Consider the following 57671-nt stretch of genomic DNA (forward strand, 5'->3'; position numbering starts at 1 on the left):
ATCGGCGTCTCGAGGCTGATCGGCTCCTTGGCGATCTTGAGGACCTTGCGCACCTTCTCCAGCGGCATGGCGAGCTTTTCGGCGAGTTCTTCCGGCGTCGGCTCGCGACCGATCTCGTGCAGCATCTGGCGTGACGTGCGCACGATCTTGTTGATCGTCTCGATCATGTGCACGGGGATGCGGATGGTGCGCGCCTGGTCGGCGATCGAGCGGGTGATCGCCTGCCGGATCCACCAGGTCGCATAGGTGGAGAACTTGTAGCCGCGCCGGTACTCGAACTTGTCGACCGCCTTCATCAGGCCGATGTTGCCCTCCTGGATGAGGTCGAGGAACTGCAGGCCGCGGTTGGTGTATTTCTTGGCGATGGAGATGACGAGGCGCAGGTTCGCTTCCACCATTTCCTTCTTGGCGATCCGCGCCTCGCGCTCGCCCTTCTGGACATGTTTGACGATGCGGCGGAATTCGCCGATCTCGAGGCCGGTTTCGGCGGCGAGCTGGTGAATCTCACCGCGCAGGTGCTCGACCTGCCGGCGCTCGCCCTTGGCGAACTGTCCCCACCGCTTGTCGATGCCACCGACACGCTCGAGCCAGCCGGTGTCGAGTTCGTTGCCGTAGTATTCGCCGGTGAACTGCTTGCGCGAGACGCCGTAGCTGTCGGCGAGGCGAGCGAGGCGGCCTTCGAGGCTCATCAGCCGCTTGTTGATGTCGTAGATCTGCTCGACCAGCGCCTCGATGCGGTTGTTGTTGAGCGAAAGGCTCTTGACGTCCGCGATGATCTCCTCGCGCAGCTTGCGGTAGCGCTTTTCCTGAGAGGCAGAGAGATCCTCGTCCTGGAGCTTGCGCTCGACAAGTTGGTCCTGAAGGCGACGCAGCTTCTTGTAGCTCGCCGCGATCCGGTCGAAGGTCTCGACGACCCGGGGCTTGAGTTCGGCTTCCATGGCCGAGAGCGAGATGCCCGCGTCCATGTCGTCCTCATCGTCCTCGAGATCGCCATCGGTATCGCCGTCACCGGATTCGCCCGAGCGCGGGGATGCCTCCGACGCGGGGACCTGGCCGTTCGGCTCGGCGGTAATAGCGGCGCTCGCCGACGCGGCGCCCCCCTCACCGTCGACCGCCGCATCCTTGGCATCCGGTCCGTCGTAGGTCGCCTCGAGGTCGATGATGTCGCGCAGGAGGATTTTTGCTTCGGCCAGTTCGTCGCGCCAGATGATGATGGCCTGGAAGGTCAGCGGGCTTTCGCAGAGGCCGGCGATCATGGCCTCGCGGCCAGCCTCTATGCGCTTGGCAATGGCGATCTCGCCCTCACGCGAGAGCAACTCGACCGAACCCATTTCGCGCAGATACATGCGGACCGGATCGTCGGTGCGCTCGGACGGTTCGGAACGGGCGCCGTTCTTCACCACCGCCTTCTTGGCGCGGGGGGCAATGGCGGTCTCTTCGTCGTCCTCGATCTCGTCCTCGTCATCGGCGACTGGCTCGGCCGCCCCCTCCTCGTCGGCGTCCTCGGCGTCGATCACGTTGATGCCCATGTCCGAGAACATCGCCATGATGTCCTCGATGCGCTCGGAGGTCACCTCCTCCTCGGGAAGCACTTCGTTGAGTTCGTCGTACGTAACGAAGCCACGCTGCTTGGCCGACTTGATCAGGCGCTTGACCGACTGATCGGTCAGATCGAGGACGGGACCGTCCTTGGCATCCTTCGTCTTCTTGGCCTGCTCGTCGGTTTTCGCAGTCGTCGCCATATTGCACTCCGAAGGCAAACCGTCCTCGCGGACGGCTGCGGCCTGTGCCACGGGACTCTGCCCATCGCCGTCGGCCGCTCCCTACCCACCCGTCGATTCCACGCCATGCCGGCGCGACGCGGGCCGATCAATTCACATTCCGAACTTGGCTTGCTCGTCCTTCAGGGCCATGAGGTGCTCCAAGGCCCCCTCGGTGCCGGTCGCGTTGAATTCCCTCTCGGCCATCGCGATCGCCGCCCCCAGTTCGTCCAGTCGCTTGGCCGCGATGAGGTCCGCCCATCCTGCAAGAACCACGTCGTCGGGGGTCTCAGGGCGGGCAAAGCCATGCGTCTCGTGCAGTGTCGAACGGTCCACGAGGGCCAGTGCCGGCCCTTGCCCCAAACCGTCTAGATGATTGCGAAGGTCAATCGTGTCAAGAACCTCGGCCTCGGCATGGAGCGCGAGTAGAGCGTCACGAAGGCCCGCGAGCAACGCATTGGCGATCGCGAGGCCGGCGATCGTCTCATCGTCGCGATCGATCAGCCAGGGATGGTTGAGCAGCGTCAGCAGCAGCACCGCGTCGCGCGCGGTGGCGGCAGCCTCGGGGCTGGCAACGAGGAGCGAGCGGGTCAGGGCCTCGGAGTAGCCGGGCAGACCGGCCTGCCTCGGACCATGCGGGCCGGCCGCGCGATCGGCCCCGCCGGCCGCCATGCCCCGCCTCGCCGGCGCGCGCTCACGATTGGCGAACGTGCGCTCGCCGCGCCCTGCGTGCGTCGATGCGAATGCCGCCCAGAGGCGATCCGAGAGGTCGCGCTCGTAGTTCCGCCGCACCTCCGGGTGGGCGATGCGCTGGGCCTTGCCGAGCAGCAGTGCCTTGAGACCGGCGCGCCGTTCGGGTGTCGACCAGTCACCACTCTCGAAGGTCGACTGCCAGAGCACGTCGGCGAGCGGGCGGGCGGCGCGAAGTGTCGCGGCGACCGCTTCGGCTCCCTGCTGGGCGAGCAGGTCGTCGGGGTCGAGACCATCCGGCATGAACGCAAAGCGCAGGCTGCGCGACGGTTGTAGCCGCTCCAGCGCGAGTTCGAGCGCGCGGAGCGCGGCCCGCCGGCCGGCCCCGTCGCCGTCGAAGCAGAGGATGGGTTCCTGCGCCATCCGCCAGAGCTGCGCCAGTTGGTCCTCGGTCAACGCCGTGCCGAGCGGGGCGACGGCATGGCGTATGCCGGCCCGCCAGAAGGCGATGACGTCCATGTAACCTTCCGCGACCACGACCTCGCCGGTGTCGTGGCTGGCCGGGCGGGCGCGGTGGGCGTTGAAAAGGACGCTGCCCTTGTGAAAGAGGGGCGTCTCCGGCGAGTTCAGATATTTCGCCGGCTGACCCGGCTCGAGCGCGCGCCCGCCGAAGGCGATGGTGCGACCACGCAGATCGGCGATCGGGAACATCACGCGATTGCGGAAGCGGTCGTACGGCTCACGGATGTCCGGTCCGGCGACGGTCATACCGGCCCGCGCCATCTCGGCATCGGTGAAGCCCTTGGCCGCAAGGTGCGCGCGCAGCGCTTGGCGATCGCCGGGGGCAAAGCCGATGGAGAAGACATCGCGGACCTCGCGGTCGAGCCCGCGGCGATCGAGATAGGCGGCGGCCTCGCGCCCGACGGAACGCGCGAGCTGGCCGCGATAGAAGTCCTCGCTCGCCGCCATCAATTCGAGCAGGCGGTCGCGCTCCTCCTCCTGGCGGACCATGGTCGGTGACGCCTTGGGCAGGGCAACACCCGCCTCCTCGGCCAGCCGTTCGACGGCCTCCGAAAAGCTCACCCCCTCGGTCGTCATCAGGAACTTGAAGATGTCGCCATGCTCGCCCGTCGAGAAGCAGTGATAGAAGCTCTTCTGGTCGTTCACGGTGAAGGAGGGTGTCTTTTCCTCCTTGAACGGGCTCAAGCCGACATACTCGCGGCCCCGGCGCTGCAGGCGGACCCGGCGCGACACGACCTGGCTCACCGGAAGGCGGGCACGAATTTCGTCGAGCAGTTGCGGCGGAAAGCGCATGGGCGACGGCCTTCGGGGCGAGCGGTGGCGACCGGAACGGCGGGCCGATGGCGATTGATGGCCCAATTGGTAGACTGATTCGGTCCCGGGCCGGCGTATTGCCGGGCGCCCACCGAGCAATTGGGGAAAGGCTGTTCATCGCCGGTGGAAGCCCCGCGATGGCGTACCCGATCGAACCGATCGCGCCAGCGGCGGCGAGACGCGAGCGCGCTCCACCTTTCCGTGTCAGCCGAGGCGTCGCTTGACCAGCGCGCTCGCCTTGGCGAAATCCATTTGACCCGCGTACTTTTCCTTGAGCCGGCCCATGGTGCGGCCGATGTCCTTCAGCCCCGAACAGCCGAGTTCGGCGAGGGTGGCATCGACAGCAGCCTCGGTTTCGGCCTCGGTGAGCTGGCGCGGCAGAAAACCCTCGATGATCGTGATCTCCTCGCGCTCCTGCTCGGCAAGGTCGAGCCGGCCGGCGCCCTCATAGGTTTCGGCCGATTCGCGGCGCTGCTTGATCATCTTTGCCAGGATGTCGAGGATCTCGGCGTCGCTCACGCTCTCGCCGCCAGCGGTGCGCGCGGCAATGTCGCGATCCTTTATCGCCGCCGTGATCAGCCGGAGGGTCGACGTGCGCCGACGCTCCTGGCCCTTCATGGCTGCCTTCAGTGCCTCGTTGATCTCGGTGCGCACTGCAATCGCTCCATTCCAACGGCTCGGCGGCCCGGCCCATCTAGGTCCGAATCACGCCTGCCCACAACCCCGCGCCGCCATTTTCGCCCCGCAATTCCTCGCGCGTTGACCTGACGGCACCATCCTCCTACGTTCCGCCCGAGTGAACGGACCCTGTCGTTGCAGGGCCCGATCGGGCCAGCCGGCGGGCGGACGACCCGCCACACCCGCAAGCGACAACCTGCCAACCGACACCAGGACACGAGCGCATGAACAGCACCGACGCAAAGTCGCGGCACGTCCCTGCATGGCCTGCCGAACACGAGGAACGCCCGACCGGCGTGCTCGTTCTCGCCGACGGTCTGGTGATCCGCGGCCGGGCAATTGGCGCGGTCGGGAGCGCGGCCGGGGAGGTTTGCTTCAATACCGCCATGACGGGCTACCAGGAGATCCTCACCGACCCGTCGTACGCCGGACAGATCATCACCTTCACATTTCCCCACATCGGCAACGTCGGCACGAACTCCGAGGACAGCGAAACCTTCAATCTCGCGGCCCGATCCGGTGTGCGCGGTTGCATCATGCGGGCCGACGTCACGGGACCGAGCAACTACCGGGCCGTCCAGCATCTCGACGAATGGCTGAAGGCGCGCGGCATCATCGGGCTTTGCGGCATCGACACCCGCGCGCTCACCGCGCGCATCCGCGAGCGTGGCATGCCGAATGGCGTCATCGCCCACGATCCGCTCGGCCGGTTCGACCTCGATCGCCTCGCCCATGAGGCAAGGAACTGGTCGGGTATCGACGGCGCCGATCTCGCGAGTGAGGTCACGACGGCGCAGTCTGCTACCTGGGACGAGGGCACCTGGGCGTGGGGCCAAGGCTATCGCCGGCCGGACGATCTCGGGTTCCATGTAGTGGCAGTGGACTACGGTTTGAAGAGGAACATCCTTCGGTGCCTCGTGGCGGCCGGCTGCCGGGTGACCGTCGTGCCAGCCGAAACCAGCGCCGAGGCGATCCTGGCGCGCGGGCCGGACGGGATATTCCTGTCCAACGGCCCCGGCGATCCGGCCGCAACGGGGAGTTACGCGGTGCCGATCATCGAGAAGCTGGTGGCGAGCGGCAAGCCGCTGTTCGGCATCTGCCTCGGCCACCAGATGCTGGCCCTCGCGCTCGGCGCACGCACCAGCAAGATGCACCAAGGGCACCACGGGGCGAACCATCCGGTCAAGGACCACACGACCGGCAAGGTCGAGATCACCTCGATGAACCACGGCTTCACGGTCGATCGCGAGAGCCTGCCCGAGACCGTCGAGGAAACGCACGTCTCGCTGTTCGACGGCTCGAACTGCGGCATCCGCCTCAAGGGCCGTCCGGTGTTCTCGGTGCAATACCACCCCGAGGCGTCGCCCGGCCCGCAGGACAGCCACTACCTTTTTGCGCGGTTCGTCGAGATGATGCGCACGGGCAAAACGGGCCGGCGCGAGATCGGCCGGCCATGAGTGGAGGGCTCGCAGCGGCCCTCGCCTTCCTCGCGGCGAGCACGTTCACCCTGGTCGGCGGCTGGTCCGTCGCCACCGCCGGAGAACTGCGCGGCGGCACGAACGCGGCAACCGTCGGGTTGCCCGCACCGATCCTCTCGGAATGGCAATCCGATGAGTTGCAGGACCATCCGCTCGTCGGCCGAGTGTGGAGCCGGGAAGCGGACGGCCTCGTTGCGCCGCGGACCATGATCGAGGCCCTGCTCGGCACGGATTTCGCCCTGCTCGGCGAGGTGCACGACAACGGGGACGCACATCGAATCCAGGCACTCGCCGTCGAGGCCCTCGCTCAGCGTCGGCGGCGACCACCGGCGGTCGTGATGGAGATGGTGCGGAACGACCAGACAGCGAACCTGCCGGACGGGACGAGCGGAACACTCGCGCCGCAGGCCGCAACGATCGCGGCCGATGCCTTTTTCGAGGGCGTCTCCTGGGAGGCGAGCGGCTGGCCGGACAGGACGCTCTATCGCCCGCTCATCGAGGCGATCATGGGGTCCGGGCTCGCGATCCGACCCGGCAGCGACACCCGCGAGCGGGTGCGCCAGCTCGCCCGGCAAGGCCCGGCGGCGTTGGACGAGGCGACGCGGCGTGCACTCGGCCTCGATGCCGATCTCGAGGCACCGCTCGGCGAGGCACTGGTCGATGAACTGGTCGTCGGCCACTGCAATCTGATGCCGGCGGATGCCATGGCGCCGATGGTGAGTGTGCAGCGCTACCGGGACGGTTGGATGGCGGCGGCGCTGGTGGCAGCGGACGCCGGTGGTGGCGCCGTCCTCATCGCTGGAAATGGACACGTGCGCGACGACCGGGGTGTTGCCTGGTATCTTCGCCGGCTGGCACCGACGCGCCACATCGTCAGCGTCGTGGTGATCGAGGTGAGCGCGGACGCCATGGATCCCGCGGGCTACGTGCCGCGCGATCCGCAGGGCCGGGCGGCAGCCGATTTCGCCGTCTTCGTGCCACGTGCCGAGCGAGCCGACCCTTGCGAGGACTTGCGCAAGAGGTTCGGCAAGTCCGCGGGCTGACCCGACTGCGTCTTGCGGGCGTCGGCGGTCACGGGCGGGCGCCGTTCCGCAAGGACTTCACCGCGATCAGTGCGCTCGGCATGGACGGCGCGCGCCGGCCGGCGACGAGACGGAACAAGCGATCGAGGGTGCAGGACCAGGCGGCGTGACGAGCGAGGTCGGCGCGGTAGTCACCGGCAGCGGCGCGATAGAGGACCATCATCGAGTTCATCGTTCATTGCTTTCTTCTTGTTTGGCGGGTGCACACCCCGCTGCAGTGGACAACCGACAAGAAAATCACTTGTTCCACTATCAACGCACATGAACATGACGAGCGCATGCCAGCCCTTGGAGGCCACGCAGATGTGATGCCGGCGCACTCGGGCCCGGCCGCGCCTCGCGCAGGAACGCGACGGTCGAGAAGCGGCCTTCGCACTTGCACAAGCCGGTGTAAGAGCGCAATCACCGCTGGCCAACGCGCCGATCGTGCAGTAGACGGACGCCTCGATGCCAAAACGCACCGACATCCATTCCATCCTCATCATCGGGGCTGGGCCGATCGTGATCGGCCAAGCCTGCGAATTCGACTATTCGGGCACACAGGCCTGCAAGGCGCTGAAGGCCGAGGGCTACCGGATCGTCCTGGTCAATTCGAACCCGGCGACGATCATGACCGACCCCGATGTCGCCGACGCGACCTATATCGAGCCGATCACACCCGAAATCGTCGAGCGGATCATCGAGCGCGAGCGGGCGGCGCATCCCAGCGAGCGCATGGCACTGCTGCCGACCATGGGGGGCCAGACGGCGCTCAATACGGCGCTCGCCCTCGAGCGCAAGGGGGTCCTCGCGCGTCATGGCGTCGAGATGATCGGGGCGCGGGCCGAGGCGATCAACAAGGCCGAGGACCGTGAGCAGTTCAAGCAGGCCATGGCCCGCATCGGGGTGGAGACGCCGCGTGGCGAGACATTGCAGGGGATGCTGCGCGAGGCGGTCGACGAGCGGGGCAACCCGATCCTCAGCGATGGCAAGGCCATCCTGGAGCTGACGCCCGAGGCGCGCTCGAAGGCTCTGGCGATCGCGCAAAGGCTGGGTTTTCCGGTCGTCATCCGCCCGTCCTTCACGCTCGGCGGTCAGGGCGGCGGTATCGCCTACAATCGCGAGGAGTTCCTCGCGATCGTCGAGCGCGGTGTCGATGCCTCGCCGACCAACGAGGTTCTGGTCGAAGAGAGCGTGCTCGGCTGGAAGGAATACGAGATGGAGGTCGTCCGCGACAGGGACGACAACTGCATCATCGTGTGCTCCATCGAGAACGTCGATCCGATGGGCGTGCATACGGGCGACTCGATCACCGTCGCGCCGGCCCTGACGCTGACCGACAAGGAATACCAGATCATGCGCAACGCCTCGATCGCGGTGCTGCGCGAGATCGGGGTGGAGACCGGCGGTTCGAACGTGCAGTTCGCGGTCAATCCAACGGATGGGCGGCTCGTCGTCATCGAGATGAACCCGCGCGTTTCGCGCTCTTCGGCACTCGCCTCCAAGGCGACCGGCTTTCCCATCGCCAAGGTCGCCGCGCGGCTCGCCGTCGGTTACACCCTCGATGAACTCGACAACGACATCACGGGCGGGGCATCGCCCGCCTCGTTCGAGCCGACGATCGATTATGTCGTCACGAAAATCCCGCGCTTTGCCTTCGAGAAGTTCCGCGGCGCCGATACCACGCTCACCACCTCGATGAAGTCGGTCGGCGAGGCGATGGCGATCGGGCGCACGTTCGCGGAATCGCTCCAGAAGGCGCTGCGCTCACTCGAGACGGGGCTTGCGGGGCTCGATGATATCGAGTTCGAGGGCCTCGGGCAGGGCGACGACAAGAACATCATCCGCGCCGAACTCGGCAGACCGGCACCCGACCGCCTGCTGAAGGTCGCCCAGGCGATGCGGCACGGTATGGACGATGCGCAGATCCACGACTGCTGCGGGATCGATCCGTGGTTCCTCGCGCGCATCCGCGAGATCGTGGAGACCGAGGAGCGCGTGCGCGTGCACGGCCTGCCGGACACCCGGCGCCAGATGCTCGCACTCAAGTCCATGGGCATTTCCGATCCGCGCCTCGCGCGCCTCTCGGGCAAGAGCGCGGCCGAGGTCGAGGCGCTGCGCCGCGGGCTCGGAGTCGTGCCGGTCTACAAGCGCATCGACACGTGCGCGGCCGAGTTCGCCTCCCCGACGGCCTACATGTACGCCACTTACGAGGACGGTCTCGACGGCGCGCCCGCGTGCGAAGCCGCCCCGAGCGCCCGGGAAAAGATCGTGATCCTCGGGGGCGGCCCGAACCGCATCGGCCAGGGTATCGAGTTCGACTACTGCTGCTGCCATGCCGCGTTCTCGCTGTCGGCGGCGGGCTACGAAACCATCATGGTCAACTGCAATCCCGAGACCGTCTCGACAGACTACGATACCTCGGACCGCCTCTACTTCGAGCCGCTGACGGCCGAGGACGTCATCGAGATCATCCGCAAGGAGCAGACGAACGGCACCGTCAAGGGGGTGATCGTGCAGTTCGGCGGCCAGACGCCGCTGAAACTCGCCCGCCCGCTCGAGGCCGCCGGCATCACCATTCTCGGCACGAGCCCGGATGCCATCGACCTTGCCGAGGATCGCGACCGTTTCGCCGCGCTTGTCGAGAAGCTGCAGTTGCGACAGCCCGCCAACGGCATGGCGAGTTCCATCGAGCAGGCGGCAGCGATCGCGGCCCGGATCGGCTATCCGGTCGTGATCCGTCCTTCCTACGTGCTCGGCGGGCGGGGGATGGAGATCGTCCACGACGACGAGGAACTGGCGCATTACATGGCGCGGGCGGTGGCCGTCTCGGAAGGTTCGCCAGTGCTGATCGACCGCTACCTGCGCGATGCGATCGAAGTCGACGTGGACGCGCTCGCCGACGGTCGGGAGGTGTTCGTCGCCGGCGTCATGGAGCACATCGAGGAAGCCGGCATCCATTCGGGGGACTCGGCGTGCTCGCTGCCGCCGCATTCGCTCGCGCCCGGGATGGTCGAGGAGCTCAAGGCCCAGACCGTCGCGCTCGCCCGGGCGCTCGGGGTCACCGGCCTCATGAACGTGCAGTTCGCGATCAAGGATGGCGAGATCTATCTGCTGGAGGTCAATCCAAGGGCGAGCCGGACCGTGCCGTTCGTGGCCAAGGTGATCGGTCAACCGGTCGCGGGGATCGCGTCGCGGGTGATGGCCGGTACGCCACTCGCGACTTTCGGGCTCGTCGACAGGAACCTGCGGCACGTTGCCGTCAAGGAAGCCGTCTTCCCATTCGCCCGCTTTCCCGGGGTCGATCCGATTCTCGGGCCGGAGATGCGCTCGACCGGTGAAGTCATGGGGATCGACCGTGACTATGCGATCGCCTTCGCCAAGAGCCAGCTCGGGAGCGGCACCACACTGCCCGCTTCGGGAACCGTCTTCGTCTCCGTCAAGGACAGCGACAAGGACGGGATCGTCGCGCCGGTCCGTGACCTCATCGAAATGGGCTTCGAGGTGGTCGCGACACGCGGAACGCGTCGGCACCTCGAGGCCCATGGGCTCGCCTGCCAGCACGTGAACAAGGTGCTCGAGGGGCGTCCCCATATCGTCGATGCCATGAAGAACCGTCAGATCGAAATGGTCTTCAATACCACCGAGGGTAGCAAGGCGATCAACGACTCCAAGGACATCAGACGTACCGCCTTGCTCTATCACATCCCATATTATACAACGCTGGCCGGCGTTCTGGCCGTGACGCGGGCCATTCGAGCCCTGCGAAGCGGACAGCTCTCGGTTGCACCATTACAAAGCTACGTCCATTCCGACGCCGTCTAGACCCCAAGCTTTGATGTGCGCTCCGCTCCGAGGCGATTGACGTTCGTCACGGGTTCCTGTGCAATCATTCCTCGCTTCCGCCGGCCGTCCGGGCCGGACCCCAAGGAGTTGGCTATGGCGATCGACAAAGTCCCGATGACCGTGGAGGGTCACGCCGCACTCGAGGCCGAGCTGCACCGTCTCAAGGCCGTCGAGCGTCCGCGCATCATCCAGGCCATCGCGGAGGCGCGAGCGCACGGTGACCTCTCGGAGAATGCCGAGTACCACGCCGCCAAGGAGGCCCAGGGGCTGAACGAGTCGCGGGTGGCGGAGCTCGAGGACAAGCTCTCGCGCGCCGAGGTGATCGACGTCGCCCAGCTCAGCGGAACGAGCGTGAAGTTCGGCGCAACCGTGAGGCTCGTCGACGAGGACACCGAGGAAGAGGTGACCTACAAGATCGTCGGCGAGTTCGAGGCGGACGTGAAGCTCGGCAAGGTCTCGATCTCGTCACCCATCGCCAGGGCCCTCATCGGCAAGGATATCGGGGACACCGCCGAAGTGATCACGCCCAAGGGATCGAAGTCCTACGAGATCCTGGCAGTCAGCTTCAAATAGGCAGGACGAGGACCGGCTGGCGGATGCGCGCGATGCAGCGTCGCCTTGCAACGCCATGCCGTCCGCGTTGCAGCGTCAGGCCGAGGAAGCCCCTGACGATCCGCTCGAACCACCACCCGAGCCCTCGCCCGTGCCCCTCATGCGCTTGATGCTCGCGCGAATGCCGGAGGCCTGCTGGCGCAACGCCCCGAGATTGGGACGGTTCTCGAGGATCGCGCGCCACTTGCTGCGCGATGCGTCATCGGTCTTGCCTTCCGCCGCACCAAGGACAACGGGCGCGTCGGCGCCGGCCTCGGCCGCGCGCTCACTGAAGGCCAAGCGCTCGCCGAGCGAGGCCGTCTCACGCCGCTCGGAACCCGTCGAAGGAGTCGGGCCGGCGATGCCAGCCGACAGCGGCCGGGTGGTCGAGGCCGGGGTCGTCGCGGTCGCGGCGGCCGAAGGGGTTGCTGGCGGTGTCGTGCCCGTCGGGGTCGAGCGCTGGGCCGAGGCGGTTGCCCCGGTAGTGGAGGAAGTGGCGGACGTGGGGGCTGCTGTCGCGGGCGTCGGCGCCGTCAACGCTTCCTCCGCCAGCAGTCGCTCGACCTCGGTGAAGCGCGGCCGTTCCGTCATCCGCCGACCTTCGGCACGCAGGCGCTGCGTCGAGCCACCGAACAGCAGGCGAAACAGATGAAAGACGACGAGCGCCGGGATCGTCAGCAGGAACAGTCCGATCGCGAGGGCCGGGTCGGGCGGCATGGCAAAGACCCGCTCGAGGCGATAGCCGATGGCATCGCCCGCCAGCCCGATATCGAAGATCAGGTCCTCGTTGACCCGAAAGCTCGTCAGGTTCGCGGCATAGACCGTCAGCGCGAACGCCGCCAGGCCGAGAAGAAATGGCACTGTGAATCGCATGTCTTGGCCGCTACCCGTCGGTTAAGGTCATACAATTCAGCATGTTCCGCCCCTCGGGCGCAAGCGCCAGTCGGTTTCGAGGGTTACCACGACGCATCATGCACGCGAGTTGAACGGAAACGACGGCATCGATCGACGCTGGATGCCGATAGCGTGCATCCGCCACGGGCGTGCGCGCCCCTGAGTTCCTGCCGATCATGTCCTGCCGGTCATGGCGCGTGCGCGGCAGGCTTGGCAGCCGCGCGCCAGTTCCGCGTCGACACCCTCTCGGGCGCGGTCATTCAGCTCCGGGACCGCGTGGCAATCGGCGCGTCGAGCCGGATAGGGGCGATGACGGCTTCAGCGGGCCGGACGCCAAACCAGCCAGCCGGACAACCAGCTCGACCAGTCATCCGATGACCGAGGGTCAGTGACCATTTGCTCGGCCTGGGCAAAGCGCATGTCGATGTGCGGCGCCGGCACGGTGGACTGCCCTACCGCCTCGGCTTCGAACGTGGACGGGGCGACCTCATCCATCGGGGCCATAGCAAAGCCGGCTGCACGAGCGGCGTTGGCCAACACATCTTTCCCCATCAAACTTCCTCACCGCGCAGAATTCCAGTTGACAGTCGCCGTTTCGCTGCATCGTCGCACAGTGTGACGGTGATCTCGTGTCCGTGTCAATGCGCAATATCGCGAAAGGTTTCGTGAAGCGAGCGGGCTTCCCGCCGCCCTCGCCATCATGCGCCGGTCATCGCTTATGCGGCGTGAACAGCGCGCGCAGGCGGCACCCCTCCGCACCCCTCGCACGGGTCGGGCGAGGCCGAGGTGACAGTGCTGGAATGGTCGACATTGCCCGGAACAGGCGAGGCGGGCGGTTCCCCTTACCGCGGCAACCGACCCAGATCCTCGAGCGCGCCAAGGCTCGGGTCGAGAACCCAAACGTCGCTGCACTGCGAGGCGATTGCCAGTCGCATGCCGTCGCGGTCGAAGGCCAGAGTGCGAACCCAAGGTGCAAAGGCATCACATCGCAGCATGGCGACCTGCCCGCCGGAACCTGCGTTCCACGCGAAGGCGCCGAGTGAGCCCGTGATGATGACACTCCCATCCGGGGCGAAGGCAGCCGTCTTGACATTCTCGTTGTGCTGAAGCGTCAGAAGCAGTTCGCCTGACCGGGCGTCCCAAACCCTGGCAGTTTGGTCGTTCGAAGCGGTCACGATGCGGCTGCCGTCAGCGTTGAAATGCCCGTCATTCAACGAGTTCTGGTGGCCGGACAGCACAAACTGCTCCAGCAACGTGCGCGCGTCCCAGGATCGGGCCGTGTGGTCTCCAGAAACTGTGAGAATCCGTGTGCCGTCCGGACTCCAACGAGCCATCTCGACACTCTCGGAATGGCCGGTCAAGTCGCCGATAAATTCTCCCTCGCCTGTCCAGACCTTGGCCGTCTTGTCCCTCGAGGCCGTGAGGATGCGACTGCCGTCCGGACTGAACTCAGCGTGAAAAACCCAGGAACTGTGCCGGTCGAGGATGGCGAGAAGCTTACCCGTCGCAACGTCCCAAAGACCGGCGTCGCTGTCCATGGAACTCGTCACCAGGCGGCTGCTGTCCGGGCTGAATGCAATATGGAGCACGTCATCGCCATGACCTGTGAGGACGAACCGCCGCGCGCAGGTCGCAGCGTCGTAGATGGCCGCGGTGTCATCCTCGGAGGCGGTTGCTATCCAACGTCCATCAGGGCTGAAGGTCGCAAACTTCAAGTCATCTTTATGTCGGTCGGAAACGGAGCAATCGGAGATGACGTCGCCGCTTCGCGTGTCGCGAAGACCGAACACACCCGATCCGTCTTCGATGGTGACGATCCTTTCACCGTCCGGACTAAACCAGGCACCCCCGAAGTGCGAGCCCGTAGAAGCCTCCATTCTGATCGGCGATTTGGCAGTTGCTCCGAGGTTCATCGCCGAATAGGCGGCAATGCTCGCGATAGCCATCGCGCCAACGACGAGCGCAGACAGCTTCGCCATCGAGATGCGGCGCGGCGAATGTTCGGTCTCGTCGATGGGCGTGCGTGCCCCCTTGGAGATCGTCTCCCTGGCCTGCCCGACCGTGTCGGCCGGTACCGAGGCTGGAGGGCTTGGTGACAGGTTGAACGCATGCGAGACGAGTTGCCAATCACTCCAGCCGGCGATCCAGACGTGGTCGTCCGCGAGCAAGAGCCCCCGATCGATCAACTCCGACATCTGCTTGTCATCGAAGGGGCCAGACTGTTTCCCCGCCTGTGAGACGTACCATTGGCGCAGACTGGACCGAGAATGCTCTGACATCTAATGACTGCCAAATCAGGAGCTCAAGCCGACAGGCAATGCCCCACCGAATACGACCTCTAGCAGCGAGGCGAACCTGCTGCAAAGCGTCGTTCAGAGCATCAACCCAGCAATGGTCCAGGGGGTACACGCATCTTGCCAGCCTGTCACGAGACGTTCACCATGCATCCGAGGGCGGCGCGTGCTGAAGTGAGGCCGGACCCAGATCGAGAGCGTCGCCCGAGGGTCCGCAACCCTTGGAGATCAATGCAATGGGAGACTCCGACGGCCCGGGCGGTAGAGGTCCGCGCTCGATCGCCCTCGTTGGGCCGTTCCAAAGCGGCAAGACCACACTTCTCGAAGCCATCCTCGCGCGAACGGATGCCCGCGCCCGTCAGGGCACGGTGGCCGAGGGCACCTGCCTCGGTGATGGGACACCGGAAGCGCGGGCGCACTCCATGAGTGTCGAAATCAACTGCGCCGAGACGCAGTTCCTCGGCGAAACCATGAGCTTCATCGACTGCCCGGGTTCGATCGAATTCCAGTCGGAGACCAGCGCCGCGCTGAGCGTCGTCGATGCGGCGGTCGTGGTGTGCGAGCCGGACGAAAAGAAGGTCCCGGCGCTTCAGGTCATTCTGCGCGAACTCGAGGAACGCGGCATTCCGCACTTCCTCTTCCTCAACAAGATCGACCGCGCGAGCGCGCGGGTGCGGGAAATCCTCTCCCTGCTGCAGCCGGCGAGCGCTCGCCCGCTGGTGCTCCGCCAGATCCCGATCTGGGAGAACGGGATCGCGACGGGCTACGTCGACCTCGCGCTCGAGCGCGCGCATCTCTATCGCGAGCATGCCCCGAGCGTGGTCATCGACATGCCGGCGGACATGGTCGAACGCGAGTCCGAGGCACGCTTCAACATGCTCGAGAAGCTCGCGGACTATGATGACGAGCTGATGGAGCAGCTACTCTCGGACATGCAGCCACCGCGCGACAAGGTCTTCGAGGATCTCGCCCGCGAGTTGCAGGAGGGTCTCATCTGTCCGGTCCTGTTCGGCTCGGCCGAGCATGGCAACGGCATCGTGCGGCTGCTAAAGGCCCTGCGTCATGAGGCTCCGACCGTTGAAAAGACCGCCGAGCGGCTGGGACTGGGCGGAGGGAAGTCCGCGGTGCACGTCTTCAAGACGTTGCATACACCGCATGGCGGGCGCCTGTCGGTGGCGCGCGTGCTCGCGGGTGAACTGGCGGAAACCGCGACGCTCACCTCCGGTGACCAGTCGAACCGAATCGCGGGTCTCGCAACGCTCATGGGCCAGGATGTGCGCAAACGTGGCGCCGCCGTCGCGGGCGATGTCGTCGCCATCGTGCGCCTCGATGGCGCCAAGACCGGCGATACGCTCTCGGCCGATGGCACCAAGCCGCCCATGGTCGCGACGATGCCGGTGCCGCAACCGGTTTTCGCCCGGGCGCTCTCGGTGGCGGACCGCAAGGACGAGGTCAAACTGACCGCCGCTTTACAGAAGATCATCGAGGAGGATCCGGCGCTTCGGCTGGACCACGATCAGGACCTGCACGAACTGGTGTTGCATGGACAGGGCGACATGCACCTGCGGGTGGCCCTCGAAAAGCTCCAGCGCAAGTTCGGCGTGACGGCGACCGCGAGCAAGCCGCGCATCGCCTACCGCGAGACGATCCGCAAGAGCACCGAAGTGCGCGGTCGCCACAAGAAGCAGTCGGGCGGGCACGGCCAGTTCGGCGACGTGGTCCTCAGAATCGCGCCGCTGCCCCGCGGCGGCGGCTTCGAGTTCAGCGACACGATCACCGGCGGCGTGGTGCCCAAGCAGTACATCAGCTCGGTCGAGGCGGGGGCACGCGAGTCGCTGGCGCGCGGGCCGCTCGGCTTTCAGGTCGTCGACGTGTCGGTGGTCCTGACCGATGGCTCCTATCATACGGTCGATTCCTCCGATATGGCCTTCAAGACAGCCGCACGCATCGGCATGTCGGAAGGCCTGCCGCAGTGCTCCCCGGTGCTGCTGGAGCCGTTGATGGCTGTCACGGTGGTGTGCCCGAGCGAGGCGACGGCGCGCATCAACGCCATCATCTCCGGACGCCGGGGCCAGATCCTCGGGTTCGACACGCGCGCTGGCTGGCTCGGCTGGGACCAGGTCGAAGCGCACATGCCGGCGGCCGAGATCGGCGACCTCATCGTCGAAATCCGCTCGGCGACTTCGGGGGTCGGGACCTTCACCAACCGGTTCGACCATCTTTCGGAACTGACCGGCCGGCTCGCCGATCAGGTGATCGAGGCACAAACGGCGGCGGCGGCTTGAGCAAAGGTGGTGTGGCACACCGGGTTGATGCTGCTCCGTGCCCATCCGAACAAGAAAAAAGCCCCGTCGCATTGCGACGGGGCTAGTCAGGTGTCCCGATCGGCGGGACCGTGATCGCCGTGGCGACCACTGAAGGCATCTAGGGAGGGAAGACCTTCGCCCGGGAAAATGGTGCATCCGAACGGGTTGCGCCAGTCGCATGGTTTCATGGGAGCTATGCACGAATCGGCGCACTTCATGAACGGCTCGGCTCAGCGAGCATAGCCGCCGGGTCCGTGTCTCTCAGTCCGGCGCCATTCAGGCGTGCGCGCCAAACATGGCGCGGGGGCTCGGCGACGGCCCTACGCCGAGCGCTCGCCGTCAGAACCGCCATTGCCGCGCCTTGGCGATGAGGAAGTCGCGAAAGACGTTGACGCGCTTGGAGTGGCGCATTTCCTCGGAGAACACGAAGTAGGTCTGGAAGTCGAGCAGTTCCTCGGTTTCGAGCACCGCGACCAGGTCGCTGTCGTTGGCGACCAGATAGTCGGGCAGAACCGCGAGGCCGATCCCCTGGCGAACGGCATGCATCAGGCCATAGACGTTGTTGATCTCCATGGCGCACCGACGTGGCGCGGCACCGGCCGGAAGGCCAACGGTCTGCAACCAATTGAAGACCTGGACCGACACCGGATGATCACCGCCGAAACCGATGATCCGGTGGCGATCGAGGTCGTCGGCGCCGGTCGGCGCGCCGTGGCGGCGGATGTAGGAGACCGACGCATAGCAGTGCAAGTGCACGGTAAAGAGCGGTCGGCGGATGAGATCGTTCTGCTGTGGCTCGCGCAGCCAGATGCCGCAGTCGGCCTCGCGCATCGAGATGTCGAGTTCCTGGTCCGCCAGGATGAGCTTCAACTGAATGTCCGGGTAGAGCTCGAGGAATTCGTCGAGGCGCGGCGTGAGCCATGCCGAGCCGATCCCGGTGGTGGTCGTCACACGCAGCTCGCCGGTGGGCTTGTCCTTGGAATCGGCGAGCAGCGTTTCGGCGCTCTGGAGCTTGTTGAAGACGTCGTGGGCCGTCCGGTACAACAATTCACCTTGCTCTGTGAGAACGAGACCACGGGCATGGCGATGGAACAGGGAGACGTTGAGATCGCGCTCGAGCGCGCCAACCTGCCGGCTGACAGCTGATTGGCTCATCTGCAAGAGGTCGCCCGCGTGGGTGAAGCTGCCTGCTTCGGCCGCCGCATGGAAAATGCGCAGCTTGTCCCAGTCCATCCTCGGCTGTCGAAGCAGACGTTGCGGCACAACTCACCATCCATTCTGGCGATCGCTTCGTGGCGAACGCTCGATTGTGCGACTGCCTGGGCACGGGCCGCGCGCTGCCTCAGCCCGCCTCGGCCGAAACCGGCTCCTCGGCAAGGAACCGCTCGGCCTCGAGCGCCGCCATACACCCCATTCCGGCCGCCGTGATCGCCTGACGATAGACGTCGTCGGTCACGTCGCCAGCGGCAAAAACGCCCGCCACGCTCGTTGCCGTCGAACGCGGCTCGGTCGTGACATAGCCGTCGGCACGCATCGCCAAGTGGCCACGGAACACCTCGGTCGCCGGGCTATGGCCGATGGCAATGAAGACGCCGTCCACGGGCCGCACGCTCTCTGTCCCGGTCTTGAGGTTGCGCAGGCGCACACCGGTGACCGAGCGTGGCTCGCTGTTGCCGACGATTTCCTCGACCACAGTATCCCAAATCACCTCGATGCGCTCGTTTCGCAAGAGCCGATCCTGCAGAATCCGCTCCGCGCGCAGGCTGTCGCGGCGATGAACGAGCACCACACGGCGCGCAAACCGGGTCAGGAACAGCGCCTCCTCGACGGCCGTGTTGCCACCGCCGACAACCACGACCTCCTTGTCGCGATAGAAAAACCCGTCGCACGTCGCGCAAGCCGAGACGCCAAAGCCCTTGTACGTCTCCTCCGAAGCGATCCCGAGCCAGCGGGCCTGGGCGCCCGTCGCCACGATCACCGCATCGGCGCGATATTCGTCGCCTCCGTCGCCGAAGAGGCGGAACGGACGACGCGAGAAATCAACCCTGGTGATGAGGTCGTCGATGATCCTGGTTCCGACGTGTACCGCCTGCGCCTCCATTTGCTCCATGAGCCAGGGGCCCTGGATCACCTCGGCAAAGCCCGGATAATTCTCGACGTCGGTCGTGATCATGAGCTGGCCGCCCGGCTGCATGCCGCGCACCATGACGGGCGACAGCATGGCGCGGGCGGCGTAGATGGCCGCCGTGCAGCCGGCCGGACCCGATCCGACGATCAGCACCTTCGTGTGGTGGACCTCTCCCATTTCTCTCCCCGGTTCATCTCCAAGTCGCTGCCGCACTGGGCGCTGCGGGCGCCATCCGGGCGTCAGCGTGCCGATGTCAGTTTCTTGACCACGGCCGACAGCTTGTGACGCAGGCGATGGAAGCCCTTGCGGCCCTCCGAAACCATCCAGTTCATCTGCAACGAGCGGCGCGGGCCCTCGAAAGGATGGTGGCCATGCCAGGAATTGTCGGAGCGTTTGAAGACCAGGAGCGTGCCGTTGTCGGGCGCCACTTCGGCGACGTAATCCTCGACGTCGTGGCCGTTGCGCAGGATGCGCAGCTTGCCGCCCTCGTGCTGCCAGTCTTGGTTGAGGTAGAGGAGGACGGTGATGATCTTATCCTTGGAATCGGTGTGGATCTGGCCGTCCTTGGCGCGCGTGTAGCCGCGCAGCGAGTACATCTTCGGGCGGCCGTCGAGTTCGACGCCGAACTTCTCGGCGATGGCGACCTCGAACTCGGGACCATCCAGTTCGTCGATGACCTCCTTGATGGTCATGTTCTCCTCGAGCGACTCGATCGGATAGGAACCGCCCTTTTCAATGAAGGGGTAGGTCGCGTTGATTCGCGCGAGGCTCTCGGGTGAGAGGAACCCGGGCACGACAGTGAAAAGGTATGGGTCGGTTCGGAGCGGGGCGGCGCGAAGTCGTTCCATTCTCAGGTGGGTCATGCTCCAATCCTCCATCTCGCTCAGAGCCATTCGCCAGATTTCACCGGGGCCGAGTGGCGCTTCGCGCCGGCCGCCCCCAGCAACCGGATCAGCCCGCCACCCTGGCGCCGCCGCGCTCGAGCCAGCGCCGCTCGACTTCGCGCGCGATGAGACCCGTCGAGTGCAGCGGCTGGTAACTCCATCCCTCGAGGCTGCCAATGCGCTCCGGCAGTGGCCGGGTGGCCCCATATCTGCGCAGCGCCTCATGGAAACGGTTGAACTTCGGCGAACCGCCAGCCGGCTCGAAGACATACACCGGCCGCCCGGTGGCGCAAGCTTCTCCCGTCATGTTCACGGAATCGCCGGTGACGACCAACAGATCGGCTGCGGCCAGCATATGGGCATATGGGTTTTCGCCCGCGCCATTCCAGATCAGCGAGGGTGTGCCCGCGATGGCCTCGCGAACCGCTTCCACCAATTCCGGCGGACTGCGCCGCGACGGGGTCACGAGAAAGCTCGCGACGTGGGCCGAAAGCGCGCCGAGCCGCCGTGCGAGCACCTCGAAGTCGGCCCGCCGGAAGGGGTAGACGGCATTCGGTCCGCCGAGGACGACCGTCGCGCGGGGACTGGGCAACTGCTTGATCGTGGTCGGCAAGGCGGCCCGCAGACCGGCGAGGCGTTCAGGCGTCAGCGCGTGCGGCGGCGTCAGCGTGGTGAAGACATTGGCGCCGCGCCTGCGATCGTGCTCGGGAACCCAGATGAGGTCGGCAATCGAGGCCGGCATCTTGGGGTCCTGCAAGACGACGCGAAAGCACGCCGGCCCCGCCACCGCCGCCAGGGCGCGCAGATAGGGGATCGAGAGGCGGCCGGTGGCAATGGCCAGCTCCGGCCAGGGTGGCTGGAGGGGCGAGCCCGGACGTCCGAGGCGCTCGTTGGCGACGAGTGGGGCATAGGGGGCCAGGAGGCGCGTCAGGCCCTTGGGGGATACATGCTTGACGGTGACCGCCACACCGAGCGCATCGGCAAGGCCCAGCGCCTGGACATCCATGCCGGCCTTGCCGTCGGTGATGACCCAGCAACGCCGACCGGCGAGGTGGCCGGGCTGATCGCTCGTGCGAACACCGGGCGGGCGCGAGCCGGAGGACGGGGGCGGGGCACCATGGGCATGCCGTTGGATCGTCTCGGATGGCACGGTCGTCTCTCGCTCGATGGGCGCAAGCGCACGGTGCGGCATGGCGCAGCGCAATTTTCTTTCAGAACAGGCCTTGTTCGTTTCGCAAATCGGTCGTTAAACAACGCAACGCGCACTCGTCCCGGGCGACCTCGGCAGGCAGCGGACACCTCGGCACCTCGGCTGAGCGTCCCGGCGGCAGGGCTCCCTCTAATCACTCGCGCCCAACGCTGCAACTCTTCGAGCCGAACCGCATGAAGCTCAAGCCGGACGACATCGACCTCCACATTCTTCGCGAGCTTCAACACGACGGACGCATCACGAACGTGGCTCTGGCGGGGCGGGTCGGGATTTCGGCGCCACCGTGCCTGCGCCGCGTCCGGGCGCTCGAGGACGGGGGCATCATCAGGGGCTATCACGCGGATCTCGACGGGCCGCGCCTCGGCTTTTCCGTCACCGCCTTTGCAATGGTCGGGTTGCACCGCCAATCGGAAGCCGATCTCACCGCCTTCGAGGAACTGGTCGGCAGGTGGCCGCTGGTCCGCGAATGCTACATGCTCTCGGGTGAAGTCGATTTCATCCTCAAGTGCGTCGCGCCCGATCTCGAGGCGTTCCAGACGTTCGTGATACGCGACCTCACGGCAGCGCCGAATGTCGACAGCGTCAAGACGTCGCTGACGATCCGGCGCTCCAAAGCACTCGTCGGGCCGCCACTCGAATCGTCACTGGCGATGCAAGAGGACAAGCCGACAGCCCGATGAGCGAGGGAGGGTGGTGCTGGCGTGCCCGCCTCGAGAGCCGACGCCATCCTGCTCGCGGAACCGCCGCCCGTTGACGGGCGGCGGCAATCGTTTTCGCTGGCCAGCGATGAGCCATGGCGAAGCCAAGCCGGATCAGCGCGATGCCATCATGCTCCGGAGGATGCCGACGATCAGCATCAGCACACCGCCACCGGCACCACCGCCCGCGACGTCGGTCAGGATCGAGCCGATGTCGAGACCGCCCGCCGGAGCGCCTCCGCCCACCGCAACGCCAGCCGCGCCCCCGAGCTTTTCCAGGATCTGCCCGCCGATGCCGCCGCCGAGAATGCCGGCGATCGAGTTGCCGAGCGTGCCGAGGCTGAGGTTCTTGAAGATCGTGCCGATGAGATTGCCGCCGACGGCACCCGAGACCAGCTGAATGATCAGACCGATGACGAAATCGTCCATTTTTCTCTCCATCATGTCCGGTGCTGCCGGACCCATGGCGGCCGGCACCGGCCGGCCGCAATTCGTTGGCGACGATGTCGCAACCGCCTCGCGGCGTCGCGAATCGAACACTGTATGGACACCGCCCCTGGCCGCTTTAGACCCACTGGGCTGGTCGGCTCAATCGAAATGTCGATCGATCAGTGCGCAAACTGTCTCACCTGTGGCGCGGGTCTGCAGGTGGCCGCGCTGGGCTCCAGCGCGCGTCAACCAAGTTTCCATAGCTCTCGGATAGCGTCGTGACCGGGTGAGTGGAGCCGCCCCTCAGAGCCCGAAGGGCCGGGGCGGAACGAGTGGGGTGCGTGCCGTGCAAGACGAACTGATCGCCATACTGCTGGCGTCGCTGATGGCCGTGTCGGCCATGATCTGTCAGCCGAGTGTCGAAAGTGCCAGGAGCAACAACCAGATCATCGCTGCGCTGATGCGCTAGGCGGTTGAAAAGGGGGCAAAGCGTTCTGGTCAGTGCGAGTGCGGCGAACCGGCCACCCGGAGGACCTGCTCGCGCGCGAACGCGAAGTTTTGAGGCGACCACGAAGGGCAACCTGCGTATGGTCGCCTCGAGCGGCCGGGGCAGTGGGCGCCGGCCTCGAATCCAGGGGTGGATCGATGCGACTTCTCTTTGCATTGGCGATGGGCGCGGGCCTCGTGCTGGCCGGCGCGTCGGCCGAAGCCGGCGGCTCGGGTGGCAAGGGGCCGCGCGCCTCGCAGCATCCGCAGTCGGACTACTACCGCGGCGGGCCACAGGTGCGCGGATTCCGGCGCAGCGTCGGCGGCTATTCCTACGAATACAACGACGGCCAGATCGACGCGCGCGACCAGTCGGTGTTCCTCGATCCCGAGCTCGACAGTCCCAGACGCGATCGCGGGCCCTTCGACAGCGGCTTCTTCTTCGACAGTGGCATCGGCGTCGCCATCGACGACAGCCCCTACCTCAACTAGCGGCCGCTGCGAACGGGCCACACCGTCGCGTGAGCCGCAACGCGGGTCGCGCAATACCGATGACGCCATCGCGAGAGACGGTTAATCGTCTAGGCGCCGCCCGCGACGACGGGCGACAGCTCAAATCTCGCGAGGAAATGTAATGCGTATCAGATCGGGCAGACGCGGGCTCGCGGCAGGCATGTCGCGGGCGCTTCTGGGTATCGGGACGGCGTTGGTGCTGAGCTTGGCTGTGAGCGGTGTTGCCGAGGCCAAGTGCACCCGGCTCGGCTTTTCCGTGAACGACTATGGCAAGGAAGGGCCGATGCGCGACGCCGAGGCGCTGCTCGACAAGTACATCGCGAGCTGGGCGGCGGAAAACGGGATCAAGAAATACCGCGTGGGCAAGAAGACCACCACCTGCAAGCTCTTCCTCGACGTCATCCTCTTCGACGAACATACCTGCACGGCGACCGCCTCGGTCTGCTGGTAGCAGCTCGGCGGCGGCTCGGGCGGAGACCCGCGCAGGCAGGCGCGCGCGGCCCCTTTGGTCCTGCGGATTTGCCGCGCCAGACGCTTGCGTCCGAGAGCTCGGACGTGCACCATTCGCCGCGCGGGTGAGGCCGGCTGCCTCGGGGCATCGGCCCGGCGGCCGGGTTCGCCCGAGTTCGCGCGCCTCGCGTGCCGCGACAACCTTGAAAGTGCAGCGCGCACCCCGCCTGCTGAAGCTTCTGCCCCAGGGCGGAACTCTCGCAGGTGTTCGGTGCACGTTGCCGGTTGCCGCGCGTGTCTCCGGCGGGCGAGCACCATCGCACATTGAAGAGTAGCCGCGCTCGATGATGATCCTCCGCTCCGCCGACCCCTCGCCGTTCGGCCGCAAAGTCAAGATTGTCGCCCACATCGCGGGGCTGTTCGACCGCATCAAGGTCGAAACGGCCGATACACGCGACCCGGCCGACAGCATTCGAAAGCAGAACCCGCTCGGTAAGATTCCAACCCTGTTGCTCGAAGACGGCAGCGTGCTCTACGACAGCCGCGTGATCTGCGAGTATCTGGACAGCCTGCACTCCGGCCCGAAGCTGCATCCCTCCGGCGCCGGGCGTTTCGATGCGTTGCGGCTCCAGGCGCTCGCCGACGGCATCATGGATGCCGGGGTGGCGGTCATGTACGAACGGCGCTTCCGCACCGAGCAGCAGCAGTCACAGGCCTTCATCGACCATCAGCTCGGCAAGGTGGAGCGGGCGCTCGACCAGCTCAACGCTTCGCCACCGGCCCTGCCCAAGAACCCGGATATCGGCCACGTCGCGCTCGCGGCGGCGCTCGGCTACCAGGACATTCGCTTCGAGGGCCAGTGGCGCCAGCGCTACCAGCAGCTGGTCGGATGGTTGGACGCCTTCATGGCGGTGGTGCCGGCCTATGAGCTGACGCGCCCGAAGATCTGAAGATTGCGCCACGCACGACGGCCGGTGCTGCGAGCGGGCGGGATCCTCTCGCGTCGCTCCCGCCGGCTCGCGCACTCAAGGAGTCCACGACATGACCGCAGTCCTCGACAATGTCCTCGCGCACCTCGATCGCGATCGCCGAGGCGCCCTCGACCGCCTCTTCGAGCTGCTCGCCATCCCCAGCATCTCGACCGATCCAGCGTACGCGGCCGATTGCATCAGGGCTGCGGAATGGAGCGCGCGCGAACTCGCCGCCATCGGATTCGAGGCCAGTGTCAGGGCGACCAGCGGGCACCCCATGGTGGTCGGCCACTACCGCTCGAGACGACCGGGGGCTCGACATGTGCTGTTCTATGGGCATTACGACGTGCAGCCGGTGGACCCGCTTGGCCTCTGGTCGTCACCGCCGTTCGAGGCCCGGCTCACCGAGGAGCCTGGCAATGGCGAGGTTATCGTCGCGCGTGGCTCCTCGGACGACAAGGGCCAGTACATGACGTTCCTCGAGGCCTGCCGGGCATGGCACGAGACGACGGGCGATCTGCCGCTCTCGGTGACGGTGCTGCTCGAGGGTGAGGAGGAATGCTCGAGCCCAAGTCTCGAGCCGTTTCTCGAGGCCAATGCGGATGAGCTTCGGGCCGAGGTGGCGCTGGTCTGTGACACCGGGCAGGTGGACGCCACGACGCCGGCGATCACGACGATGCTGCGCGGCCTCGCGGACCTCGAGTTCACGGTGAAGGGTCCTTCGCGCGATCTGCATTCGGGCATGTATGGCGGGGCGGCGGTCAATCCGATCCACGCCGTCGCACGCATCCTCGGGCGTCTGCACGACGAGGACGGCCGCGTGCGCATCCCAGGCTTTTACGACGACGTCACGGAGGTACCGGCCGAACGCAAGGCACAATGGGAGGCGAGCGGGCGGACGGCCGAGACGTTTCTCGGGGAGATCGGCCTCACCCGGCTGTCGGGCGAGCGCGGACGCGGGCTCAACGAACTCATCTGGGCGCGGCCGACGGCAGAGGTGAACGGCATCTTCGGCGGCTATACGGGACCCGGAACAAAGACCGTGATCCCCTCGACAGCGACCGCCAAACTCACCTTCCGTCTCGTCCCGAACCAGGACCCGCGCAAGATCGTGGCGGCGGCCGAGGACTTCGTTCGGGCCAATCTCATGGCGGATTGCAGCGTCTCCTTCGATAGCCGTGGCGTCGGGGCGGCGATCGGCTTCGATACGGATCAACCGGACATCGCCGCTGCCGCCGCAGCGCTCGGTCAGGAGTGGGGCAAGCCGGCCGTGCTCGTCGGTTGCGGCGGTTCGATCCCGATCGTGCACGACTTCAAGCACCGGCTCGGGATGGATACGCTCCTCATCGGTTTTGCGCTCGACGACGACCGCATCCACTCGCCGAACGAGAAGTACAACGTCACGAGTTTCCAGAAGGGCGCGCGCAGCTGGGCGCGGATCATGGCTGCGCTGGCCGAGGCCGGGTCGTGACGCCGCAGGGCCCGGTGTCGGCGCGCCGCGCGCACCACGATCGGGCCGGCGGACGGCTCCGGCCATTCCAGCCAACCAACTGATGCTGTTCTGCAATCGAATTGGCTTGACGCCCAGTGCGCCGACATCGAGCTTGGGGCGTTGGGCGAGCGTGCCGAAACGATAACTCGAGGATCACGGAGGTCGGCGGGAATGCAGTGGTTGCGAGACGGGTCGACGGGTTCAGCATGCAGCTGGCGGGACGTGGCGCTGGCAGCCCTCATGGCGGTCGTTGCGGCAACGATCGGGACACCGGCCGCGGCCAGGGACGAACAGCCGGGCCGCTTCGACTATCTCACGCTGGCCATCTCCTGGTCGCCGACCTACTGCGCCAGCGACGAGAAAGCCGAGGACGAACCGCAATGCACGGGCGTGCGCCCCTACGCTTTCGTGTTGCATGGCCTCTGGCCGCAGTACGAGAGCGGCTGGCCGGAATTCTGCCGGACCCCGCGCGAGCCATGGGTGCCCAAGCACGTCATCACTGAGATGCTCGACATCATGCCGAGCCCGCGCCTCGTCATCCACCAGTACCGCAAGCACGGAACGTGCAGCGGTCTCGAGGCCGAGCCGTTCTTCAAGGCATCGCGCGCGCTCTTCAAGCGGGTGCGCATTCCGGAGGAATTCGTTCGCCCGGAAAACTACATCCGCACGACGCCCGAGGCGATCGAGAAAGCCTTCATCGAGGCAAACCCCGGCATGAAGGCCGAGCACATCGCCATCGATTGCGGCCGGCGGGCGCAGCTGCGCGAGGTGCGCATCTGCTTCACACCGCGCGGCGCGTTCCGCGAGTGCACGTCCAATGAGGACCAGCGGCGCCTCTGTCGTGCCCGTCAGGTGACGATGCCGCCCGTGCGGGCGCGGCGCGGCGGCTAGCGCGACCGCAAAGACGTCCTTTACGGTCGGCAGCGAGCCACGATGCGTGCCGCCCAACCGACGTGCCGCCCATTTTGTCAGCCGCGCACCAGCGACCGGCGAAGCATATGAAATCCCGACGTTTTTGTTGTGTTCCTGAATTTTCGGGTTGCATGGCGTCCGTTGCGTCGCAAATGAGCAACAGCCGCCACCCCACTCCACCACCAGGCTTGCGGAGTGACTGGCGGCGCTTGCGGCCCGAAACGAATATCCGCAGTCTTATCAACGGGGTGGCAATAACTGGCGGCGGGGAATTGAAATGGGGCGGCTACGTGAACGGCGGGCACTGCAGAGACAGAACCGGGCAATGCGGCCAAAACTCCAGCAGCCGTTGGTGATCGTTCCGCCGATCGACCTTTCGAGGGAGTTCAAACGCGGCGCGCATTCGAAGACCATGCGGTCCAGCAACCATGCCGGTTGGGGGTTCGGCGGTTTCCTGCTCGGCGTCGCGTTCTGGCATCTGGTCGGGTTCTGGTCCTACATGGCGCAGACCATGCCGATCGGAGTTCCGGTGCCGGCCGTCGAGGTCGCCCGCGCGGTCCCGGCCGAAGTGGTCGCCCCGGCCAACGTCGCCGCCGCGCCGACCGCGAGCCTGGCCGTCGTCAGCGAGCGCCGGGGGCCGCGGCCAAACCATCAGGGCGAAGCAACCGTCCGCGCTGGAAAGTCGGCGAGCCTCGAAAGGAAGCCTGCCGACAGGCGTCCCGAACGTCGCGCAAGCGCGACGTCGCAGGTCACACAAACCGTCGCTGACGCTGGCGCCGCGGGTCACCCGCTCGATCGCCTCGCGAGCTGTTCGGAACTGTTGATCGATCGCGAGGCAAAGAGCACGCGTGCGCAGGCTTGTCAGTTGCGGCCGGGCATCGGACCAGATGGCTTCGAGTCCTTCCAGACGGCGCAGAACTTCGAGATGGTCGCGTTCCGGAAATAGCCGCGACGCAAGGCCAGAGCAGCTTGTCCTTGCGAGCCGTCGCGTTGAGCATTGAAGCCGGTTGCGATGGCTCCTTGGCGTTCCTCGACCGAATTCGAGGGTGCCGGCGAGCCGAATGCCCCGTCTCCGACGAAAGCCACCCCTCCTATCCTCCTACACGACGTCCCGGGACGCGAACGACAGCCGGTCGATGGCGGATCGCGGCGGGTCGGTTGACATCGATGATTATCTCACTGAATCCGAACACACTTCTGCTTTTCTGGAGTGCTGCCGATACGCAACAATGCGTGCATTCGATGAGAGAGTTTTTTCGGAAACACCGAAAATTCCAGCAAAATTGGCGCGTTTCGGGACGCCTGGAAACCTCGGATTAAGCACCCTCTGCCAACCTGAACTCAGTTGAAGGCGCACTGGCAGGAGTGACCGAGCATGCTAGGCATATCATTGGATTGGATCTCCGGGTGGTTCCGCAGCGGACCTCGCGCCGGCATGCCGGTCGCAGCGGCGAGTCCTTGCGAGGCCGACGCGCACGCACAGAGTAAGCCCGAAAGACGCGCGCAGGTCGCCCGCCGGGCGCAACTGCTGCGCGAGGGAACGCAGGAGCAGGCGCGCGTCGCCCCCCCTCCGCCGCCGTTCGCCAAGAGCGTGGCACCCGAAGGTGTGATGCGGCGGCTCGACGGTGAGGCCGGCGACAAGGCCATCCGCGTCGCACTGCCCCAGGCATCAGCTCCGGTCCCCATGCCTCCGCCGCCCGTGGTACCGACCACAACAATCCACGCACGCCAACCCCACGCGATCCCGGCCATCGTGCCGGCGCCCTTGGCAGAGGCCGACGCGGCCGCCGTTGCGCGCCCTGCTTTCGGCCCCGTCATCGAGACTGACAAGCCGGCTGGGAAAACGGCCCGCCCACTGAGCGCGCGCCCGCACCTCAACCGTTCGCGGATGCCACTCGTTGCGCCTGGACACGCGCCGCGTCCGACGCAGCGGGCGCACGCCAAGAAGCCGTCACGCCAGCCGAGCGCCCGCGCGGTTCAGGCGCAATGCGTCGGGCTCAAGGCTTCGCAGCGGCCACGCACGATCAACCGGCCGGTTTCCCAGGTCGCCGCAAAACGGAACCCTGGGGCACGCGCCAGACGGCGTTGACCTATCGCGGGACCAGCGAGCAGGTCCGAAACGCACGCCCTCGACAGGGCGAGACAGGATCGGGCCATTGGCCCGACCAGATGGCCGCGAGCCGCCTTCGCCTGGCGCCATGCCCCCACATCAGGCTGCCGGCGGGGAATGGCTCGCGGCCCCGATCTCGGAATGCAGGCGGCCAACGGTGGTCGGGTATTCCAAGCGGCGCTGCCTCACTCGACGGGGCGCAATTCGGCCCGCCGCTCGGCGGCCGTCTTGGTCGTCGTCTTGGCCGGACGGGGTTGACGCGGCAAGCGGTGCGCGCGCCAGTCGGCGGGGGCGAGCCCAATGTGGCCGAGGCCGGGTAACGTGCGCACGTCCTCGAGTTCGGTCGGGTCCTGGCCCCAGGCAGCCGCCATGGCGATCACGTGCGACTCGCAGGGATATCCGGCCTCGCCGGTGCCTGGCTCGCGCTTTCGGCGCGGCGCCCCGCTCGCCTTGAGGCGCCGAAGTTCCAGCACCTTGAGACCGAGCTGGCGTTCCTCGGGGGTGATGGCGCCGCGATTCCAGATGACGCCCTCGTCGCCCCAGGCGAACGCCCTCTGGAGTTCTCCGTCGCCGTAGCGCGCCCAGGCATAGAGCTCGATGAGGGTATAGGTGAAGTAGTATTGGACCTCCCCGAAACGTCGCGCGAGGTCCTCGAGCAATTGCCCGCAACGATCGACGAAGCGGGTGCCGACGGGATGCGGAAGGGCCATGCCGACCACGTAGATGCGTCCACCCACGGCCGGGGAGACGAATACGTAGTCAGGGCTCAGTTCCTCGTCGTATATGCTCCCTATGCCGGTTCGCCAGTTCACCCGCTGCACGTTCTCGAGGCCGAGAGCATCGACGACCTCCTCTGGATCGTCCGCTCGGATCGCCAGCCATGCCGTCTCACAGCCGAAGGCGACCGGCAGGTCCGGTGCGATGTCGTGGTCCGTCAGCATCGCCCGCGTCCACGGGACGGCCGTGGAGACCAGGAAGAAGGCGGCGAGGCCGGCGATGACGACCAGTATGAGGATCACGCAGCGCAGCTCCCTCGTCCGATCAGCAGGGGACCTCGGCCTGTCTAGGTCCACGAATCGCCTCGAGGCAAGCGAGTGGCCGCCTGCAAGCGCCCATTGCACCCCGCCGTCCACCTCTAACCGCTCGATCCGTTCGCCCCAGCCAGCAACCAGACAAGGAGCAAGCAATGGCCATCTTCAGCTCGGTTCCGCAGATGCCCCGCGCCCGCCACGAGAGACGGGAGGGTCGCGCGGACGACATCGACTTCGAGATCAAAGGGGCCGAAATGCAGTTCGTCGAGATCGAACTCGATCCCGGCGAGAGCGCCATCGCGGAGGCCGGCGCCATGATGTTCAAGGACGCCGCGATCTCCATGGACACCATCTTCGGCGACGGCTCGGGCGGCGAGAGGTCGCAAGGCTTCCTCGGCAAGCTGGTCGGCGCCGGCAAACGGGTCATCACGGGCGAAAGCCTCTTCACGACACTGTTCCGGCATGAAGGCCAGGGCAAGGCGCGGGTCGCCTTCGCCGCCCCCTATCCGGGCCACATCATCGCGATCAAGCTCGATGCCGTGAACGGTCGGCTGATCTGCCAGAAGGACAGCTTTCTGGCGGCGGCGCGGGGCGTTTCGCTGGGCATCCACTTCCAGCGCAAGATCATGACCGGGCTCTTCGGCGGGGAAGGCTTCATCATGCAGTCGCTCGAGGGCGACGGCTGGGTATTCGTGCACGCCGGCGGCACGATCGTGGAACGCTCGCTCGATGACGGGGAAGTGCTGCACGTGGATACCGGCTGCCTTGCCGCGATGACCGGCACGGTGGATTTCGACCTCGAGCGGGCCGGTTCGGTCAAATCGATGATCTTCGGCGGCGAGGGCATGTTCTTCGCGCGGCTGACGGGGCCCGGCAAAGTCTGGTTGCAGAGCCTGCCGTTCTCGCGGCTTGCGGGGCGCATGCTCGCGGCAGGCGGGCCCATGGGGCGCAGCGTCGGGGAAGGCTCGGTGCTCGGATCCCTCGGGAACATCCTCGACGGCGACAACAGCATCTAGTCGCCCCCTCCCAGGCGGCCGACGTCAACGAGCCGGCGAACGGTGCATTTCAGCCGCGGCTGTGCGCCGGGCGCAAGTTGCACTGGACTTTCCACGCGTCAGGGTCTTTCAACGGCCGCGGCTTGCCCCCATCTGGCTCTTAGCCGGCACACGCCGAGCGTGTGACCGGCCTCCCGTCTTCATGGCCAAGTCGATATTCAGGTTCCCCTCAGCCGGGTCGGCAGGAAGAGAGCACCTATGTCACTCATGATGTTGATCGCGGGCTTGGCAATCCTCGTGGTCACGGGTGACGCTTTCATTCGAGCGGCGGTCTCGGTCGCGCTTCGGCTCAATGTGCCGATGCTGGTCGTCGGCCTCACGATCGTCGCCTTCGGCACTTCGGCGCCGGAACTCGTCGTCTCGCTCAACGCCGCTCTGACGGGCTCTCCCGGCATCGCGGTCGGCAACATCGTCGGCTCCAACATCGCCAACGTCCTGCTGGTGCTGGGGCTGCCGGCCCTGCTCGCCAAGACGAGCTGCGATCAGCCGTTCATCCGCTCCAACCTCTTTTTCATGCTCGGTGCGAGCCTATTGTTCATCGCCTTCTGCATGTCGGGCACGCTCGAACACTGGCATGGGCTGGTCCTCTTCTTCATGCTCGTCGTGTTCCTCGGCATTCTGGCCTACCGCACGACGGTCCTCGGAGCGCCGGCCGACGTGGTGGAAGAGGCGGCCGAGATCGCCGAGAAGCCGATGTCGAACGGCCTCGTGGCGTTGTTCCTGTTGATCGGTCTCATCGGCATGCCGTTCGGCGCCCATCTGACGGTCCACGGCGCAAGTGCGCTCGCCCGTCAACTCGGGGTCGACGAGGCGACCATCGGGCTCACCATCGTGGCGGTCGGCACGTCGCTTCCCGAGCTGGCAACGACATTGATGGCGGCGCTGCGCAGCCGGGCTGGTCTCGCGCTCGGCAACGTGCTCGGCAGCAACATCTTCAACATTCTCGGCATCATGGGCGTTACGGCGATCGTGACACCAGTTCCGGTGCCGAAAATCATGCTCGAACTCGACCTCTGGATCATGCTCGGTGCGTCCCTGATGCTAGTGCCGTTCATTTTCAACCGCCTCTGCATCACGCGGTTGGCGGGGGTCGCGTTCCTCGGCATCTATGCGACCTATCTGGCGGTGGTCTACGCCCCCGGCCACAGCGTAGGGGCAGCGGAGATCGCCACCAAGCCGACGCCCGCGCCGATGGGTGTCGGCGTCAGTTACCAAGCCAGGCCCTGACCGTGAGCAGCATGCCCAAGAGCCCGCGAGGCGTCGCGCTCGTCACCGGTGCCGCAAGGCGTATCGGGCGCGAAATCGCTCTCGATCTCGCCAGGGAGGGCTGGACGGTGGCGGTGCACCACAATGCCTCGCACGAGGCCGCAATCGAAGTTGTCGAGCGCATCGGCGCGGCGGGTGGAACGGCCGCTGCCTTCGAGGCGGACCTTGCCGAGAGCGAACAAGTGGCGGGGCTGGTGCCGCAGATCGAGCGCACGCTCGGCACCGTCACCTGCCTCGTCAACAACGCCTCGCTCTTCGAGGACGACCGCATCGAGAGCCTCGATGAAGCCTCCTGGACGCGGCACCAGGACATCAACCTCAAGGCGCCGCTGATGCTGGCGAGCGCGCTCGCCCAGGGGCTCACCCTGGCGGGACCGGAGGCCGGGCAGGGCAATGTCGTCAACATCATCGATCAGCGCGTGCTGAAGCCGACGCCGCACTTCTTTTCCTACACCGTCTCCAAGGCCGCGCTCTGGTTCGCCACACGAACGATGGCGCAGGGCCTGGCGCCGCGCGTGCGGGTCAATGCGATCGGCCCCGGCCCGGTGCTGCAAAGCATCCACCAGAGCGCGGAGCAGTTCCGCCGGCAGTGCGAAGCCACCCCTCTCGGCCGCGGTACGACCCCGGTTGAGATTTGTGCAGCGATCCGCTTTCTCCTTGACGCTCCCGCCATGACTGGACAGATGATGGTCCTCGATGGTGGCCAGCATCTGGTCTGGCAGACGCCCGACGTGGTCGGCGTCGATCTCTAGCCGAAGCCCCGGTTGTGCAGCGCGCCCTGCACGCTTCCGGGTGAGCAGCCGGTCAAACGCCCGGCAGGGCCATAGATGGTGGCGCGACCGGCCAAGGTGGGCCCTGGGCAGGATTGAGCATGAACGAGCAATCGCCCGTGCGCCGGCCGTTGATCGCCAACGCGCTCAACAAGACCCGGCACGTCTTCGTCAACGATCTGACACTCGAGATGCTGATCGGTGTCTACGAGCATGAGAAGGTCGAGCGCCAGCCGGTGATCATCTCCCTCGACCTCACGGTGCGCGACACGGGTGGCCCGATCAACGACGAGATCCATGGCGTCGTCTGCTACGAAAAGGTCGTCAACCGGGTGCGCGACATCTGCGCATCGGGCCACGTGAACCTCGTCGAGACGCTGGCTGAGCGAGTCGCCGAGAGCTGCCTCAACGACACGCGCGTCGAAGCGGTCCGAGTGCGCATCGAAAAGCCCAACGCGATCCCCGATTGCCGCTCGGTCGGGATCGAGATCGAGCGGTTGCAGGCTCGGACCTGACGGCATCGCCGACGGGTTGGCGAACCGGGAGAGCACCGGCCGCGCCGCATGGCCGGTCGCAACACGATCGGCGTATGGGCCGTCCACCAACAGCCCCCTCGGCACGACGGCACATTGCTGCCGCAATCGCTTCCCACCTCACACATACCGGACTTGTTCCCCGGCGTTTCGACTCCGGACACCGAGCTGTCGACCGTAGGCGGCCGACAGGGCGCGTCGAGACGTCAACGTTGCGAGGTACCCGATGAAGCGCATTCATGGCCTCATGCGGGTGATCGTCGCGGGTTTCTTGTCTTGCGTTCCCCTCGCGATCGCTCCCGCGATTGCCTCTCCCGCCCGGACGGCGGACGACGGCGAGAATTGCCACAGCATGCTCGTCATCCGCGTCATCGATGGCGACACGGTGCACGGCTATATCGACACGTCGGATCCACTGGTTGCGATCCGCGCCAACCTGCGGCTCGAGCGCGTCGACGCTCCCGAGCGCGGGCGCAGGGCGAGTTGCGAGCAGGAGCGCGAAAGGGGCGAGGCGGCACGGGCGTACGTGGCGCGGCTTCTCGATGGCGCCATCGAGAAACGGAGCCGCAAGCTGGTGCGGGCCTGCGACCTCAGGCGTGACAAGTACGCTTTGCGCCGGGTCGGTCGTCTCGAGGTCAGGCTGGAGAACGGCTGGGTCGACGTCGGCGCCCTGCTCCTCAAGCGCGGCCTCGTGCGCGAGAGCGAGGCGGGCGGGCGGCGCTCGACCTGGTGTGCCTGACGATCGGCCCCCGTCTGAGGCCGGGCCCGCGGCGCACCGCGGCGGGTCCCGCCACAATTGGACGAAAAACGATCCAGAATCGCCCCATTCGGGTCAAACGCTCACCCAACGCTAAGACAATCTTAAGCCTCACATTCGATTGTTCGGGACGTAACCGCGTTTTTGGCATGCCCACCGCCGAAGGCGCTCGGTCCTTCGCGGCGCGTTCGCGTTGCCGCAAGGATGAACCGCGGAAGTGAGGACAACATGTATCGCTTTGTTCTTGGTTTTGGGCTTGCGGCATCGGTGCTGCTCGCCGGCGAGGCGAAGGCGGCCGACAATCCGGCAATCCGACTGTCACCGATGAACCAGGTGCCGGCGTGCGTCACGCCCGACCGGCTGATGGCGTATGTCAAGAAGCGCAACCCCGGCCTGCTACCCGCCTTCCGGGACGTCGCACACTACTACCAGAAGCATGGCGAGGCGGTCGGCGTGCGCTGGGACTATGCCTTCTATCAGATGATCGTCGAGACCAACTGGCTGAAGTACAAGACCGGTAGCGGTCGTCCGAGCGATGTGGCGCCGAGCCAGAACAACTTCGCCGGCCTCGGTGCGACCGGTGGCGGCGTTCCCGGCGAGCGTTTCGCCGACGTCAGCACAGGCGTCCTCGCCCATCTCCAGCACATCAAGATGTACTCGGGTGAGCACATCGAAAATGCGGTCGCCGAACGCACCCGCAAGGTGCAGAGCTGGCTCATCTCGGATTGGGCCAGCAAATTCGACCGTCCGATCACCTATTCGGATCTGACCAAGAAGTGGTCGCCGAGCGATTCCGGCTACGCCAACGACATCAAGTCGATCGCCGAGCGCTATCTGGCCGCTCACTGCCCGGAAGGGCCGAATGCCGGGCGGCGTGAGGAGATCGCCTCGAACAACACCGGCGCGACGGCCGCAGGCTCCACGGGCGCGGCCAAGTCCACGACGACGACAACCGCCTCGACGGCAGGCTCGACCACCAGGACCACCGGCGGCCAGAGCGACAGCCGGCGCAGCACCGGGACGCGCGTCGCCAGCGCATCGGCGGCACCGGTCGGCCCGCTCTGTCGGGTCTGGACGGCTGAGTTCTCTGGCGCTGAACGCGCCGTGCTGATCCGCTCGGCGAGCACCTCTGCGGTCAACTACACCGCTCTCGCCGTGCAGGGCGATCTCGCCGGGCCGCAGACGGATGCGTTCATCCGCCAGCACGCCCAGGGCGGCGAGAAGATCGGCGAATTCCCCGATACGAGCAGCGCGCTGACCAAGGCATTCGAGCTCTGCCCCCAGAGCTGAAGAGCCGTCACCCGGACCATCCGCCAGTCGAACAGCAGGGGCCGCCCTCCAGGGCGGCCCTTTGCTTTCGGCGGACACAGAGGCCGACGGGGAACGAACGCACAGCCCGGTCCGCGCGGTGGTTGCGGCGTCCGCCGGGCCGGCCCATAACCCTCCCATGAACGACAACGGCCGCAACGACGAGACCGCGCCGGAGACCGGCAAGCGGGAAAGCCCGGCAGCACCGGGGGCCAGCGCTCGCGGCGACGGGCCGGAGCCTTTGGGCGCGCCCTCGACGCCGGTTCCGGGCGCCGAGATTCTGGCGGACGCCGCGCCCGCGACAGGCGCAGAGCGAGCCGAAGGGGGCGCGCCAGTGCGCGGTCCCGACGTCATCGCCCGCATCCTCAAGACACTGCCGAACGGACCCGGTGTCTATCGCATGCTCGATGCGGCAGGCGAGGTGATCTACGTCGGCAAGGCCCGCAGCCTCAAGAAGCGCGTGCAGAACTACACCCGCCTCGGTGGACACACGAACCGCATCGCCCGCATGATTCTCGAGACAGTGGCGATGGAGGTGGTGACGACGCGCACCGAGAGCGAGGCGCTTCTGCTCGAGGCCAACCTCATCAAGCGCTTCAGGCCGCGCTTCAACGTGCTGCTGCGGGACGACAAGTCCTTTCCCTACATCCTCATCGCGCGCGATCACGGGGCGCCGCAGATCCTCAAACACCGCGGAGCCCGCAAGCGCGCCGGCGATTATTTCGGTCCCTTCGCCTCGGCGGGCGCCGTCGACCGGACGATCAACACCTTGCAGCGCGCGTTCCTGCTGCGGACCTGCTCGGATGCGGTCTATGAAAGCCGGACGCGGCCATGCCTGCTCTTTCAAATCAAGCGATGCTCGGGACCGTGCACGGGGGAAATCTCGCGCGAGGACTACGACCAACTCGCCAACGAGGCGGTCCGCTTCCTGTCCGGCAAGGGTACGAGTGTGCGCGAGACGCTGAACGACCTCATGACCGCGGCGGCCGAGCGCCTCGAGTTCGAACAGGCCGCGCGATACCGCAATCGCCTCTGGGCACTCGCGCACGTGCAACAGCACCAGGGGATCAATCCGCAGGGCATCGACGAAGCGGACCTTTTCGCCGCGCACCAGGAGGGAGGGCAGACCTGCATCCAGGTCTTTTTCTTCCGGACCGGGCAGAATTGGGGCAACCGCGCCTATTATCCCAAGGCCGATCGGTCGCTTGCGGTCGAGGAGGTGCTCGACGCGTTCATCGCCCAATTCTACGACGACAAGCCGGTGCCGCGATTGGTCCTTCTCAGCCATGACGTAGAGAACCGGGAGTTGCTCGGGGAGGCGCTGTCGCTCAAGGCCGAACGCAAGGTCGAGGTGGCCGCTCCCCAGCGTGGAGGCAAACGCGAGCTGGTCGATCAGGCTCTCGCCAACGCGCGCGAGGCGCTCGGGCGAAGGCTCGCGGAAAGCTCCTCCCAGCGCCGGCTGCTCGAGGGCATAGCGGGCACCTTCGGTCTCGACGACACACCGCGGCGCATCGAGGTCTACGACAACTCCCATACCCAGGGTACCAATGCCGTCGGCGCCATGATCGTGGCCGGGCCCGAGGGGCTCGAAAAGGGGCAGTATCGCAAGTTCAACATCCGCTCCGACGACCTCGCCCCCGGAGACGACTACGCGATGATGCGTGAGGTGCTGACACGGCGATTCAAGCGCCTCCTCAAAGAGCATCCGAATGGCGATCCGCAATGGTTCATCGAGCACGACCGCGCCGAACCGGTCGAGACCGTCGAAGAGGGCGATGGGACGGACGCCGCCGCCGCCGACGAGGTGAACGGCAACGACGATGCGCGCGAGGCGGGCGCCGTCGCCTGGCCGGACCTCGTTCTCGTCGATGGTGGCAAGGGCCAGCTCGCGGCGGCCGAAGGGGTGCTGGCCGACCTCGGCATCGAGGGCGTCAAGGTGGTCGGCATCGCCAAGGGGCCGGAGCGCGACGCGGGACGCGAGCACTTCCACATGTCGGGGCGGCAGGTGTTCATGCTCGAGCCACGCGACCCGGTGCTCTATTTCATCCAGCGCCTGCGCGACGAGGCGCATCGCTTCGCCATCGGCACGCACCGGGCACGGCGGTCCAAGGAGATCGCACGCAATCCGCTGGACGAGATCCCGGGCATCGGGCCGAGCCGCAAACGCGCGCTGATGAAGCATTTCGGCTCGGCAAAGAGCGTGAGCAAGGCCGGGGTGGCCGATCTCCTCGAGGTCGAGGGCATCTCGCAGGCGCTCGCCCAGCAGATCTACGACTTCTTCCACGAGGCCGGGCGCTGAAGTTCTCGCGCGACCCGCCGGTGCTCATGGCAACCACATCCTACATGTTTCGCCAGCAACAGCCGGCGAACAATGTTTGGAGATTGCACAAATGCTCCTGGTCGTTCCAAGGTAACAGCGGGTTCACGCCCAAGTGAAAACCGGAGATATTGCTCATGAACTCCATCCTCGCCAAGTCGGCTCGTCTCGTCGCGTGCGGAGCCTTGCTCGCTGTCATGACCGGCGCGGCCGGCGCAGCCTCTGTCAGTGAGGGCACCGCAACGACCCCCTCCAGCCAGCCGGCCGGGTCGTATCAGGTTGCCTACGCATGCGGCTGGTATGCGATCTCGGTCTGCTCGAAGGGGTACAATTCCGCGCAGAAGGGCGCCAACCGCTATGGCGGCTATGTGATCCACACGAGCCACCCGGATTATCCGAACTTCCGCAACGGCTGGTATTGCGCCGTGGTCGGCCCGACCAGCAAGTCGGCTGCCCAGGGGACCGCTCGCTACATGCGCTCGATCGGTGCGCACACCGCCTACGCCAAGAACGCCTGCTGAACGCCAACCGATCGCTGGCCACTGGCCTCAGAAAACTACGCTCCAGGGATGTTCCCTGGGGCGCGCTTCCGGATGTGCGCGCAGGAAGTGGTGCAGCACGTGCAGCAACTCCCGGCTGTGATGCCGGTCGCCGCGTGACTGCGCCTGGCGGAAATCGTCGATGATCATGTCGCGGACCGCGAGCGTCCCACCGCGCGCCTCGGAGAGGTAGCGCGCGAGTGCGCACGCAACCACCTCGGGCACGTGCTCGTGCTCGGCGATGGCGAGAATCTCGGCCTCCGTCAGGCCGCTCAGCGCGATGCAATCCTCCAATGAGATCATGGGAGCCTCCGGCTTCGACGCCCCCACGCCGTTCTGATCATTCTGTCACGCGGATGTCACATTGTCATCTGCTCTTGACCACACTCAGCGCGCGCGCAGATGCACCCGCATCGGCATCCGGCCGCCCGTGGTCAGGAACATCTGACCCGTCGGGCGCGGCTCGTAGCCCGGCTCGACCTCGAAGCGGGCAGCGCGCACGAAGTTCGCAAGCAGAACCTTCGTTTCGATCATCGTGAAGGCGGCACCGATGCAGATGCGTGGGCCAGCCCCGAAGGGGAGATAGTTGTAGCGTCCCGGAGCGCCAGCGGCATCCGGGGCAAAGCGCCCGGGGTCGAATGCGTCCGGATCGCGCCAGAAACGGCGGTGACGGTGGATGGCGTAGATCGGGACGATGGCGATGGTGCCGGCCGGGATGCGGGTGCCGGCGAGGGTCACGTCCTCGCGCACGTCACGCACGATGATCGGTGCGGTCGGATAAAGGCGCATGGTCTCCTTCAGCACCTGCTCGGTGACGATGAGGGAGGGCAAGTGACGTGCCTCGATCGGGCTCTCGCCGGCGACGCTTTCCACCTCTGCGGCGATGCGCTCGGCCCAGGCGGGGCTGCGGGCGAGAAGATAAAGAGCCCAGGTGAGCGACAGGGCCGTCGTGTCGAAGCCGGCGATGAGGAAGGCGAGGATGTTCTCGACGACCTGCTCGATCGGCATTTGCGTGTCCGTCTCGGGGTCGCGCACACGCACGAGACGGGCGAGGAGGTCATCGGCCGGTTCGTTGTCGGCGAGGCGCTGTAGCACGAGTTCGCGCACAGCCGCTCTGGTGCGCCGCTCGTGGGCACGCATCGCCGTGCCGCCCGGCCTCGGCAACGCATGCGGCAAGCCGAGCATGCAATAGAGCACCCACCAGTTGACACGGCCGAAATAGTCGCCGTGTCCCTGTTCGATGGCCGCCAGCACGTTGTCCGCGCCGCGCGCGAGCATGGTCGCGGAGATGACGGCGAAGGCGGCGCGCATCATGTCGCGGTCGATCGCACGGGAAGCGGGACCGGAACCGGCGGCGGCCCGCCACCCGGCGATGGTGTCGCCTGCCGCCCGGGCCATGACCGGCACGTAACGCAGCAATTCCTCGTGGCGAAAGAGCGGGGCTGCGGCCTGGCGCTGGCGCCGCCATTTCTCCCCTTCGGAGGCGATCATCGCTTCGCCCATCATCGGCCCGAGTACCGCGTTCTGAAGCTTGCCCTTCGGGAAGCGCCCGTCGCGCGACATGAGCAGGGGCTCAACCGCCTCGGGTCCCGTGACGAACGCCATGCGGGGCGGCCCGGGGGCGATGACGACGTCGTCCTCGTAGGCCTGGCGGGGCACGAGGGCGACGTTGTCGGTCAGGGTGCGAACCAGATTGAGAGGAAAACGAAGCGGGTGGGGCGCGGGTTCGACGCGCGGCGGCACGAGGCGCGGGATGGCGCCTTCCGCGTCGATGGCATCGTCGTGCGGGCGCGCACCCATCGTCATTCCTTGCCTCCGTGGTCGCCGACCCGCTCGCGAAGGTGCGACAAGGGGCGCCGCTCGGTGTTCACACGATCGTAAAGCGGCTCATAGTCCGGCCATTCCGTGCCGAACAGGCGGTCGAGCACGCGGGTGCCGAGACCGTAATTGCCCGTGTAACGCGAGTGGTGGAGGGCATGGTAGGTGGTGGTCGTCAGGATGCGGCCGACGTGACGGTTGTAGCCGGTGGCGCGAAACTCGAAGTTGGCGTGGCTGAAGGAGTTGATCACGAGATAGCCGATGTACCAGCCGGCGATGCCGAAGAAGTTCACGTCGACGAAGGCATCGGCGAGCGCGAAGGGCGCCAGCATGCCGAGGTCGAAGATCAGCTTCTCGGAAAAGGAGAACGAAATCGCCGTGAAGGGTGTATTGAGGTGGCTTTTGTGGTGCTCGGCGTGGATCCAGTGCAGGGCCTCGAGATGGAAGGCGCGGTGGGAAAAATAGTGCCAGATCTCGGCCCACAGCGTGATGGCGAGCGCGGTCACGGCGAACGAGGCGAGGGAGGTCGCCTCGAAGAACCCGAGCCAGAGGAAGGCGGCGAGGATGACGGCATGGATCGGAGCGTGGATCGAATTGAGAAGCTCGCGGCGCAGCTGGCGCCCTTTGACGGGGATATCGTAGATCGCACGCGCGCAGATCCGCCAGTTCGAGCGGCGTGCCCAGTACCAGAGCCCGGCCATGAGGTGGCCGAGCACCGCGATGATCGCGAGCATGACCACCTCCGCGGCCGTGAGGTCGAGCGGCGGCAGATCGGGCATCGTCATTCACCTTCACCGGGCGCGGCGCCCGGCTCCTGCGATGCAGCGCGCTGGCGCATCGCCTTCACGTAGAGCTTCAACATGCGCCGCGCGCCCGCTTCCCCGCTCAGGGCTTCACCGTGCTCGACGAGATCGAGGCGCATAGGCACGGACGGACCGTTCTCGCGGTGGAAGAACTCGTTTCCGGAGACCGAAAAGCCGAGGGCGCTATAATAGTCCACCAGCGTCGGCACGCAATCGATGTAGCACTCCTTCATGCCGTGGCGCAGGCCGTACTGCACCTGACCGGCGATGAGCCGCATGGCCGCCGGCCCACCGCGGTGGGACGATGCGACGACGAACTTGGTGCAGATACCCGTCGCGGCGGGATGATGACGCGAGCCGCGCATGCCATAAACTTCCTCGAGCGCCCCGAGTTCTCCCTCGCGCGCGTAGTTGGCGCGCAGCGTGCCGATCACCGCGCCCTGCCGCAGCGCGATGAAGCAGTGACCGAATTCGTCGAGGGGGTCGCGGATGATGCTGTCGCTGTGGTTCGCATAGGGGGAGTTGCGGCACAGCTCGAGGCAATAGACACGGTAGCGAAGGCGTTGCGCCTCGATCAGCATGTCCTGGTTGCGGCATATCCGCACCTCGAGGGCATCCGCCATGCCGCCCGGGGCGATCTTGGCTGTGAGCGTCAGATTGTGACTCGTTCGATCGGCGGCGGTGCGCGCGAGACTGCGCATGAGTTCGGCGGCCAACATGGAATCGACGCGTTCGATCGAGGACAATGTCGCATCGTCGAGCAACAGGGCGGTTACCGGCTCGCCGGCCGTCACCGTGGCATTGGCCGGAGTGCCGTGGAGAAAGCCGATCTCGCCGATCGGCATGCCGGGGCCGACTACGATCGGATCGGCCACGCCTTCGGCCGCGAGATCCACGTGGACCGTGCCGGTGGCGATCAGGACCATATCGCGGTAGTGCTCGCCCCGGCGGCGCAGGATTTCGCCAGCGGCATAGTCCTTCTGCGCGCAATGGCGGGCGAGAGCCTCGAGGAGCGTTGCTGTATGCGCGCCCTTGCCGGCGCCCACACCCGGGGCGCTCAGATGGGCGGCGATCTCGGCTGGCATGGCGGCAACCCGTGTGACGCTCGGTCGATTGCGGTCGCAGGAAGTGTGCCCGCGATGGTGCGCGCCGTCAACGCACGCCCGGCTGGCGGCGGCAGCGCCTGCGCCTCCTTCGGCTTGCTCATTCGACCGGGCGCAACGTCAGATCGTCGATGCGCTCGCCGCGTCGCAGCTGATCCGATCGCGGATAGGTGCGCACCCTCGGCACTCGACCCTCCGCGAGCCAACCCTGCATTTTCACCCACCAGTCGAGCGTCAGGAGTTCGCCGTGGGCATCACGAAAGAGACGCCGAAGCTCGCGGGTCGGCAACCGCAGGTGCGCCTCGAGCTCCTCGGGCAGGAAGATCGTGCCCTCCTCCATGAACCAGTCCGGCACATCCTCCTCGCCCGGCTCGCGATCGACGTCGCTCCTCACCTTGACATCGGTCAGACGGTCGACGGCGTCGTAATCGAAGAGGTAGACGAAGCGCAGCGTGCTGACCCCATAATTGCGCCCGTCGAGGTCGCGGTTGAAGACGTTCATGGCGGCGTTGTTGCGGATGCACTGACCGAGGCGGATGACGACGGTCTCGGCCTCCTGCGGCGTGCAATTCTCGAGGAAGAGAGGAACGGGAACGAGCTTGCGCTGGACGATGAGATGGTCGAGGCGCACCCCCTCGCCTCTGCACTCGACCGAAGAGGGGGCATATTTCAGGAGTTCGTCGAGGACGGTGTCGGAGAGCAGTTCGCGCGGCAGCATGAGGTTCGAGTAGACGATGTTGTCGAGCATGCTGCCGGAGCGGTTGATCTCGTGCACCTGCCGGTATTTGCCGAGCACACTCTCCTTGCCGTCGTAGCGCTCCCATTTGTACTGATCGCTCGGCGTATCCCGAATGACCTTGAGGATGAACGGCAGGCTGTCGTTCGTGAAGGCAATGGCGACGCTGCCTCGCGGGCCCGGGGCGTGCACGAAGGGGCGCCAACTCTGCTCCCTTGCGCCGACGATCTGCTCCATGACGGCCATTTTGCCGACGTGGTTGTAGCCAATCGTCGAATAATGCTGACCGCGGGGGCGCCGCGGCATCAGAGAAAACAAATAGTCGACCAGTTCGTGATACCAGGGGATCGCAACGTGAAAATTGGCGAGCGTGGATGAAAACACGTGACTCAGGGTCGTATCGCGGAGAATGACCGCGTCGACCTCCAGCCCCTCCTTGGGATTGAGCAGGGCGAGTGCCAGCGGCCGGCGCTCGCCGGCAACTTCGACGGCACCGATGATATAAGCCCCACGGTTGCGGTAGAACCCTTCGCTGACGATCTCGAGACGGGTGATTGGGCGATCGGGCGAGATCCCGAGTTCGCCGTTGATGCGCTCGGCAACGAGACGCGCATCATCGCCGAGGTCGCGGAACGGCACGTCGATCCGCGGCATGCGGAGAACCTCCTCGACGAGTTCCGGTGTCATGGCGCCGCCGACCTCGATGACCCTCAGGAAGGCGGCCCGATCGGTCGGCGCCACACGGCGCTGGCGCACGGGCACGCGCCAGAGATGGCGGTGCAGCGCCCGGCGGAGCGATCCGAAGTAGGCGAGAGCGAGATCGGCCTCGTACGTCTCGCTGACGATGCCTCGATATTCCTCTTCGACCCCGACCCACAGTTCCATCGCCTCGTCGCCCTCGGTCAGATCGCCGGGCAGCGCCGAGACGGTCTCGCCGAGAACCTCGGAATAGAGCGAGATCCGTTCCTTGCTCAGTTCGATCGAACGCTTCCAGCGGCGCTCCTCGAAGGCGCGCTTGGCGAGGGCCGGGATCGCCCGGGAACGGCAATAGTACTCTGCGAACGTCGCATGCACGAGGCGGGCGAGGGCGCGGGCACGGGCCTCGGGGTCCGATGCGCGGCGCACGCCGTCCAGTCCCGAGAGGACGATCGCCCGCACTCCCCCCTCGGCCGTGATGCAATCGTCCTTCATGCGCCGCTGCCTCCGAGATGCTCAACCGACCGGCGGGCTGCCACCCTCGCGGGTCCTTCGCGCAACGAAGTCGGCAAGCGCTTCGAGCACCGACGGGTCCTTGGGTGGCGCCTCGAAATCCGCGAGCACGCGCTTCCAGAGGCGGTTGGCCCGCCGCGTCGCATCGACCGCGCCAGCCTCGCTCCACTGGCCGAAGTTGGACCAATCGGCAACCAGCGGCTCGTAGAAGGCACTGCCGTAGCGCGCCATCGTCTGGCTCGCGGAAAAGAAATGGCCGCCGGGCGCGACCTCGGCGATGGCGGAAAAGCCGATTGCGTCCCGACCGACCTCGACGGGCAGCATCACCTCGGCCACCGACTGGCAAACCTCGAGGTCGGTGATGAATTTTTCGCACGAGAACGTCAGGCCGCCCTCGAGCCAACCGGCTGCATGGTATATGAAATTCGCCCCGGCCAGCAACGCGCCCCAGAGTGCGAGCTGCGTTTCGTTCGCGCCCTGGACGTCGGGCGCGTTCGATGCGCTGCCAGCGGCCGAGCGCCAGGGCAGGCCGATGTGGCGGGCGAGCTGGCCGGCGCCGAAGTTGGTCTTGATGTGCTCCGGCGTACCGAAGACGGGAGCGCCCGAGCGCATGTCGACATTGGTGGAGAACGCGCCATAGACGACGGGGGCGCCGGGGCGCACGACCTCGGCAAGGGTGATGCCGGCGAGCGCCTCGGCGTGGCTCAGCGTCAGGGCGCCCGCGATGGTGATCGGGGCCATGGCACCGGCGAGGCAGAACGGGGTGATGACGGTGGGCTGGCCCCATTCGGCGAAATCGATGATGCCCTGGGCCATGGGAATGTCGAGCTGGCGGGGCGAGTTGGTGTTGATGACGGTGAAGGTGCGCGGCTGGTTCTTGAGGTCGTCCATCGTGATGCCGGCCTCGATGCAGATCATCTCGAAGGAATCCAGCGTCTGGCCGCTGCCGCGCGCGTAGACGAAGGGCACCTTGTCCGAGAGGCGCAGCTGGACCTCGGTCGCAGCCAGATGGCGAATTGCCGCCGGCACGTCCTGCGGTTCCACCGCCGGCCCGAGCTTGGGCATGATGTCGAAGCACTGCTGGATGCGGATCGTCTCCTCGAAGTCGGCGAGCGTGCCCGGTCGGCGGCCGCGATCGAGGTCGGTGATGTTCGGGCAACCGGCGCCGATACCGAACATGAGGCTGCGACCACCCATCGGGATGTGGCGGCCCGGTGACTGGCCGGCGACGACGAACGAACGCGGGGCCCGGGCGAGGGCCTCGGTGACCATGCCACGGTCGATGTAGACCATCTGTTCGGCCTCATCGACGCGCGCGCCCGCACGCCCCAGGATGGCGCGCGCGCCGGCGTGCAGCACCTTGAGCCCCAGTTCCTCCAGCACGCGCAGCGAGGTCTCGTGGATCGTCGCCACCTCGTCGGCCGAAAAGACCTCGGCGAACGGTAAGCGGTTCTCGATGATGCGATAGTTGGTTGCGCGTGGTGCCGTCCGCGCACGCTCCGGTCGCCGGCTCGTCCGCCTGCCTGCCCGCGCCGCCCGGTCCACACTTTCGGTCATCTGCCATCTCCCGATCGCCAGCCCCCAGCCGAACAGAAACCGGGCGCGCCCGCAAGGCCGCTGACGGGCGCATGGGATGGTTGCCTTGCACGCGGATCGATTGACGGGGCAGGCTGGGCCGGCGAAACATCGCCGATGATCTGGACGGTGCCCAACATCCTCACCTTCGCGCGGTTGGCGGCCGTACCCGCCGTGGCGCTCGCACTGCTCGCGGTCGGCGGTCCGTCCGGCCGTCTGCTCGCGTTCTGGCTGTTTGTGGCGGCCTCGCTCACCGACTTCATCGACGGCTATCTGGCACGCCGGCTCGACCAATCGTCCGAACTCGGTCGCATGCTCGACCCGATCGCCGACAAGCTCCTCGTCATGATCGCGCTCGTCGCACTGGTCGCCGATGGTACCATCACCGGCCTCGACATCGCGGCCGCGCTCATCATCATCGCGCGTGAGGTGCTCGTCTCGGGCATTCGTGAGTTCCTCGGCGAGCGTGGCAAGGGGCATCTCGTGCGCGTCAGCATGGCGGCCAAGGTCAAGACGACGCTGCAAATGCTGGCACTCGCGTCACTGATGCTCGTCGGGGCCTTGGGCGGGGGGACCGCAGAGGCGATGGTTGCACAGGTTGGGCACGCACTCCTCTGGATCGCCGCCCTGCTCACGGTTTATACGGGCATCGAGTACCTGCGCGCGGCGCTCGCCAATCTCGACAAATAGACGAGGGCGGACGGGCAGCGGCCGAAACAGCGAGGACTTTGCATGAAGCTCAAGTATTTCGCCTGGGTGCGCGAGCAGATCGGGGCGGCCGAGGAGGAGATCGAGGTGCCGGCGGGCGTTGCGACGGTCGGCGAACTCATCGCTTGGCTCAAGTCGCGCGGGCCCGAATTCGAGGCCGCCTTCGCCAAGGCCGAGGTGATCCGCGCCGCCATCGACCAGACGCACGCCAAACACACGGCCCCGATCGCCGGAGCCCGCGAAATCGCGTTCTTTCCTCCCGTCACCGGAGGATGAGCCGATGATCCGGGTCGGGACGGAGGATTTCGACATCGGCGCCGAAGTGGCGCGGCTGAAGGCGGGGCGCACGGATGTCGGGGCGATCGTGACGTTCACGGGCACCGTGCGCGAAATGACGGGCGGGCTCGAGAGCTTCACCCTCGAGCATTATCCGGGCATGACGGAGCGCGAACTCTCCGACATCGAGGCCGAGGCGCACAGGCGCTGGCCGCTCATGGACAGCCTCATCGTCCATCGCCACGGCACCATGAAGCCCGGCGACAACATCGTCCTCGTGGTCACACTGTCGGCGCACCGCGAGGCGGCGTTCGCCGCGGCGGCATTCCTCATGGATTACCTCAAGACGTCGGCTCCCTTCTGGAAGAAGGAACAGCTCGCGGACGGCAAGAACCGCTGGGTGGAGGCGCGCGAGGAGGACGAGGAGGCGCGGGCGCGCTGGCGGGGGGAGGGGCGATGAGCGAGACGTTCCTGCCGCCGTTCTCGATCGCGCGTGAGCCTGCGACGGCGCCCGGTGTGCCCGATCTGATCGCGGACCTGCAGGCCGAACTCGATCGGCACTATCCGCCCGAGCACAATTTCGGGCTCTCGCTCGAGGCGCTCGCGGCCCCGCACATCCGGTTTTTCGTCGCGCGCGACGCCGCAGGGCGAGCCGCCGGTTGCTGCGGATCGAAAATCTTCGACGATTACTGCGAGCTGTCGCGCCTCTGGGTGGCGCATGGCGCGCGCGGGCACGGTCTCGCGCGCCGGCTGGTTGCGGCCAACGAGGCCAATGCGCGCGCCGAGGGCCGGGTGGTCATGCGGCTCGAGACGGGCGATGCGCAGGCCGAGGCGCTCGGGCTCTATCGCGCGCTCGGCTACCGCGAACGGGGACCGTTCGCCGACTACTGGGAGGTGCCGACGAGCATCTTCATGGAGAAGAACCTCTAGCACCGGGGGCTGGCCGGCGCGCGGGAGCCCGCGCGCCGGTCCGGTTTCGACCTCAGGCGTGCGCGGCGACCTCGAAACGGTCGGCGTTCATCACCTTCGTCCAGGCGGCAACGAAGTCCTCGACGAACTTCTTCTTGTTGTCCGCCTGGGCATAGACCTCGGCGAGCGCCCGCAACAGCGAGTTCGATCCGAAGACGAGGTCGACGCGCGTGCCGGTCCACTTGACGGCGCCGGACTTGCGGTCGCGGCCCTCGTAGACGCCGTCACTGCCAGCGACCGGCTGCCAAGCGGTGGCCATGTCGAGCACGTTGACGAAGAAGTCGTTCGTCAACTGGCCGGGCCGGGACGTGAAGACGCCGTGCTTGGTGCCGCCGTGGTTGGCACCGAGTACGCGCAGGCCGCCGACGAGTGCCGTCATCTCGGGCGCGGTCAGCGTCAGGAGCTGGGCCTTGTCGACCAGCATGGCCTCGGCCGAGACGGTGTACTTGGCCTTGGCGTAGTTGCGGAAGCCGTCGGCCTCGGGCTCCATGGGAGCAAAAGAATCGGCGTCCGTCTGCTCCTGGGACGCATCCATGCGGCCCGGCGTGAAGGGCACCTTCACCGTATGGCCTGCGTCCTTGGCCGCCTTGCCGATCGCCGCGCCGCCGGCCAGCACGATGAGATCGGCGAGCGAGACCTTCTTGCCACCGGTAGCGGAAGCATTGAAGGCCTTGCGGATTTCCTCGAGCTTGGCGAGCACCTTACCGGAGCGGACCGGCTCGTTGGCCGCCCAGTCCTTCTGCGGGCTGAGGCGAATGCGCGCGCCATTGGCGCCGCCCCGCTTGTCGGAACCGCGGAAGGTGGACGCCGAGGCCCACGCCGTGAAGACGAGGTCGGCGACAGACAGCCCCGAGCCGAGAACCTTGGCCTCGAGGTCGGCGATATCCTTGGCATCGACCAGGGGGTGGTCGACGGCCGGGATCGGATCCTGCCAGATGAGATCCTCGGCAGGCACCTCTGGCCCGAGGTAGCGCGACTTCGGACCCATGTCGCGGTGCGTCAGCTTGAACCAGGCGCGGGCGAAGGCGTCGGCGAACTCGGCCGGGTTCTTGTGGAAGTGGCGCGAGATCTTCTCATAGGCCGGATCCATGCGCATCGCCATGTCGGCGGTCGACATGAAGATCGGAACGCGCTTGGAGGGGTCGGCCGGATCGGGAGCCATGTCCTCGGGCGCGATGTTCTTGGGCGTCCAGACGAAGGCGCCGGCCGGGCTCTTCACACACTCCCACTCGTACTTGAAGAGCACGTCGAAGTAGCCGTTGTCCCACTTGATCGGATTGGGCGTCCAGGCCCCCTCGAGGCCGGAGGTGATGGTGTCGCCGCCCTTGCCGGACTTGTAGGAGCTGAGCCAGCCGAAGCCCATCGCCTCGATCGGCGCGGCCTCGGGCTCGGGTCCGACGTGCGAGGCAGCGCCCGCCCCGTGCATCTTGCCGAAGGTGTGGCCACCGGCGGTGAGCGCCACCGTCTCGTAGTCGTTCATAGCCATGCGCGCGAACGTCTCGCGGATGTCGCGGCCGGAGGCGACGGGATCGGGTTTGCCGTTCGGTCCCTCGGGGTTGACGTAGATGAGACCCATCTGCACGGCCGCCAGGGGATTGGCCAGTTCACGGTCGCCGGAATAGCGCTCGTCGCCGAGCCAGGTGCCCTCCGAGCCCCAGTATATATCCTCCTCGGGCTCCCAGACGTCCTCGCGACCGCCGGCGAAGCCGAAGGTCTTGCCGCCCATCGACTCGATGGCGACGTTGCCCGCGAGGATCATGAGGTCGGCCCAGGAAAGCGCGTTGCCGTACTTCATCTTGATCGGCCAGAGCAGGCGGCGGGCCTTGTCGAGGTTGCCGTTGTCCGGCCAGCTGTTGAGGGGGGCGAAACGCTGCGTGCCGGAGCCGGCGCCGCCGCGCCCGTCCGCCGTGCGATAAGTGCCGGCGCTGTGCCAGGCCATGCGGATGAAAAGGCCGCCATAGTGACCGTAGTCGGCGGGCCACCAGTCCTGGCTCTCGGTCATCAGGGCGGTGAGGTCGCGCTTGACCGCGGCCAGATCGAGCTTCCTGAAGGCCGCCGCGTAGTCGAAGGCGCCGCCGAGCGGGTTGCCGGCCGGCGGATTCTGATGGAGCATCTTCAGGTTGAGCTGGTTCGGCCACCAGTCGCGGTTCGAGCGCGAGCCGAACGTGGTCGCGCCATGCATAACCGGACACTTGTTGTCGTCGGCCATGTCGTCACCCCTTTGCTTGTAACTGCATCGAAGGCCTCCTTAGCGCAGTTCCAATTATCAGGTAAAGTTGGCTTCTCTGATCGTTGCGATAAGAAGTTCTGATGCCCCAGATCTCCCTGCGCCAATTGCGCTACTTCGACGCCCTCGCCCGCCATGGGCACTTCGGGCGCGCCGCCGAGGCCTGCTCGGTGACGCAGCCCGCCCTTTCCATGCAAGTCAGGGAACTCGAAGAGGCCCTTGGCGCGGTGCTGGTCGAGCGCGGCGCGCGCACTGTCCGTTTGACCGGATTCGGTGCGGAAGCGGCCCGCAGGGCCCGCGAGATCCTGCGGTCGGTGGACGACCTCGGGGATGCTGCGCGGGCTTCAATGGGGCGTCTGGCTGGGCGACTGCGCGTCGGCATCATCCCGACCGTCGCACCCTATCTGTTGCCGTTGGTGATCGGCGACCTCGCACGCACGCACCCCGATCTCGACCTCAACGTTCGCGAGGCGGTCACACAAAAGCTCGTCGAGGAACTGCGCGACGGCCGCCTCGATGCCGCCATCGTCGCGCTGCCGATCTCGGAGCCCTCACTCGTGGAGGTCGCGCTCTTTTCGGAAAGCTTCCTGCTCGTGCGGCCGCGCGCCAATGCGCACTTGCCGGTTCCCGATGCAAAGGCGCTCGCCGAGATGCGGCTGCTCCTGCTCGAAGAGGGACATTGTTTTCGCGATCAGGCGCTGTCGTTCTGTGCGATCGACTCGGCATTGCCGCGCGACCTCCTGGACGCCAGTTCGCTCTCCACCCTCGTGCAAATGGTCGGTGCCGGAATCGGCGTCACCCTCATTCCGGAGATGGCGGTCGCCGTCGAGACGCGCTCGGCGGCGGTCGTGGTCGACCGTTTCGAGGAGCCGCAGCCGAGACGCACGATCGGCATGGTTTGGCGCAACGCCAATCCGCTGGCACGCCAATTCACGGAGATCACGCAATCGGTTCGGCGTTCGGCGAGCGCGCTCTCCGAGCCTGCGGGCAAGCGGGCACGACCGCGCCGCACGCCGAGGCGCTGAGCCGCAGGCAGGTGGCGGATGGCGCGCCGTTCAGGCCTTGCCTTCGGTCTCGAACATCGTGCCGGCGAGTGCCTCGCGCGGCGCCTTGCCGGCCCAAACCACGAACTGGAAGGCCTGATAATAGCGCTCGCATGCATCGAGGGCGGCTTCGAGCAGCGCCTCGCACTGCTCGCGGCTGGCCACCGCATTGTTCAGCATGAGACCATGGCGATAGAGAACGAGGCCGTCGCTCGGCCAGATGTCGAAATGACCGAGCCAGAGTTGCTCGTTGATCTGGGCGATGAGGCGGTAGACCTCGGCGAGGCGTGCCTCGGGCACCTTGAAGTCGAAGGCGCAGGCAACGTGCAGGGTCTCGAGATCCTGACGCCAGTTGAAGGAAAGCTGGTAGTCGGTCCAGCTGCCGGCGACGGCCAGAGTCAACTCGTCTTCACCGCTGCGCTCGAATGCCCAATCGTGGGCGCCCGCGATGCGCTCCAGCTTCTCGAGGGGCGTCGAGCGGTTGTCAGCCTTCAGCGTCACTCCAGCCATCGATGCCTCTCGAATTCGAAGCTGACCCGGTGTTCAGGGCCGAGCGCCCCGTCCATCGCCAGCTAGACCCGCTGGCCGACGAGTCGCAACCTTGCGCCCGGCGCTGTCCACGCGAAATGGCCCTTGGCCACGACGACAGCCCTGCCGCCGGACCTGCGCCAGGCCCCACGCTCAGCGATTTCCGGCATGTTCGGGTGGAACCGGACCGAGGCGCGCTTCCAACACGGCCAAGCGCTCGGCGAGGCGCGCATTCTCGGTGCGGGCACGCTCTGCCATCTCGCGCACGGCCTCGAACTCCTCGCGCTGCACGAGATCCATGTCGCGCAGGAAGCGCTCGGCCTGGCTGCGCATGACGGCCTCGACCTCCGCCTTCATGCCCTGGGCGGCGCCTGCAGCGTCCGTCATGAGCTTGGCGAGTTCGTCGAGCAGGCGATTCTGGGTCTGGGTCATCGAAGCTCCCTTGCTCCTGGCGTCGCAGCCGGACAGACGGTTGCCGGGCACGAGGTTCGCGGGATCGCGCGAACATGGACAGGCCATTGCGGCACGACTGTGGGCACGACCGCCGCATTGGCCACACCGGGCGCACTACTCCCCAGTTTCGTCGGTGACAACCCCACGCTCGAGGGGCGCGAATCGGCGGGACGGACACACCCTGCCCGGGTTGGTCGAACTTGACTTGCGGTCGGAGCCAAACCACCCTCCGCGCGCCGTGGCTGGCGCTCGCGCGAGCGCCGCTGACAGCCGACGAGGGACGAGCCATGACCGTGACGATCCTCTTTGCCGCAGGGACACTCGCGCTCTCCGCGCTCGTTTTCGTTGCGCCCGATCCGGTGGCGTTCCAGATCGGGCCGCTCGCTGTGCGGTGGTATGGTGTCGCCTATATGGCGGGTCTGCTGATCGGCTGGTTCTACGTGCGCCGGCTGGTGGCGAGCCCGCGGCTCTGGGCCGATGAACGCGCCCCGCTCACGCGCGATCAGGTCGATTCACTGCTGCTCTGGGTGACTTTCGGCGTGGTGGTCGGCGGGCGGCTCGGCTACGTGCTCTTCTACAATCCCGTATTTTTCGCCCAAAACCCGCTGGAGATTCTTTCCGTCTGGAAGGGCGGCATGTCGTTCCATGGCGGCCTGCTCGGCGTCACGTTCGCGCTCCTCGTATTCGCGCGGCTCAACGACACCTCGTTCTTTTCACTCACCGATATCGCGAGCGCTGCGGTCCCGATCGGCCTCTTCTTCGGTCGCATCGCGAATTTCATCAACGGCGAGGTCTACGGGCGGCCGAGCGACGTGCCCTGGGCGATGGTGTTCCCGCGCGAAGTGCTGGCACCAGCCGACGAGGTGGTGGCCCGCCATCCGAGCCAACTCTACGAGGCGGCGCTCGAGGGGATCGTGCTCTTCCTCATCGTGCGGATGTTCACGCACGGGCGCCTGGCGATGCGCTGGCCGGGCTTCGTCACCGGCGTCTTCCTCATCGGCTACGGTTTGGCGCGCGGTTTCTGCGAGCTCTTTCGGGCCTACGATCCCGACCACATGCTGGCACTGCACCCCTTTGTGACTCCCGGGATCGTCTATTCGATCCCGATGGTGCTGGTCGGGGCCTACCTCGTACACACACGGCGCTTCAAGGCGGAATCGCAGGCGCTTTCGGCGGGGCGGACGGGGCGTAGCCGTGGATGAATCCGATCTTGGCGAGGGCGCTCTTGCACAGGGAGCCGAGCCCATCCGCTGCGAGATCGTTCGCCGGGTGGCCTCGGCCGGTGCCGTTGGCGTCGGCGTCGACGCGTACATGGACCTATGCCTCAGGGGAGATGGGGTCGGCTACTATCGTCGCCAGACGGCGCTCGGGCGGGGCGGCGATTTCGTCACGGCGCCGGAGATCAGCCAGGTTTTCGGCGAGCTGATCGGCATCTGGTGCGTGCTCGCGTGGCGGTGGATGGGCGAGCCGGACGCGATCCGGCTGGTCGAGATCGGGCCGGGACGCGGCACGATGATGCGCGACATCCTGCGGGCCCTCAAGGTCGCGCCAAAGCTCCGCCAGCAGCTCCGGGTCGAACTGCTCGAGGTCAGCGAGGCGCTCGAAGCCACGCAGCGCGCGATACTCGCGAACAGCGACGTCGCCATCACCTGGAGCACGCCGCCCGCCAGTCGCTTCGAAGGTGCCACCATCCTGGTCGCGAACGAATTGCTGGATGCGCTCGCAATCCATCAGGCGGTTTGGGTCGAGGGGGCCTGGCATCCAAGGATCGTCGTGGCGGGGGCCGACGGGCGGCTCGGCTTCGGACACGCCGCCGACGCCATAGCGCCACCCCCGCTCGTGGGCGCGTCGGCCAACCATTCCGGCCGCGAACAGCCAGCCGAAGGCACGATCACCGAATGGCGCATGCTGGGCGCATCCGGTGCGGAACCGGACAGCAGTCTCGTCGGCATGCTCTCTCAGATGGCCGAAGGCGGCCCCTTTGCCGGGCTGCTCGTCGATTATGGCTACGATGGTCCGGCGCCGCTCGGCGATACACTTCAGGCCGTGCGCGATCACCGACACGTCGATCCGCTCGAGGACCCGGGCCTGGCCGATCTCAGCGCGCTGGTCGATTTCGCGGACCTGCGCCGGCAGCTCGGTCAGGCGGGTCTCTCGGCAACGGCCAGCCTCACACAGGGCGAGTTCCTCACCGCACTCGGCATCGGGGCGCGTGCCGCGCGGCTCGTTGCGGCGGCGAGCGACGCGGGCGCGGTCAACCGCATCGAGAGCGGCGTTCACCGTCTCCTCGCGCCGAACGGAATGGGCACTCGATTCCGGGCGATCGCCGTGCACAATGGCCAGACGTCGCCGCCACCGTTCCCGGCCTAGGCAGCGGCGATCGTTGGGGAGGTGACAATGGCGGAATACCTGACGGGCCGCGACCTTGCCGGCGCCGGCGGTGCGCACCACGCCTTCTTCACACGGCGCGGAGGCGTTTCGGACGGTCTCTACCGGAGCCTCAACGGGGGCGTCGGCTCGAAGGACGACCGGACCGCCGTTGCCGAAAACCGCGCGCGCATGGCCGTTGCGCTCGGCGTCGATCCCGAACGCCTGCTGACGCCCTACCAGATCCATAGCGCCCGCGCCGAGATCGTCGATGAGCCCTGGCGGGATCCCGCGAACCGGCCGCAGTGCGACGCCCTCGTCACGGCGACACCCGGCCTTGCGATCGCCGTCAATACCGCCGATTGCGCACCCGTGCTGCTTCACGATCCCCTGGCCGGGGTCGTCGGGGCGGCACATGCCGGCTGGAAGGGGGCCGTCGCCGGGGTCGTCGAGGCCACGGTTCTGGCAATGGAATCATGTGGCGCGCGACGTGATTCGATTTTCGCGGCCGTCGGCCCGTGCATCTCGGGGCCGAATTACGAGGTGGGCGAGAGGTTTCGCACAGAATTCCTGGAGCGCGACCCCGAGGCCGCCGGTTATTTTCTCTTGCCGCACGCCGAATCGAAGCCGCACTTCGATCTGCCGGGGTATGTCACAGGCCAGCTCGCACGCCTCGGAATTGCGCAAATCGAAGCTGTTTCGGCATGTACCTACCAGGATCCGGAGCGCTTCTTCAGCTATCGCCGCTCGACTCATCTCGGCGAACCGGACTACGGGCGCCAAATATCCGCCATCGTTCTGGTCTAAAGGTTTGTCCACAGCTCGTACCCGGTCCATCGACCGGGCATGCCCAGGCGCCAAAGTTCGTTGCGCGTTCAAGGCTGGACGAGCGGGGGTCCGAGACGTACCAAGAATGGTGGGGTAGCGGTCGTCGGAGTGCGTTCAAGTCGCGCGTAATCCTGCAAATGCTTCGGAACGACCGAGCAGGACGAGATCAAAAGGGGGTATCGAGGTGACGCGCGCAATTGGATGGGCACAGCCCAGGAATTTGAGGCCGTTCGCGCTCGCTGCGTGGGTCGGCTTGGCCTCTTTCACGCTCGCAGGCTGCGAGACAATGGGACTGTTCACGGGGGGCGGTGACCAACAGCTCTCGGCTCAGGTGCCGCAGTCCGGCCAAATGGTGCGCAAGTCGGTGGCGTTCACGACGCCCGTCTTCGGCGCACCGGACAAGATTTCCAAACAGCTCGAGGCGGCCGTGGTCGCCGAAACGGAGCGCCTGCTGGTGCCCGTGGTCAAGACCGCAGGCGTCAAGGCCGACTACGTCGTGCGCGGGTATGTGGTGGCCGCGCCGGGTACCGCCGGCACCGAGCTGTCCTACATCTGGGACGTCCTCGACGGCACCGACAAGCGCGTCCATCGCATCACGGGCAAGCGCGTGATCGCCGGCGCCGCGCAGCGTGATCCATGGGCCTTGGTCAGTGCGGCCGAGTTGCAGGCTGTCGCCACGCAGACCGCCACCGATCTCGCGGCCTTCATCCCGGCGACACAGGCCCCGGCCCCCGTCGCTCCGGCAAGTACCGCACCGGCGATCGCGCAGACCGGAGCCGGTCAGCCGGCGTTGGCCCAGGCCCAGCCCACGCCGCTGGCGCCGCAAGCCGCCGCCGCCAGCCAGACGGCGCAGCCGCAACAGGCCGTGGTTCGCGCCGCGCCACAGCCAGCTGCGAGCACCGCTCAGCCGATCGTCGCGATCGTGCCGCCCGTGACCGGTGCGCCCGGTGACGGCAACAACTCTCTGGCGGGCGCGCTCCAGCGCCATCTCGCCAAGAAGGGCATCCGCACGACGGCCTCGGGCGGCGGCGAATTCTATACCGTCAAGGGCAGTGTTCAGATGGGCCCGCCAACGGCCGGCAATCAGGCGATCCGCATCGAATGGGCCGTCCTCGACCCGAGCGGCAAGCACGTGCGCACGGTCGTACAGCGCAACACCGTGCCGCAGGGGGCTCTCAACCAGGCTTGGGGGGCGACCGCCGAAGGAGCCGCCGAAACTGCGGTGCCGAGCATCATCAGCATCATCCAGCAGCGCCAGCAGGCCCAGGCCGGACGCACCACGAACGGATGACGGACGGCACCCGCCCACCCGTCTCGCGGATGTGCACAACAGACGAAATATCAGCGACCCGGCCGGTTTACACCGCCGGGTCGCATTGCTATGAGCCGCATCGAAGCGTCATGATCCCGTCACGTCGTCGCGGCGGACTCGCGGATCGGACCGGCGCCCTGTCGTTTCGAGGTCAACTTCGTCCAGCGCTTGCGGGAATCGGGGCGGCGCTGGAACCTCGGGCGGCTGTTCCAGGCCGGTGCGCGTGGCGATCGTGCAGGGAGTGACCGCCATGAAGATCGTCGCTGGCAACAGCAATCCGCCCCTGGCGCGAGACATCTGCAGCTACCTCGGGATCGAACTGACGAAAGCAACCGTCAAGAAGTTCCCCGACAAGGAAATTTTCGTCGAGATCGAGGAGAACGTGCGCGGCGAGGACGTGTTCGTCCTGCAGTCGACGTCGGCCCCGGCGAACGACCACCTCATGGAACTGCTCATCCTGATCGATGCCCTGAAGCGGGCATCGGCACGGCGAATCACCGCGGTGATGCCCTACTTCGGATATGCCCGCCAGGACAGGAAGCCAGCCGCGCGCACGCCGATCTCCGCCAAGCTCGTCGCCAACATGATCGAGCGGGCGGGTGCAAACCGGGTTCTGACGCTCGACCTCCACGCTGGCCAGATCCAGGGGTTCTTCGACATCCCGACGGACAACCTATTCGCGGCCCCCGTGCTCGTGCGCGACATCAAGGAACGCTACAGCCTCGACAACCTCACCGTGGTCTCGCCGGACGTCGGCGGTGTGGTCCGCGCACGGCTCATCGCAAAGCGCATCGGGGCGCCGCTCGCCATCGTCGACAAGCGCCGGCCGCGTCCCGGCGAGGCGGAGGTGATGAACGTCATCGGCGATGTCGAGGGGCACCGCTGCATCCTGGTGGACGACATCGTGGATTCCGGCGGCACGCT

52 protein-coding genes (1 of these 52 running past the window's edge) are annotated in these 57671 nt (G+C 66.6%); 30 read left to right on the plus strand and 22 right to left on the minus strand.

Annotated features, from left to right (window positions below; all coding sequences use genetic code 11):
* The 3 genes from rpoD to GC150_07690 form a co-directional block, all read right to left on the minus strand.
* On the minus strand, positions 1–1742 hold a 1742-nt coding region (gene rpoD / locus GC150_07680), incomplete at its 3' end, for an RNA polymerase sigma factor RpoD (GenBank protein MBI1384772.1).
* A 132-nt stretch (positions 1743–1874) separates the two neighbouring features.
* The gene (locus tag GC150_07685; protein ID MBI1384773.1) at positions 1875–3764 is read right to left on the minus strand and encodes a DNA primase; all 1890 of its coding nucleotides are present in this window, start codon (positions 3762–3764) and stop codon (positions 1875–1877) included.
* A gap of 225 nt (positions 3765–3989) precedes the next feature.
* Entirely contained in the window at positions 3990–4439 is a 450-nt protein-coding gene (locus GC150_07690; GenBank protein ID MBI1384774.1) for a GatB/YqeY domain-containing protein, read from the minus strand.
* A 248-nt stretch (positions 4440–4687) separates the two neighbouring features.
* Here GC150_07690 and carA point away from each other — a divergent pair, with 248 nt between their 5' ends.
* Both carA and GC150_07700 read left to right on the plus strand, forming a co-directional pair.
* Complete coding sequence (carA, locus tag GC150_07695) at positions 4688–5920, plus strand: glutamine-hydrolyzing carbamoyl-phosphate synthase small subunit (protein MBI1384775.1); 1233 nt, start codon at positions 4688–4690, stop codon at positions 5918–5920.
* Positions 5917–6984, plus strand: coding sequence for a hypothetical protein (locus GC150_07700; GenBank protein ID MBI1384776.1), 1068 nt, complete (start codon positions 5917–5919; stop codon positions 6982–6984). The genes carA and GC150_07700 overlap by 4 nt, the downstream gene beginning before the upstream one ends.
* A 28-nt stretch (positions 6985–7012) precedes the next feature.
* Here GC150_07700 and GC150_07705 read toward each other — a convergent pair whose 3' ends face one another.
* Positions 7013–7195: a hypothetical protein gene (locus tag GC150_07705; protein MBI1384777.1), complete on the minus strand. Its 183-nt coding sequence runs from the start codon at positions 7193–7195 to the stop codon at positions 7013–7015.
* A gap of 275 nt (positions 7196–7470) precedes the next feature.
* On the opposite strand from GC150_07705, the gene carB reads away from it, so the two are divergent.
* Together carB and greA are read left to right on the plus strand one after the other, a co-directional pair.
* Positions 7471–10827, plus strand: coding sequence for a carbamoyl-phosphate synthase large subunit (gene carB, locus GC150_07710; GenBank protein MBI1384778.1), 3357 nt, complete (start codon positions 7471–7473; stop codon positions 10825–10827).
* A gap of 114 nt (positions 10828–10941) precedes the next feature.
* Entirely contained in the window at positions 10942–11421 is a 480-nt protein-coding gene (gene greA, locus GC150_07715) for a transcription elongation factor GreA (GenBank protein MBI1384779.1), read from the plus strand.
* Positions 11422–11496: 75 nt separating this feature from the next.
* Here greA and GC150_07720 read toward each other — a convergent pair whose 3' ends face one another.
* The 3 genes from GC150_07720 to GC150_07730 form a co-directional block, all read right to left on the minus strand.
* Positions 11497–12312: a hypothetical protein gene (locus tag GC150_07720; GenBank protein MBI1384780.1), complete on the minus strand. Its 816-nt coding sequence runs from the start codon at positions 12310–12312 to the stop codon at positions 11497–11499.
* Positions 12313–12651: 339 nt separating this feature from the next.
* Positions 12652–12885 carry a hypothetical protein gene (locus GC150_07725; GenBank protein ID MBI1384781.1) on the minus strand — a complete coding sequence of 78 codons (234 nt, stop codon included), beginning with the start codon at positions 12883–12885 and terminating at the stop codon, positions 12652–12654.
* 290 nt (positions 12886–13175) lie between these two features.
* Complete coding sequence (locus tag GC150_07730; protein MBI1384782.1) at positions 13176–14612, minus strand: DUF4339 domain-containing protein; 1437 nt, start codon at positions 14610–14612, stop codon at positions 13176–13178.
* 251 nt (positions 14613–14863) lie between these two features.
* Between GC150_07730 and GC150_07735 the strand changes: the two genes are divergently transcribed.
* Entirely contained in the window at positions 14864–16912 is a 2049-nt protein-coding gene (locus GC150_07735; protein MBI1384783.1) for an elongation factor G, read from the plus strand.
* Between the two features lie 360 nt (positions 16913–17272).
* On the opposite strand, the gene GC150_07740 is transcribed toward GC150_07735, so the two are convergent.
* From GC150_07740 to GC150_07755, 4 genes are all read right to left on the minus strand, one after another.
* Complete coding sequence (locus tag GC150_07740) at positions 17273–18166, minus strand: LysR family transcriptional regulator (GenBank protein ID MBI1384784.1); 894 nt, start codon at positions 18164–18166, stop codon at positions 17273–17275.
* A 109-nt stretch (positions 18167–18275) separates the two neighbouring features.
* A complete protein-coding gene (gene trxB, locus GC150_07745) occupies positions 18276–19238 on the minus strand; it encodes a thioredoxin-disulfide reductase (GenBank protein MBI1384785.1) in 963 nt (320 codons plus the stop codon).
* Between the two features lie 62 nt (positions 19239–19300).
* On the minus strand, positions 19301–19954 hold the full coding sequence (locus GC150_07750) for a 2OG-Fe(II) oxygenase (GenBank protein MBI1384786.1): 654 nt from the start codon (positions 19952–19954) through the stop codon (positions 19301–19303).
* 58 nt (positions 19955–20012) lie between these two features.
* Positions 20013–21137, minus strand: coding sequence for a hypothetical protein (locus GC150_07755; GenBank protein MBI1384787.1), 1125 nt, complete (start codon positions 21135–21137; stop codon positions 20013–20015).
* A gap of 191 nt (positions 21138–21328) precedes the next feature.
* On the opposite strand from GC150_07755, the gene GC150_07760 reads away from it, so the two are divergent.
* Positions 21329–21835 (plus strand): winged helix-turn-helix transcriptional regulator, encoded by a 507-nt coding sequence (locus GC150_07760; protein ID MBI1384788.1) that lies wholly within the window; start codon positions 21329–21331, stop codon positions 21833–21835.
* 132 nt (positions 21836–21967) lie between these two features.
* On the opposite strand, the gene GC150_07765 is transcribed toward GC150_07760, so the two are convergent.
* A complete protein-coding gene (locus GC150_07765; GenBank protein ID MBI1384789.1) occupies positions 21968–22282 on the minus strand; it encodes a hypothetical protein in 315 nt (104 codons plus the stop codon).
* Positions 22283–22927: 645 nt separating this feature from the next.
* Between GC150_07765 and GC150_07770 the strand changes: the two genes are divergently transcribed.
* From GC150_07770 to GC150_07795, 6 genes are all read left to right on the plus strand, one after another.
* Complete coding sequence (locus GC150_07770; GenBank protein MBI1384790.1) at positions 22928–23260, plus strand: hypothetical protein; 333 nt, start codon at positions 22928–22930, stop codon at positions 23258–23260.
* 142 nt (positions 23261–23402) lie between these two features.
* Positions 23403–23732 carry a hypothetical protein gene (locus GC150_07775; GenBank protein ID MBI1384791.1) on the plus strand — a complete coding sequence of 110 codons (330 nt, stop codon included), beginning with the start codon at positions 23403–23405 and terminating at the stop codon, positions 23730–23732.
* A 343-nt stretch (positions 23733–24075) separates the two neighbouring features.
* Positions 24076–24681, plus strand: coding sequence for a glutathione S-transferase (locus GC150_07780; GenBank protein MBI1384792.1), 606 nt, complete (start codon positions 24076–24078; stop codon positions 24679–24681).
* A 91-nt stretch (positions 24682–24772) separates the two neighbouring features.
* Positions 24773–26173, plus strand: coding sequence for a dipeptidase (locus tag GC150_07785; GenBank protein MBI1384793.1), 1401 nt, complete (start codon positions 24773–24775; stop codon positions 26171–26173).
* Between the two features lie 261 nt (positions 26174–26434).
* Positions 26435–27085 carry a ribonuclease T gene (locus tag GC150_07790; protein MBI1384794.1) on the plus strand — a complete coding sequence of 217 codons (651 nt, stop codon included), beginning with the start codon at positions 26435–26437 and terminating at the stop codon, positions 27083–27085.
* Between the two features lie 346 nt (positions 27086–27431).
* Positions 27432–28052 (plus strand): hypothetical protein, encoded by a 621-nt coding sequence (locus GC150_07795; protein ID MBI1384795.1) that lies wholly within the window; start codon positions 27432–27434, stop codon positions 28050–28052.
* A gap of 1349 nt (positions 28053–29401) precedes the next feature.
* On the opposite strand, the gene GC150_07800 is transcribed toward GC150_07795, so the two are convergent.
* Positions 29402–30235 (minus strand): hypothetical protein, encoded by an 834-nt coding sequence (locus GC150_07800; GenBank protein MBI1384796.1) that lies wholly within the window; start codon positions 30233–30235, stop codon positions 29402–29404.
* Between the two features lie 167 nt (positions 30236–30402).
* Here GC150_07800 and GC150_07805 point away from each other — a divergent pair, with 167 nt between their 5' ends.
* The 8 genes from GC150_07805 to GC150_07840 all read left to right on the plus strand — a co-directional run bounded on the left by GC150_07805 (position 30403) and on the right by GC150_07840 (position 38774).
* Positions 30403–31263: a TIGR00266 family protein gene (locus GC150_07805; protein ID MBI1384797.1), complete on the plus strand. Its 861-nt coding sequence runs from the start codon at positions 30403–30405 to the stop codon at positions 31261–31263.
* A 237-nt stretch (positions 31264–31500) separates the two neighbouring features.
* Entirely contained in the window at positions 31501–32529 is a 1029-nt protein-coding gene (locus GC150_07810; protein MBI1384798.1) for a calcium/sodium antiporter, read from the plus strand.
* An 11-nt stretch (positions 32530–32540) separates the two neighbouring features.
* Positions 32541–33320, plus strand: a complete 780-nt coding sequence (locus GC150_07815; protein ID MBI1384799.1) for an SDR family oxidoreductase — start codon at positions 32541–32543, stop codon at positions 33318–33320.
* Between the two features lie 119 nt (positions 33321–33439).
* Positions 33440–33853, plus strand: coding sequence for a dihydroneopterin aldolase (folB, locus tag GC150_07820; protein ID MBI1384800.1), 414 nt, complete (start codon positions 33440–33442; stop codon positions 33851–33853).
* 244 nt (positions 33854–34097) lie between these two features.
* Positions 34098–34610, plus strand: coding sequence for a hypothetical protein (locus GC150_07825; protein ID MBI1384801.1), 513 nt, complete (start codon positions 34098–34100; stop codon positions 34608–34610).
* A gap of 222 nt (positions 34611–34832) precedes the next feature.
* On the plus strand, positions 34833–35918 hold the full coding sequence (locus tag GC150_07830) for a hypothetical protein (protein ID MBI1384802.1): 1086 nt from the start codon (positions 34833–34835) through the stop codon (positions 35916–35918).
* Between the two features lie 157 nt (positions 35919–36075).
* Complete coding sequence (uvrC, locus tag GC150_07835; GenBank protein MBI1384803.1) at positions 36076–38235, plus strand: excinuclease ABC subunit UvrC; 2160 nt, start codon at positions 36076–36078, stop codon at positions 38233–38235.
* A 155-nt stretch (positions 38236–38390) separates the two neighbouring features.
* The gene (locus GC150_07840; protein MBI1384804.1) at positions 38391–38774 is read left to right on the plus strand and encodes a hypothetical protein; all 384 of its coding nucleotides are present in this window, start codon (positions 38391–38393) and stop codon (positions 38772–38774) included.
* 27 nt (positions 38775–38801) lie between these two features.
* Here GC150_07840 and GC150_07845 read toward each other — a convergent pair whose 3' ends face one another.
* The 6 genes from GC150_07845 to GC150_07870 form a co-directional block, all read right to left on the minus strand.
* A complete protein-coding gene (locus GC150_07845) occupies positions 38802–39095 on the minus strand; it encodes a hypothetical protein (protein MBI1384805.1) in 294 nt (97 codons plus the stop codon).
* A gap of 84 nt (positions 39096–39179) precedes the next feature.
* Positions 39180–40598, minus strand: a complete 1419-nt coding sequence (locus GC150_07850) for a cytochrome P450 (protein ID MBI1384806.1) — start codon at positions 40596–40598, stop codon at positions 39180–39182.
* Positions 40595–41395 (minus strand): hypothetical protein, encoded by an 801-nt coding sequence (locus tag GC150_07855; GenBank protein MBI1384807.1) that lies wholly within the window; start codon positions 41393–41395, stop codon positions 40595–40597. The genes GC150_07850 and GC150_07855 overlap by 4 nt, the downstream gene beginning before the upstream one ends.
* On the minus strand, positions 41392–42498 hold the full coding sequence (locus tag GC150_07860) for a cyclic nucleotide-binding domain-containing protein (GenBank protein MBI1384808.1): 1107 nt from the start codon (positions 42496–42498) through the stop codon (positions 41392–41394). The genes GC150_07855 and GC150_07860 overlap by 4 nt, the downstream gene beginning before the upstream one ends.
* Positions 42499–42616: 118 nt before the next feature.
* Positions 42617–44443, minus strand: a complete 1827-nt coding sequence (locus tag GC150_07865) for a bifunctional isocitrate dehydrogenase kinase/phosphatase (GenBank protein MBI1384809.1) — start codon at positions 44441–44443, stop codon at positions 42617–42619.
* 21 nt (positions 44444–44464) lie between these two features.
* The gene (locus tag GC150_07870) at positions 44465–46018 is read right to left on the minus strand and encodes a trimethylamine methyltransferase (protein ID MBI1384810.1); all 1554 of its coding nucleotides are present in this window, start codon (positions 46016–46018) and stop codon (positions 44465–44467) included.
* Between the two features lie 135 nt (positions 46019–46153).
* Here GC150_07870 and pgsA point away from each other — a divergent pair, with 135 nt between their 5' ends.
* From pgsA to GC150_07890, 4 genes are read left to right on the plus strand one after another with little or no spacing between them, the layout of a single operon-like run.
* Positions 46154–46726 (plus strand): CDP-diacylglycerol--glycerol-3-phosphate 3-phosphatidyltransferase, encoded by a 573-nt coding sequence (pgsA, locus tag GC150_07875; GenBank protein MBI1384811.1) that lies wholly within the window; start codon positions 46154–46156, stop codon positions 46724–46726.
* Positions 46727–46768: 42 nt separating this feature from the next.
* Entirely contained in the window at positions 46769–47020 is a 252-nt protein-coding gene (moaD, locus tag GC150_07880) for a molybdopterin converting factor subunit 1 (GenBank protein MBI1384812.1), read from the plus strand.
* Between the two features lie 4 nt (positions 47021–47024).
* Positions 47025–47480, plus strand: a complete 456-nt coding sequence (locus GC150_07885) for a molybdenum cofactor biosynthesis protein MoaE (protein ID MBI1384813.1) — start codon at positions 47025–47027, stop codon at positions 47478–47480.
* Positions 47477–47950, plus strand: coding sequence for a GNAT family N-acetyltransferase (locus tag GC150_07890; protein MBI1384814.1), 474 nt, complete (start codon positions 47477–47479; stop codon positions 47948–47950). Before GC150_07885 ends, GC150_07890 begins: the two co-directional genes overlap by 4 nt.
* Positions 47951–48002: 52 nt before the next feature.
* On the opposite strand, the gene katG is transcribed toward GC150_07890, so the two are convergent.
* Positions 48003–50198, minus strand: coding sequence for a catalase/peroxidase HPI (gene katG, locus GC150_07895; protein MBI1384815.1), 2196 nt, complete (start codon positions 50196–50198; stop codon positions 48003–48005).
* A gap of 101 nt (positions 50199–50299) precedes the next feature.
* On the opposite strand from katG, the gene GC150_07900 reads away from it, so the two are divergent.
* Positions 50300–51241, plus strand: a complete 942-nt coding sequence (locus tag GC150_07900) for a LysR family transcriptional regulator (protein MBI1384816.1) — start codon at positions 50300–50302, stop codon at positions 51239–51241.
* 30 nt (positions 51242–51271) lie between these two features.
* Here the strand turns inward: GC150_07900 and GC150_07905 are convergent, their stop codons facing one another.
* Positions 51272–51769, minus strand: coding sequence for a hypothetical protein (locus GC150_07905; protein ID MBI1384817.1), 498 nt, complete (start codon positions 51767–51769; stop codon positions 51272–51274).
* Between the two features lie 171 nt (positions 51770–51940).
* Positions 51941–52219, minus strand: a complete 279-nt coding sequence (locus GC150_07910; protein ID MBI1384818.1) for an accessory factor UbiK family protein — start codon at positions 52217–52219, stop codon at positions 51941–51943.
* 308 nt (positions 52220–52527) lie between these two features.
* On the opposite strand from GC150_07910, the gene GC150_07915 reads away from it, so the two are divergent.
* The 5 genes from GC150_07915 to prs all read left to right on the plus strand — a co-directional run.
* Positions 52528–53442, plus strand: a complete 915-nt coding sequence (locus GC150_07915; protein ID MBI1384819.1) for a prolipoprotein diacylglyceryl transferase — start codon at positions 52528–52530, stop codon at positions 53440–53442.
* Complete coding sequence (locus GC150_07920) at positions 53435–54610, plus strand: class I SAM-dependent methyltransferase (GenBank protein MBI1384820.1); 1176 nt, start codon at positions 53435–53437, stop codon at positions 54608–54610. Before GC150_07915 ends, GC150_07920 begins: the two co-directional genes overlap by 8 nt.
* Before the next feature lie 27 nt (positions 54611–54637).
* Entirely contained in the window at positions 54638–55414 is a 777-nt protein-coding gene (gene pgeF / locus GC150_07925; GenBank protein ID MBI1384821.1) for a peptidoglycan editing factor PgeF, read from the plus strand.
* 307 nt (positions 55415–55721) lie between these two features.
* A complete protein-coding gene (locus GC150_07930) occupies positions 55722–56726 on the plus strand; it encodes a hypothetical protein (protein MBI1384822.1) in 1005 nt (334 codons plus the stop codon).
* A 271-nt stretch (positions 56727–56997) separates the two neighbouring features.
* Positions 56998–57671: the 5' portion of a ribose-phosphate diphosphokinase gene (gene prs, locus GC150_07935; GenBank protein ID MBI1384823.1), read on the plus strand. It continues 259 nt past the right edge of the window; 674 of the gene's 933 nt are visible here — the first part of the coding sequence; its start codon is at positions 56998–57000; the stop codon falls past the right edge of the window.

Source organism: Hyphomicrobiales bacterium (assembly GCA_016125495.1).
Taxonomy (GTDB): Bacteria; Pseudomonadota; Alphaproteobacteria; order Rhizobiales; family RI-29; genus RI-29.

Coding starts and splice junctions, on each gene's coding strand:
- trxB (MBI1384785.1), bottom strand. CDS start 19,238: ATGGGAGAGGTCCACCACACGAAGGTGCTGATCGTCGGATCGGGTCCG.
- GC150_07885 (MBI1384813.1), top strand. CDS start 47,025: ATGATCCGGGTCGGGACGGAGGATTTCGACATCGGCGCCGAAGTGGCG.
- GC150_07890 (MBI1384814.1), top strand. CDS start 47,477: ATGAGCGAGACGTTCCTGCCGCCGTTCTCGATCGCGCGTGAGCCTGCG.
- uvrC (MBI1384803.1), top strand. CDS start 36,076: ATGAACGACAACGGCCGCAACGACGAGACCGCGCCGGAGACCGGCAAG.
- GC150_07865 (MBI1384809.1), bottom strand. CDS start 44,443: ATGAAGGACGATTGCATCACGGCCGAGGGGGGAGTGCGGGCGATCGTC.
- GC150_07720 (MBI1384780.1), bottom strand. CDS start 12,312: ATGCGATTCACAGTGCCATTTCTTCTCGGCCTGGCGGCGTTCGCGCTG.
- GC150_07815 (MBI1384799.1), top strand. CDS start 32,541: ATGCCCAAGAGCCCGCGAGGCGTCGCGCTCGTCACCGGTGCCGCAAGG.
- GC150_07725 (MBI1384781.1), bottom strand. CDS start 12,885: ATGGGGAAAGATGTGTTGGCCAACGCCGCTCGTGCAGCCGGCTTTGCT.
- GC150_07750 (MBI1384786.1), bottom strand. CDS start 19,954: ATGGCTCTGAGCGAGATGGAGGATTGGAGCATGACCCACCTGAGAATG.
- GC150_07760 (MBI1384788.1), top strand. CDS start 21,329: ATGAAGCTCAAGCCGGACGACATCGACCTCCACATTCTTCGCGAGCTT.
- pgsA (MBI1384811.1), top strand. CDS start 46,154: ATGATCTGGACGGTGCCCAACATCCTCACCTTCGCGCGGTTGGCGGCC.
- GC150_07810 (MBI1384798.1), top strand. CDS start 31,501: ATGTCACTCATGATGTTGATCGCGGGCTTGGCAATCCTCGTGGTCACG.
- GC150_07740 (MBI1384784.1), bottom strand. CDS start 18,166: ATGGACTGGGACAAGCTGCGCATTTTCCATGCGGCGGCCGAAGCAGGC.
- GC150_07900 (MBI1384816.1), top strand. CDS start 50,300: ATGCCCCAGATCTCCCTGCGCCAATTGCGCTACTTCGACGCCCTCGCC.
- GC150_07785 (MBI1384793.1), top strand. CDS start 24,773: ATGACCGCAGTCCTCGACAATGTCCTCGCGCACCTCGATCGCGATCGC.
- GC150_07770 (MBI1384790.1), top strand. CDS start 22,928: ATGCGACTTCTCTTTGCATTGGCGATGGGCGCGGGCCTCGTGCTGGCC.
- pgeF (MBI1384821.1), top strand. CDS start 54,638: ATGGCGGAATACCTGACGGGCCGCGACCTTGCCGGCGCCGGCGGTGCG.
- greA (MBI1384779.1), top strand. CDS start 10,942: ATGGCGATCGACAAAGTCCCGATGACCGTGGAGGGTCACGCCGCACTC.
- GC150_07685 (MBI1384773.1), bottom strand. CDS start 3,764: ATGCGCTTTCCGCCGCAACTGCTCGACGAAATTCGTGCCCGCCTTCCG.
- carA (MBI1384775.1), top strand. CDS start 4,688: ATGAACAGCACCGACGCAAAGTCGCGGCACGTCCCTGCATGGCCTGCC.
- GC150_07870 (MBI1384810.1), bottom strand. CDS start 46,018: ATGACCGAAAGTGTGGACCGGGCGGCGCGGGCAGGCAGGCGGACGAGC.
- GC150_07730 (MBI1384782.1), bottom strand. CDS start 14,612: ATGTCAGAGCATTCTCGGTCCAGTCTGCGCCAATGGTACGTCTCACAG.
- GC150_07930 (MBI1384822.1), top strand. CDS start 55,722: ATGGGACTGTTCACGGGGGGCGGTGACCAACAGCTCTCGGCTCAGGTG.
- katG (MBI1384815.1), bottom strand. CDS start 50,198: ATGGCCGACGACAACAAGTGTCCGGTTATGCATGGCGCGACCACGTTC.
- GC150_07790 (MBI1384794.1), top strand. CDS start 26,435: ATGGCGGTCGTTGCGGCAACGATCGGGACACCGGCCGCGGCCAGGGAC.
- GC150_07765 (MBI1384789.1), bottom strand. CDS start 22,282: ATGGACGATTTCGTCATCGGTCTGATCATTCAGCTGGTCTCGGGTGCC.
- GC150_07825 (MBI1384801.1), top strand. CDS start 34,098: ATGAAGCGCATTCATGGCCTCATGCGGGTGATCGTCGCGGGTTTCTTG.
- GC150_07840 (MBI1384804.1), top strand. CDS start 38,391: ATGAACTCCATCCTCGCCAAGTCGGCTCGTCTCGTCGCGTGCGGAGCC.
- GC150_07910 (MBI1384818.1), bottom strand. CDS start 52,219: ATGACCCAGACCCAGAATCGCCTGCTCGACGAACTCGCCAAGCTCATG.
- GC150_07735 (MBI1384783.1), top strand. CDS start 14,864: ATGGGAGACTCCGACGGCCCGGGCGGTAGAGGTCCGCGCTCGATCGCC.
- GC150_07845 (MBI1384805.1), bottom strand. CDS start 39,095: ATGATCTCATTGGAGGATTGCATCGCGCTGAGCGGCCTGACGGAGGCC.
- GC150_07805 (MBI1384797.1), top strand. CDS start 30,403: ATGGCCATCTTCAGCTCGGTTCCGCAGATGCCCCGCGCCCGCCACGAG.
- GC150_07705 (MBI1384777.1), bottom strand. CDS start 7,195: ATGAACTCGATGATGGTCCTCTATCGCGCCGCTGCCGGTGACTACCGC.
- GC150_07755 (MBI1384787.1), bottom strand. CDS start 21,137: ATGCCGCACCGTGCGCTTGCGCCCATCGAGCGAGAGACGACCGTGCCA.
- GC150_07830 (MBI1384802.1), top strand. CDS start 34,833: ATGAACCGCGGAAGTGAGGACAACATGTATCGCTTTGTTCTTGGTTTT.
- GC150_07905 (MBI1384817.1), bottom strand. CDS start 51,769: ATGGCTGGAGTGACGCTGAAGGCTGACAACCGCTCGACGCCCCTCGAG.
- GC150_07795 (MBI1384795.1), top strand. CDS start 27,432: ATGCGGCCAAAACTCCAGCAGCCGTTGGTGATCGTTCCGCCGATCGAC.
- GC150_07775 (MBI1384791.1), top strand. CDS start 23,403: ATGCGTATCAGATCGGGCAGACGCGGGCTCGCGGCAGGCATGTCGCGG.
- GC150_07855 (MBI1384807.1), bottom strand. CDS start 41,395: ATGACGATGCCCGATCTGCCGCCGCTCGACCTCACGGCCGCGGAGGTG.
- folB (MBI1384800.1), top strand. CDS start 33,440: ATGAACGAGCAATCGCCCGTGCGCCGGCCGTTGATCGCCAACGCGCTC.
- GC150_07780 (MBI1384792.1), top strand. CDS start 24,076: ATGATGATCCTCCGCTCCGCCGACCCCTCGCCGTTCGGCCGCAAAGTC.
- GC150_07915 (MBI1384819.1), top strand. CDS start 52,528: ATGACCGTGACGATCCTCTTTGCCGCAGGGACACTCGCGCTCTCCGCG.
- GC150_07700 (MBI1384776.1), top strand. CDS start 5,917: ATGAGTGGAGGGCTCGCAGCGGCCCTCGCCTTCCTCGCGGCGAGCACG.
- GC150_07850 (MBI1384806.1), bottom strand. CDS start 40,598: ATGACGATGGGTGCGCGCCCGCACGACGATGCCATCGACGCGGAAGGC.
- moaD (MBI1384812.1), top strand. CDS start 46,769: ATGAAGCTCAAGTATTTCGCCTGGGTGCGCGAGCAGATCGGGGCGGCC.
- GC150_07860 (MBI1384808.1), bottom strand. CDS start 42,498: ATGCCAGCCGAGATCGCCGCCCATCTGAGCGCCCCGGGTGTGGGCGCC.
- carB (MBI1384778.1), top strand. CDS start 7,471: ATGCCAAAACGCACCGACATCCATTCCATCCTCATCATCGGGGCTGGG.